Annotated in this window: 43 protein-coding genes, 1 pseudogene and 1 other annotated feature (1 of these 45 only partly in view); of the genes and pseudogenes, 19 read left to right on the top strand and 25 right to left on the bottom strand. The window is 36.7% G+C overall.

Annotation, left to right across the window (positions count from 1 at the left end; genetic code table 11):
- On the top strand, positions 1-66 hold the 3' portion of the coding sequence (locus tag OXPF_RS05875; protein ID WP_054874279.1) for a DedA family protein. It extends 567 nt beyond the left edge of the window; 66 of the gene's 633 nt are visible here — the last part of the coding sequence; the start codon falls outside the window, past its left edge; the stop codon is at positions 64-66.
- Here OXPF_RS05875 and OXPF_RS05880 read toward each other — a convergent pair.
- Both OXPF_RS05880 and OXPF_RS05885 read right to left on the bottom strand, forming a co-directional pair.
- Positions 63-944: a YegS/Rv2252/BmrU family lipid kinase gene (locus OXPF_RS05880; protein ID WP_083479714.1), complete on the bottom strand. Its 882-nt coding sequence runs from the start codon at positions 942-944 to the stop codon at positions 63-65. The genes OXPF_RS05875 and OXPF_RS05880 overlap by 4 nt on opposite strands.
- Positions 945-1,013: 69 nt before the next feature.
- Positions 1,014-1,436: a CBS domain-containing protein gene (locus OXPF_RS05885; protein WP_054874281.1), complete on the bottom strand. Its 423-nt coding sequence runs from the start codon at positions 1,434-1,436 to the stop codon at positions 1,014-1,016.
- 232 nt (positions 1,437-1,668) lie between these two features.
- On the opposite strand from OXPF_RS05885, the gene pssA reads away from it, so the two are divergent.
- On the top strand, positions 1,669-2,178 hold the full coding sequence (gene pssA / locus OXPF_RS05890) for a CDP-diacylglycerol--serine O-phosphatidyltransferase (protein WP_054874282.1): 510 nt from the start codon (positions 1,669-1,671) through the stop codon (positions 2,176-2,178).
- A gap of 15 nt (positions 2,179-2,193) precedes the next feature.
- On the opposite strand, the gene OXPF_RS05895 is transcribed toward pssA, so the two are convergent.
- On the bottom strand, positions 2,194-2,592 hold the full coding sequence (locus OXPF_RS05895) for a hypothetical protein (protein WP_054874283.1): 399 nt from the start codon (positions 2,590-2,592) through the stop codon (positions 2,194-2,196).
- Between the two features lie 257 nt (positions 2,593-2,849).
- Between OXPF_RS05895 and OXPF_RS05900 the strand changes: the two genes are divergently transcribed.
- The gene (locus tag OXPF_RS05900) at positions 2,850-3,623 is read left to right on the top strand and encodes a hypothetical protein (RefSeq protein WP_054874284.1); all 774 of its coding nucleotides are present in this window, start codon (positions 2,850-2,852) and stop codon (positions 3,621-3,623) included.
- Positions 3,624-3,676: 53 nt separating this feature from the next.
- On the opposite strand, the gene OXPF_RS05905 is transcribed toward OXPF_RS05900, so the two are convergent.
- From OXPF_RS05905 to OXPF_RS05930, 5 genes are all read right to left on the bottom strand, one after another.
- Positions 3,677-4,504, bottom strand: coding sequence for a carbon-nitrogen hydrolase family protein (locus tag OXPF_RS05905; protein ID WP_054874285.1), 828 nt, complete (start codon positions 4,502-4,504; stop codon positions 3,677-3,679).
- A 69-nt stretch (positions 4,505-4,573) separates the two neighbouring features.
- Positions 4,574-6,337, bottom strand: coding sequence for a sensor histidine kinase (locus OXPF_RS05910; protein ID WP_054874286.1), 1,764 nt, complete (start codon positions 6,335-6,337; stop codon positions 4,574-4,576).
- Between the two features lie 393 nt (positions 6,338-6,730).
- Positions 6,731-7,075, bottom strand: a complete 345-nt coding sequence (locus OXPF_RS21625; protein ID WP_242854331.1) for a HEAT repeat domain-containing protein — start codon at positions 7,073-7,075, stop codon at positions 6,731-6,733.
- A 253-nt stretch (positions 7,076-7,328) separates the two neighbouring features.
- Positions 7,329-8,780, bottom strand: coding sequence for a glutamate--tRNA ligase (gltX, locus tag OXPF_RS05920; protein WP_054874287.1), 1,452 nt, complete (start codon positions 8,778-8,780; stop codon positions 7,329-7,331).
- Between the two features lie 62 nt (positions 8,781-8,842).
- Positions 8,843-9,042: a binding site (T-box leader), on the bottom strand.
- 478 nt (positions 9,043-9,520) lie between these two features.
- Positions 9,521-10,324: a DUF2935 domain-containing protein gene (locus OXPF_RS05930; RefSeq protein WP_054874289.1), complete on the bottom strand. Its 804-nt coding sequence runs from the start codon at positions 10,322-10,324 to the stop codon at positions 9,521-9,523.
- 195 nt (positions 10,325-10,519) lie between these two features.
- Here OXPF_RS05930 and OXPF_RS05935 point away from each other — a divergent pair, with 195 nt between their 5' ends.
- Positions 10,520-12,295, top strand: a complete 1,776-nt coding sequence (locus tag OXPF_RS05935; protein WP_054874290.1) for a M3 family oligoendopeptidase — start codon at positions 10,520-10,522, stop codon at positions 12,293-12,295.
- Positions 12,296-12,315: 20 nt separating this feature from the next.
- On the opposite strand, the gene OXPF_RS05940 is transcribed toward OXPF_RS05935, so the two are convergent.
- The 4 genes from OXPF_RS05940 to OXPF_RS05955 all read right to left on the bottom strand — a co-directional run bounded on the left by OXPF_RS05940 (position 12,316) and on the right by OXPF_RS05955 (position 14,435).
- Positions 12,316-12,912, bottom strand: coding sequence for a LysE family transporter (locus OXPF_RS05940; RefSeq protein ID WP_054874291.1), 597 nt, complete (start codon positions 12,910-12,912; stop codon positions 12,316-12,318).
- 13 nt (positions 12,913-12,925) lie between these two features.
- The gene (locus tag OXPF_RS05945; protein WP_054874292.1) at positions 12,926-13,360 is read right to left on the bottom strand and encodes an Lrp/AsnC family transcriptional regulator; all 435 of its coding nucleotides are present in this window, start codon (positions 13,358-13,360) and stop codon (positions 12,926-12,928) included.
- 293 nt (positions 13,361-13,653) lie between these two features.
- Positions 13,654-13,995, bottom strand: a complete 342-nt coding sequence (locus OXPF_RS05950) for a hypothetical protein (protein ID WP_054874293.1) — start codon at positions 13,993-13,995, stop codon at positions 13,654-13,656.
- Between the two features lie 26 nt (positions 13,996-14,021).
- The gene (locus OXPF_RS05955) at positions 14,022-14,435 is read right to left on the bottom strand and encodes a putative ABC transporter permease (protein ID WP_054874294.1); all 414 of its coding nucleotides are present in this window, start codon (positions 14,433-14,435) and stop codon (positions 14,022-14,024) included.
- A 179-nt stretch (positions 14,436-14,614) separates the two neighbouring features.
- On the opposite strand from OXPF_RS05955, the gene OXPF_RS21630 reads away from it, so the two are divergent.
- Positions 14,615-14,788: a DUF1540 domain-containing protein gene (locus OXPF_RS21630; protein WP_083479715.1), complete on the top strand. Its 174-nt coding sequence runs from the start codon at positions 14,615-14,617 to the stop codon at positions 14,786-14,788.
- Positions 14,789-14,838: 50 nt separating this feature from the next.
- On the opposite strand, the pseudogene OXPF_RS22985 reads toward OXPF_RS21630, so the two are convergent.
- A pseudogene (locus tag OXPF_RS22985) lies at positions 14,839-16,146 on the bottom strand (YeeE/YedE family protein).
- Positions 16,147-16,371: 225 nt separating this feature from the next.
- Here OXPF_RS22985 and OXPF_RS05970 point away from each other — a divergent pair.
- The gene (locus OXPF_RS05970) at positions 16,372-17,268 is read left to right on the top strand and encodes a LysR family transcriptional regulator (RefSeq protein WP_054874295.1); all 897 of its coding nucleotides are present in this window, start codon (positions 16,372-16,374) and stop codon (positions 17,266-17,268) included.
- On the opposite strand, the gene OXPF_RS05975 is transcribed toward OXPF_RS05970, so the two are convergent.
- Entirely contained in the window at positions 17,265-17,483 is a 219-nt protein-coding gene (locus tag OXPF_RS05975) for a sulfurtransferase TusA family protein (RefSeq protein ID WP_054874296.1), read from the bottom strand. The two genes, OXPF_RS05970 and OXPF_RS05975, sit on opposite strands and share 4 nt — an antisense overlap.
- A 75-nt stretch (positions 17,484-17,558) precedes the next feature.
- Here OXPF_RS05975 and rffA point away from each other — a divergent pair, with 75 nt between their 5' ends.
- From rffA to OXPF_RS06005, 6 genes are read left to right on the top strand one after another with little or no spacing between them, the layout of a single operon-like run.
- The gene (gene rffA / locus OXPF_RS05980; RefSeq protein ID WP_054874297.1) at positions 17,559-18,701 is read left to right on the top strand and encodes a dTDP-4-amino-4,6-dideoxygalactose transaminase; all 1,143 of its coding nucleotides are present in this window, start codon (positions 17,559-17,561) and stop codon (positions 18,699-18,701) included.
- Positions 18,702-19,430, top strand: coding sequence for a glycosyltransferase family 2 protein (locus tag OXPF_RS05985; protein WP_054874298.1), 729 nt, complete (start codon positions 18,702-18,704; stop codon positions 19,428-19,430).
- A 10-nt stretch (positions 19,431-19,440) separates the two neighbouring features.
- The gene (locus OXPF_RS05990; RefSeq protein WP_242854332.1) at positions 19,441-20,670 is read left to right on the top strand and encodes an ATP-grasp domain-containing protein; all 1,230 of its coding nucleotides are present in this window, start codon (positions 19,441-19,443) and stop codon (positions 20,668-20,670) included.
- 16 nt (positions 20,671-20,686) lie between these two features.
- Positions 20,687-21,679 (top strand): ABC transporter substrate-binding protein, encoded by a 993-nt coding sequence (locus OXPF_RS05995; protein ID WP_054874300.1) that lies wholly within the window; start codon positions 20,687-20,689, stop codon positions 21,677-21,679.
- Positions 21,669-22,454, top strand: a complete 786-nt coding sequence (locus OXPF_RS06000) for an ABC transporter permease (RefSeq protein ID WP_054874301.1) — start codon at positions 21,669-21,671, stop codon at positions 22,452-22,454. Before OXPF_RS05995 ends, OXPF_RS06000 begins: the two co-directional genes overlap by 11 nt.
- Positions 22,454-23,218, top strand: coding sequence for an ABC transporter ATP-binding protein (locus OXPF_RS06005; RefSeq protein ID WP_152967707.1), 765 nt, complete (start codon positions 22,454-22,456; stop codon positions 23,216-23,218). The genes OXPF_RS06000 and OXPF_RS06005 overlap by 1 nt, the downstream gene beginning before the upstream one ends.
- Here OXPF_RS06005 and OXPF_RS06010 read toward each other — a convergent pair.
- Positions 23,208-24,785: an ArnT family glycosyltransferase gene (locus OXPF_RS06010; protein ID WP_054874303.1), complete on the bottom strand. Its 1,578-nt coding sequence runs from the start codon at positions 24,783-24,785 to the stop codon at positions 23,208-23,210. The genes OXPF_RS06005 and OXPF_RS06010 overlap by 11 nt on opposite strands.
- 299 nt (positions 24,786-25,084) lie before the next feature.
- Between OXPF_RS06010 and OXPF_RS06015 the strand changes: the two genes are divergently transcribed.
- From OXPF_RS06015 to OXPF_RS06025, 3 genes are all read left to right on the top strand, one after another.
- Positions 25,085-26,101 (top strand): rhodanese-like domain-containing protein, encoded by a 1,017-nt coding sequence (locus OXPF_RS06015; RefSeq protein WP_054874304.1) that lies wholly within the window; start codon positions 25,085-25,087, stop codon positions 26,099-26,101.
- Positions 26,102-26,311: 210 nt separating this feature from the next.
- On the top strand, positions 26,312-27,571 hold the full coding sequence (locus OXPF_RS06020) for a uroporphyrinogen decarboxylase family protein (RefSeq protein WP_054874305.1): 1,260 nt from the start codon (positions 26,312-26,314) through the stop codon (positions 27,569-27,571).
- Between the two features lie 227 nt (positions 27,572-27,798).
- On the top strand, positions 27,799-28,542 hold the full coding sequence (locus tag OXPF_RS06025; RefSeq protein WP_054874306.1) for an MEDS domain-containing protein: 744 nt from the start codon (positions 27,799-27,801) through the stop codon (positions 28,540-28,542).
- A gap of 230 nt (positions 28,543-28,772) precedes the next feature.
- Here OXPF_RS06025 and OXPF_RS06030 read toward each other — a convergent pair whose 3' ends face one another.
- The 4 genes from OXPF_RS06030 to cooS form a co-directional block, all read right to left on the bottom strand.
- Positions 28,773-29,117 (bottom strand): FMN-binding protein, encoded by a 345-nt coding sequence (locus OXPF_RS06030; RefSeq protein WP_054874307.1) that lies wholly within the window; start codon positions 29,115-29,117, stop codon positions 28,773-28,775.
- 42 nt (positions 29,118-29,159) lie between these two features.
- Positions 29,160-29,579, bottom strand: coding sequence for a C-GCAxxG-C-C family protein (locus OXPF_RS22990; RefSeq protein ID WP_278308352.1), 420 nt, complete (start codon positions 29,577-29,579; stop codon positions 29,160-29,162).
- 3 nt (positions 29,580-29,582) lie between these two features.
- On the bottom strand, positions 29,583-29,813 hold the full coding sequence (locus OXPF_RS22995) for a hypothetical protein (protein ID WP_054874309.1): 231 nt from the start codon (positions 29,811-29,813) through the stop codon (positions 29,583-29,585).
- Positions 29,814-29,996: 183 nt separating this feature from the next.
- On the bottom strand, positions 29,997-31,910 hold the full coding sequence (gene cooS / locus OXPF_RS06045) for an anaerobic carbon-monoxide dehydrogenase catalytic subunit (RefSeq protein ID WP_054874310.1): 1,914 nt from the start codon (positions 31,908-31,910) through the stop codon (positions 29,997-29,999).
- Between the two features lie 197 nt (positions 31,911-32,107).
- Between cooS and OXPF_RS06050 the strand changes: the two genes are divergently transcribed.
- Positions 32,108-33,280 (top strand): GGDEF domain-containing protein, encoded by a 1,173-nt coding sequence (locus OXPF_RS06050; protein ID WP_054874311.1) that lies wholly within the window; start codon positions 32,108-32,110, stop codon positions 33,278-33,280.
- Positions 33,281-33,390: 110 nt separating this feature from the next.
- On the opposite strand, the gene OXPF_RS06055 is transcribed toward OXPF_RS06050, so the two are convergent.
- The 3 genes from OXPF_RS06055 to OXPF_RS06065 are packed head-to-tail and all read right to left on the bottom strand — an operon-like array spanning position 33,391 to position 36,591.
- The gene (locus OXPF_RS06055) at positions 33,391-35,052 is read right to left on the bottom strand and encodes a nucleoside kinase (protein ID WP_201779677.1); all 1,662 of its coding nucleotides are present in this window, start codon (positions 35,050-35,052) and stop codon (positions 33,391-33,393) included.
- A 35-nt stretch (positions 35,053-35,087) separates the two neighbouring features.
- Positions 35,088-35,480, bottom strand: coding sequence for a PH domain-containing protein (locus OXPF_RS06060; protein WP_054874312.1), 393 nt, complete (start codon positions 35,478-35,480; stop codon positions 35,088-35,090).
- 22 nt (positions 35,481-35,502) lie between these two features.
- Positions 35,503-36,591, bottom strand: a complete 1,089-nt coding sequence (locus OXPF_RS06065) for an SMI1/KNR4 family protein (protein ID WP_054874313.1) — start codon at positions 36,589-36,591, stop codon at positions 35,503-35,505.
- A gap of 261 nt (positions 36,592-36,852) precedes the next feature.
- On the opposite strand from OXPF_RS06065, the gene OXPF_RS06070 reads away from it, so the two are divergent.
- The 3 genes from OXPF_RS06070 (at position 36,853) to fba (ending at position 38,986) form a co-directional block, all read left to right on the top strand.
- Positions 36,853-37,539, top strand: a complete 687-nt coding sequence (locus OXPF_RS06070) for a YetF domain-containing protein (protein ID WP_054874314.1) — start codon at positions 36,853-36,855, stop codon at positions 37,537-37,539.
- 7 nt (positions 37,540-37,546) lie between these two features.
- Entirely contained in the window at positions 37,547-37,927 is a 381-nt protein-coding gene (locus tag OXPF_RS06075; protein WP_054874315.1) for a DUF4363 family protein, read from the top strand.
- Positions 37,928-38,056: 129 nt separating this feature from the next.
- A complete protein-coding gene (gene fba, locus OXPF_RS06080) occupies positions 38,057-38,986 on the top strand; it encodes a class II fructose-1,6-bisphosphate aldolase (RefSeq protein WP_054874316.1) in 930 nt (309 codons plus the stop codon).
- Here fba and OXPF_RS06085 read toward each other — a convergent pair whose 3' ends face one another.
- The 3 genes from OXPF_RS06085 to OXPF_RS22855 form a co-directional block, all read right to left on the bottom strand.
- Positions 38,987-39,178 (bottom strand): hypothetical protein, encoded by a 192-nt coding sequence (locus tag OXPF_RS06085; RefSeq protein WP_054874317.1) that lies wholly within the window; start codon positions 39,176-39,178, stop codon positions 38,987-38,989. It abuts the gene before it with no gap.
- A gap of 332 nt (positions 39,179-39,510) precedes the next feature.
- Positions 39,511-40,164: a HEAT repeat domain-containing protein gene (locus OXPF_RS06090; protein ID WP_054874318.1), complete on the bottom strand. Its 654-nt coding sequence runs from the start codon at positions 40,162-40,164 to the stop codon at positions 39,511-39,513.
- 51 nt (positions 40,165-40,215) lie between these two features.
- On the bottom strand, positions 40,216-41,239 hold a 1,024-nt coding region (locus OXPF_RS22855), incomplete at its 5' end, for an RHS repeat domain-containing protein (protein ID WP_242854333.1).

Consider the following 41,239-nt stretch of genomic DNA (forward strand, 5'->3'; position numbering starts at 1 on the left):
GCAGCCGGCATTTATATTTATGTAAAATTATCCAAAAAAACAAAGAGGCAGCAGGGTGAATCCTAAGGAGCAAAAACGGCGACTGCCCTTGGGATTACACTTATTTCAACAGGAAATAAAGGCCCTGCCTCCCCGTCTATATCCGTTTCAATATCACATTCGCAGTTAATGGTTATCTTATCTGTTTTAAAATAAATTATATTGCTGTCATTAAGGTGCTCTCCCCTTAATAATTTTATGAAGAGGGTGACCAGTTCAACAATGGGGCAGGCTTTGACGGCTATGATATCCAGCATGCCGTCATCAATTCTTGCATCCTTTGCCAAAAGATGAAACCCTCCTGCCGAACAGCCGTTAAATGCGGTAAAAAGATAAATCTTATCCTTAATTACTCTGTCATAGGAGATGAATTCCGCCGTTATGGGGCTGAAGCTTGGTATCTGCTCCAAACCCTTAAAATAATAGGCAAGCTTGCCCAATGTATTTTTTAAAGTTGCGTCCGTTTTTTGAGAAACATCAGTCAAAAGACCTCCGGCAGCCACATTTATAAAATACCTGTCATTGATTTTGCCTAAGTCTATCATCCTCGTGTTGTTCTCTGCAATTATACTGCAGCATCTTTTATAATCTCTTCCTATGCCGAAATATTCCGCAAGGTCATTGGCTGTGCCCCAGGGAAATATTCCTATGGGCAGATTAACTGCCCATTTTATCATGGCATTGATTACCCGGTTTATTGTCCCGTCACCTCCGGCGATGGCTATACCGTGATAATCATCATTGCTTGTGAATTTTACGGCATTTTCAATATCTTCAATGCTCATGGTTTTATAGGGCACCGTCTGGAATCCCTGGAGCTGGAACTCTTCGATTACTTCATCCAGCTTAGTCTTAAAGCTCTTGTCACCGGATATAGGATTGTAAATCAGACGAATTTTTTTCAAATTTATCCCTCCAAGCTCCATATTCTACCTATATTATAATGCCGTAAATTGTGTTTTTAAACCATAATACTAATGATGGACAGGTTTTGAAATATCATTCAATGCATCACCGGCTTCATTTATGAAATCAGGCTCTACCGCTAGATCCCCCAAAGCTACCATGCCCACAAGCTTCCCATTTTCAACGACTGGGAGCCTTCTCACCTGATTATCCGCCATAATTTTTGCCGCTTCGTGGACATCCATATTTACAGACCCCACAACAAGGTCCTTTGACATAATTTCTTCACAGGTAGTGCCTTTATCATCACTTTTATTGGCAACTCCTCTTATTACAATATCTCTGTCTGTCACCATACCGATAACCTTATCATTCTCACAAACAGGTATACAGCCTATGTCATGCTGCTTCATAAGCTGCGCCGCTTCATCTACACTTGTGTCTTTTGATACCGCAACTACATCTTTGCTCATAATGCTTTTAAGTTCCATAATATTTTCTCCTTCCATGGTTTAATAAAATATTTCTACAATATTTTCTCCAAAAAACAATTTTATATAAAGGCAATAATAGTTATTCATGAAAATATCCATAAATAAGCTTTAAGCTTTGAGGCAACAATAATCCTTGTATGAAAACCAACTTTAATTTATAATTATACTTGTTTGATACCCTGCTTAAAATTCAGTCATAAGGGTTACTACATTCAAGGGAGGTAAATGGATGAATAAATCATCAATCCCAAATATATTTACATTTATCAATTTAAGTCTGGGTATTGTATCTATCATATTGACATTTAAAGGCAACGGCGTTTATGCCGGTTTTTGTATACTAGCGGCAGCCTTCATAGACAGATACGACGGATTAATTGCAAGAAAATTCAATGCCATAAGTTCAATAGGAAAAGAGCTGGATTCTTTGGCTGATCTTGTATCCTTCGGAGTAGCGCCTTCTTTATTATCCTGGCAGCTATCCCTATCAAGCTTGGGAATTATAAGTTATGTTTTGCTTCTTATATTCCCTATATGCGGAGCTTACAGACTGGCCCGGTTTAATATTTCAGAGTTTAAGAATTTTTACTCCGGCATTCCTATAACTGTTGCCGGTTCACTTTTGGCATTTGACTGTGTGGTAACCTCTTACATGGGCGCTCACACTGGATTAAGTGCAATTTTTATATTGCTTCTTTCATATTTAATGGTCAGCTCCATACAAATTAAAAAAATTTAAAACCCCTTGAGGGGTTTATTTTTTTTCGTCATTTCCTTCATGATGCTGTATAATATGGTGCTCCAGTTCATTTTTTATAATATCATTGATTGAAAAATTGACATCTATATATTCATTCTTGGTCTTTAAATAGTCTGCATAAAGAATAACCTGGCGTTCCAAAACGTTTATGACCTTGTCGATGATTTTCCCTAAATCCTCTGCCCGGTCAATGGCATCCTCTATGTCATCCTTCTTTGCAAAGGAATTCCTATTAAAGCCGTCTGCCGAAACAATCAATAAATTATATGTGCCAGAAAGCTTAGCTAAAAGCTCGCAAATGTAAGTCAGATCATGACTGCAGGACTGCATAAGCCTGGTAAAATCAAGGGTTATGAAATTTTCATCTCCAAATCCTCCTCTGTAGTTATCCACCCTATGCATCTCCTTTGAATTATTCTCTATACATTATAATGGCTCTGTCAAGGTAAATATGCTAATTTTTCACATGTCAGGAAGGGTTATATTTTAATTTTGCATATCACAAACCCTAGGACAACTTGTACTAAAATTTGTTGCACAATCATATTATTTTACAGAAGTATTAGATTTTTAATTATCGGTATATAAAGTGAAACAAGGATGAAATACTAAAGCTATAAAAGTATTTTTACCGGATGGAGGTTAAGTATTTGAGGAAAAAATTTTATTTTTTTATGCTTATAGCCTTAATGTCGATTATACTTTCTTCCTGCTCTATTATTTCAAAAAAACCATTGATAAGCGAACCTGTAGTTGCAAAACTTATAGACAGCCAGACATCCAAACCCATTGAGGCATCAAAGGTATTTTTACAGAGCGATGCCGCAGTTTATTTTACGGTAAAGACCACAGATTTACCCAAGGATACAGTCATAAAAGTAACCTGGAAGCATTTGGATGGAGGTACCGAGATACCCTCACAACTGACTGCCAATGGCTCGGGTTATGAGGTCTTTACTCTAAAAAAAAGCGGAGAGCTTTTCCCTTCAGGACAATATGAAGTCACCGCAATAGCTGATATTAACGGAAGCTTAATGGAGTTAAAAGAGCAATTTCAGATTGTAGCTGAAGTTAAAGCTACACACCTTTTAAATCCCGTGACGGCAAAGGCTGTGGACAGCAATGATAAATTAAATCCCCTGGATGTAACATCACGGTTTTCACAATCTGACCCTGTGGTGTATTTTGTAATACAGTCAAAGGATTTGCCGGCAGATACCAAGGTTTCCTGTCAATGGGTTTATACCACGACAGGAGACAGTTTATCCCATGAGCTCATAACCGACGGCAGCAGAAATATCGCTTTTAGCTTAAAACCTGAAAATGCGCAAAAGCTTCCGGCAGGCAAATATATAGTAAAAGCATCCATAATAACGGATGCCGGCACAGAAATGGTGTCAAAAGAATTTGAAATAGTAGAATGATTAATAGGGCTATCACAATAGATGACTTTTAGTCATCTGATGCGACAGTCCCTTTATTTTATGATGATTTCGTATATATCTTTTCGTATGTGCTTTAAAAGAGGCAGCTCGTCTCTTGTCTTTTTTACGAGAGAGCCCTGAAGGTTTGCATATATTATTTCTTCCCCTTCTTTTGCCCTTGACATTATATCACCCCAAGGTGATACTACTAAAGAATTACCATAAGCTACATAGCTTGCACTTACATCCCGGGCAGGAGATGCTCCTACCATGTACACCTGATTATCAAGAGCCCTTGTCCTTAAAAGTATCTCCCAATGAGCAGGTCCTGTAGTCATATTAAAGGCGGCAGGTATAACAATGACCTCTGCTCCCTTCAGGGTTAAAAGCCTGGATAGCTCAGGAAACCGAATATCATAGCAGATTGCCAATCCGATTTTACAGTATTCGGTATCGAAAACCACAATATCATTGCCTTTTCCTAAATAGCTTGATTCTTTGAATGTAAGGCCGCTATTTAATTCCACGTCAAAAAGATGCATTTTCCTGTGCTTTGCAATCAATTTCCCTTCTTTATCGAATACGCAGGAGGTATTGTATATTACTTCTCCATGAAGTTCAGGTATGGATCCGCCGATTATATACACATCAAGCTCTTTTGAGCATGCTTTGAGCATATTATAGGTTTTACCATCAGGCAAGCTTTCAGCAAATTTGGGGAAATAGCTTCCGTCATAGGGGCAGTTGAACATTTCGCCCAATGCAATTAATTTTGCACCATTTTGTGCAGCTTCTTTTATCATGGAATAGGCTTTATTTATATTTTTATCTTTATTATCCGTAACCGTCATCTGGCATATTGCCATTTTAAAATCCTTCATACAGGTTCCGCCTTTCTCAAGTCTTTGTTATATAAATTATAGCACAAAACACCTTCACAATATGTTTGACTAGATTGCGGCTTGTACTGTTTTATATAAAGGTAATTTTATGTAAAAAGTGCTTCCTTTATCCGCATTGTTTTCCGCCCATATATCTCCGCCGTGCCTTACGATGATATCCTTGCATATATAAAGGCCTAATCCCATGCCCCCGGGGTCTTTGGACTCACGGTTTTTAACGCGATAAAAGCTGTCAAATATCTTGTTAAGCTGGTCTTTGGGAATACCGATTCCTTCATCCTTTACCGCAACGATTACATAATCATCCTGTGTATATATTTTTATGTGAATGGTGGTCATTTCCTCGGAATATTTGATGGCATTATCGATAAAATTTCTTATTACATCAGCCAGGCGCTCAAAATCGCCTAAAACCTGTGCAGGGCCATGATTTTCAATGACAATGCTCCTGTTATTGCTTGTATCCAATGCGAAGGGCTTTACTGTTGTTTGAATCACTTCTCTAATATCAATGGGAATCAGATTAGCCTTTATTTCTATATTTTTACTCTGGATTTTAAAAGCTTCAAGTATTTTGTTCAATAAGCCGGAAAGGCGGCTGACTTCATTTTCCAGAGTTTCTATAAGCTCTAATGAATCATTTATTGATTTTCCTTTATTAATTCTCATTCTAATCAGTGAAGCTATTCCTTTTATGCTTGTCATGGGGTTCCTCAATTCGTGGGCTGCCGTCTGCAAAAATAACTGGCGTCCGCTTTCCAACTCCTGTATATGCTGTGCCATCTGGTCAAAAACCATTCCGGTATGGCCTAATTCGTCCTTTCTGTTTAAATTGGTCCTTGCAGTAAAATCTCTGCTTGATATTGCTATTGCTGATTTTTCAAGTATTCTGACAGGTTTTAAAATATTAATAACTATATATAATGCCAGAGAAAATGAAACAAATACGATTATCAACATTATAATAAAGCTTGATATGCTATCATTGATAAGCCTGCTTAAGACTTCATCGGAAGCGACTGATGCAAAGGCTGCCCAGCCTATGCTTTTGACGGGTACGTCCACAATCATATAAGATATGTTTTCACTTGACATATAATTACCAGTTCTTGCAATTTCGCCGTTTAAGGCTGCCCAACCGGGAGAATCTTCTTTTATTTTTCTATCTTCATAGGAAATTTGCGTAGAATTGCTTTTATAAACAATCATACCTTGCCTGTCTATCAATCCAAAGGAGCTTGTCTCTTTTAATCTATTAGTTGGTAATACCATTTCGATTTTATCTACATCTACGGACATGGTAACAACGCCTTTTAAATCCTGGCCCTCTCTTATTGCTCTGGCGACGATCAGCGTGGGACCCTTTGATACTTTTCCGATTAGAAGATCGGATACTACTTTATCCTTTCCTCTCAATATCTCCTTGAAATATTCCCGTTCATATATGTCCAGTCCAGGTGCGCCTCCATTACTTGCAAATAAGACAGTACCCATAGGGCTGCACCAGGTAACTGCCATCACCGTAGGTACGTCATCCACCAAATTTTTAAGATAATCCTGCATCTTTTCAATACTGGCATCAGGATTGTTATAAATCGACAGGCCTATTGCATATTCCGCATGCCATATTTTTTCAAGATAATTCATAAATGCGACATCTACTGCCTGGGCATAATCTTCACTTGATTGCATTTCCGCCTCAATAGCATGCTCATATTGGGTTTTAATGATGACGCAATGCAATACAAGCATTGGAATAATAGCAGTTAAAACCAGTATATACAGCTTGTACTTCAAACTGATATTCTTCAAAAACTTACACCCCCATTTGATAAAAAAGCCTAAAATAATTTTCGCCAAGAATTACCGGAATCCTGTCAAAGGAGACGCTTCACATTTGTTTTTTCATCGCAAAATTCGGGGACACCTCACAATTTTCGTTCCTTTGTTTAGTCCCTCAATATTTCTCGGCAAATTGCAAAAAAACTACTTAATTTTTATAACCTTTTCTATCAAAGCTCTTACTGCAATGGATTTTTCTAATTTTAATCTGCGGCAAAGTGCCAATTTTATTCTTTTATATTTTCTTCCTTTATCAAATCACTTAGCGATTTTACGGCAACGTATCTATTTCTATACAACCTGTTATTCAATTCTTTTATAATTAAGCGTAAATACGATTTATCGCCTAACATAACTAATATCTTATATAAATGAATTTTTACCCATACAATCTTTTCTTTTTAAGGCAAATTGAATAAATTCGGTTAATTTTTCCTTATCATAGCATATATTATTTGCTATATCTGCAGTGGATAAGGCTGCATATCCCCTGACCAGTGCACTTTTATCCTTTTTGAGCTTATTTTTTAAAAGTTCAAAAACTTCCTGTGATTTGCTATTACATAAAGAATCACATGCATCGGTTCTGATCATCTCAGATTTGTCCGATGTCAGAAAGATTAGTATTTTTTCTGCTTCTGGCGAATCATAATGTAAAATTTCGGCTACTCTTGTTCTCATTTCTTCATCTTCATCTATAGATAGCAAATTTAAAGTTTTTAATTCACTTTCTCCTAAAGAATCAGAGTTTTAATTCCCTCGATTAAATCCAATTTATCATTCAATGCTATCACTTTCCTTGATATACTAGAATAAGCATGGTCACTTATTATTTTTTTCAGCTTGAATATTTTCTATGCTTTATGTGAGCTTTGCTTGCCCCAATGACTTTTACTATTGAATAAAAAGTTGTGAACTATCCCCATAAAAAAAACGAAGTGCCATAAGGCACCGCGTTCTTTTATGAAAGTTTTTTAATTCCCATTTGCATTCTTTTTAAGGTTTCTTCTTTGCCTAGTATATCGGCAATTTCGATGGCACCTCCAGGTGTCATCTGTTTTCCGGAAATGGCTGTTCGTACAGGCCATAGCACCTGGCCGTTTTTTACACCTAATTTTTCTATCAAGGCTTTTAATGCGTTGTCTATTCCTTCCTCTGTCCAATCGCTTAAGTCTTTTAAGGCATCATAGGATGCTTTAAGATACTCTAATGAGTTCTCAAGGTCGGTCTTCATTTTTTTATGTACATACATATTTATATCGTAATCCGGCAAACTGTCAAAGAAATCTATGTTTTCAGGTATGTTATTAAAAACATCCGTCCTGGTATGCATAAGAGCGCTTATCTTTAAAAGGTCAATATTTTTATTGGTTATAACCTTTTCATAGTATGGAAGAGCCATTTTATGAAAATCGGCAATATCCATTTTCTTAATATATTCGCTGTTCATCCAGTTTAACTTCTTCACGTCAAACATAGCCGAAGATTTGCTGAGTCCATCTATTCCAAACTGTTCTTCCAATTCCTTAAGGGAGAAAATCTCCTGGTCCGTTCCGGGATTCCAGCCTAATAATGCAATATAATTTATTATAGCCTCTATAAGGTAGCCTTTTTTATAAAAGTCCTCGAAAGACGCATCTCCCTCTCTTTTGCTTAATTTTTTGCCGCCTTCTTTTATAATGTGCGGAAGATGAATGTATGTTGGTATCTCCCACCCAAAGGCATTGTAAAGAAGATTATATTTAGGAGTTGAAGAAAGATATTCAACACCCCTCATTACATGGCTTATGTTCATCAGATGGTCATCAACTACATTTGCAAAATTATAGGTGGGCAAACCGTCGGATTTTAATAAAACATTTTCATCCAGTGTATTATTGTCAACGGTTATTGAACCAAACACTGCATCTTCAAAGGCCGTGGCGCCGGTCTTTGGTATCCTCTGCCTTACAACATAGGCTTCGCCGTTTTCAATCCTTTTTCTTGCCTCGTCTATTGAAACATATCTGCAGGGGTCATCATATTTAAATGCTCCTTCCTTTGTCAGGCCATGCTTTCCCCTTGCTTCAGCTATCTGCTCCTTTGAACAGAAGCAATAATAAGCACCGCCTAAATCAACTAATTTTTCAGCATACTCTTTATAAATGCTTTTTCTTTGGCTTTGAACATAAGGGCCGTAATCTCCGCCTATATCCGGACCTTCATCATGCTTAAGGCCGGTAAGTTTCAATACATTATAAATTACATCAACGGCTCCTTCTACAAGTCTTTCCTGGTCGGTATCTTCAATTCTCAATATGAATTTGCCATTATTTTTTTTGGCAAGCAAATATGCATATAATCCTGTCCTTAAATTTCCTATATGCATATAGCCCGTAGGGCTGGGGGCGAATCTCGTTCTTACATCACTCATTCTTATTTCCTCCATAAATTAATGTTAGTATAATAAACCTAATATAAAAAACCTTTCGTCCTGCATAGGACGAAAGGTTATCTTCCGCGGTACCACCTAAATTGGCCAAACTAGCCCACTTAAAGCTCCTTTTAACGGCAGAGCATCCGCTTTTTAAGTATCCTATGGGAGCTTCCTTCAATATGTATTCTATACCGGTTTGCACCATTTCCGGCTCTCTTAGATGGAATAAATATCTACTCTTTCCCTTAAACGGATAATATTCAATATGTCTTTATAATTTTAATGGTTAACTTATGCTCTGTCAATATTACACATGAAAATTTAAAGCAGCAGTATATATTAGTATTACCATTTTTTTGAACAAATATTGAAAATACTATATTTATGTAATACTATATAATTAATAAAAACTACATTTTCTATTCATTCAACCCAATCTTCATAATGTTTCTGTAATTATCAAATCCTTATACATAAATATGATTTATCTTCTGTGATATCTATATATTATATTGATCCTGAAAATATACGCCAACACTATATTATTCCGACACAGACTAAAATACCAAGAATTTTCTCTATAATTATTAAGAAGGAGGTATTTATATGTCAAAGGAGAAGGCAATAAAGAAAGAGACTAAAAAGCCACCTAAGGAAAATAAACAGAAAAAAGAAAAGAAAAAATATTAATGCTTTAAAGCCCGCTTTAATTATAGCGGGCTTATAATTTTTATCAATTAATCCTCCACACGGGGCTTCCCTGGCTCACATCCGGGAGCATTAATTCCAGCTGCCATAGCAAGCTTGGTTAAATAATAGCACTCTTCCCGCGCCATATGGTCGGGTACCAGAGGTAATATGGTGCTTAATACTTTCTTCTCAAGTATAAGTTTTTCTATTTCGTTTAAGAACACCTTAAAATCCAGCATCTTCATTTCTGCATCTTCATTAAATTTTTCAAGGGAAGGGAACTTGCTTTTCCCCGTCCTTAAATATCCTTTCATTTCAACAGCTTTCAAATATAAGCCTTCAAGGTCCTTCGCATAATTCCGGCTTATTTTTATAAGTTCTCTTTCCGTGTCATCAAGATTGTTGCCTATCCATGATGCATGTCCTGAACCGTCTAAAAGCCATAAAAGATGATGATGTACAGCATGTGCTTTAGGCATCCTGTTATATATAAGTACATATAATATTCCCTGGTATTCCTCCAATTCATTGAGCATGTGATTAAAAAATGTAGGCGGAAGGCTTATTTTTATTTTCCCTGTAATATGACTTTCAAGGATCTGGAGTTTGAATTGTTTAAGTTCCATAGTATACTGACAGGCTTTCCGGGTTAATCTCAAAAGATCCTTTTCTAACAGATTGCCTCTTGCCTCGTCCAGCAGTCCGTCAAAAATTTCTATAAACATACCGGCCTTTTGCATTTCCTTTTTTTCATCTGGATATAATGAATTAAAGATGAACCTGCTGTGGTCGCCCAGTATCTGCAGCCAGAACCGGTGTTCAAATAATGCAGCTTTTTCATAGTCTGTCATATTTATAATATCTCCTTTTATAATAACACTCTATATTATAGATATGTTAATAAGTAAGCTATTAGTGCAAATTTTGACCGAACATGCTTCTTATTCCAGATAATTATTATTATAATGGTTTTAATTTATCATAAATATATGATAAATTAATATTATGTGCCTTGAATTGGAAAAATTTGAAAAGGAGGAATTATTATGGATCTAAGATGGAGTTTGAAGGAGCTATACTCCTCATTTGAAAGCAGGGAATTTAAAGGTGACTTTGAAAAATTAAATCAAGATATTGAAAATATAAAGCATTGGGTAGATAAAAATCTTAAAAATACAAAGCACCTTTCATCGAAAATTGAAGAATATATCCATATGCTCAATAACTTACTCACTTTGTTTTCCAGATTATCAAATTATGCCAGTCTGACCATGAGCGTTGATGCGAAAAACGAAAAGGCTGCTGAAGTCGATGAAAAGCTGGATGAGAAAATTGCAGAGCTTACATCTCCCCAGGTTAAGTTTCAAAAATGGCTTACTACTTTGGATGATCTAAATAAAATAATTAAATCATCACCTATAATAAAGGAGCATGAATTTTTCTTAAAAGAGCTTAAAGAAAAGGGCAAATACCTTTTAAGCGAAAAAGAAGAGGTATTGATATCAAAAATGAAAAACACAGGTTCCAATGCCTGGACAAAGCTGCAGAATCTGCTTGTTTCAACTCTCCTTGTTGATATTGTAATAGATGGGGAAGAAAAACACCTGCCCCTGCCGGTAATAAGAAATATGGCATATGAAAGCAATAAGGATTTAAGAAAAGCAGCATTTGATTCAGAGCTAAAAGCCTATAAGAAGTTGGAGGAATCCTCAGCTGCCTGCTTAAACGGAATCAAAGGTGAAGTACAGACCCTATCAAAATTAAGAGGATTCTCATCTCCCCTTGAAAAAACTCTTATAGATTCCAGAATGGATATGGAAACCCTGGATACCATGCTAAAAGCCATGGTTGAGAGCCTTCCTCATTTTGAAAAGTATTATATCAGAAAGGCTGAAGTTCTAGGTCATAAAAATGGTCTTCCTTTTTACGACATCTTCGCCCCCATGGGCAACGTAAATATGCAGTTTACATATGGTGAAGCAAGAGAATATATAGTCAAAAACTTCAGTACCTTCAGCAGAAAACTTGGAGACTTTGCAAATACCGCCTTTGAAAAAGGGTGGATTGATGCGGAACCAAGAGAAGGTAAAAGAGGCGGAGCCTTTTGTTCAAACCTGCATGTGATAAAGGAAAGCAGGATTTTAACCAATTTTACCGGAAGCTTCAGTAATGTGACCACACTGGCCCACGAGCTCGGCCATGGATACCATGGGGCTTGCCTAACAGAAGTATCTTATTTAAACAGTGATTACCCTATGCCTATTGCGGAAACTGCATCCACATTCTGTGAAACCATAATAATGAATGCAGCAATTAAAACAGCATCTAAAGAAGAAGCATTTACCTTATTAGAAACCAATATCTCTGATGCCGGACAGGTCATTGTGGATATATACAGCCGCTTTCTTTTTGAATCGGAGCTCTTTGAACGCAGAAAGGAAAGCTCTCCTTCTGTAAAGGAGCTTAAGGAAATGATGCTCAACGCTCAGAAAAAAGCATACGGCAGCGGATTGGACCCGGAATTTTTACATCCTTATATGTGGATTAACAAACCTCATTACTATTATGCCGACAGCAACTTTTACAACTTCCCATATGCCTTTGGACTGCTTTTCTCGAAAGGCCTTTATGCGGAATATCTGAAAAGAGGAGCAGCATTTGTTGAGCAATACGATAAACTCTTATCCATCACCGGAAAAAATAATTTGTACGATATAGCAAAATCCGCAGGGGTTGATATCCATTCCATTGATTTCTGGCGGAGTTCCTTAAGCCTTGTAATTGCAGATATATATAAGTTCATCGAAATGAGTAAAAATTAAAGGGGGGTAATCTCCCTTTTTTAATTCTTAAGTTTTGTAAACATACTTAATCCAAAATATACCAAATATAGTCCCACGCCATACCCCATTACTTTTATTATTTTAGGATTTAAAAGCTTTGATGCATATTTGCCCCCGGCAGAAATCAAGCCTAAAAATAAAACTGTGGCCATTACGCAACCTGCCGAATATGCCAGTATGCTTGCCGCCCCTGAAAGCTTATTGGAAGCCATAAGGGAACCGAATACCCCCGACCAGAACAATATAGTTAAAGGATTGGTGAGAGTAAGCTTTATCCCATATAAAAAGCTGTTCCTATCTGCCTGCTTAATAACAGTGTCATTCTTGCCCTGTTTTTTAAAATAGGATAAACCAAAATATATAAGGACGAATCCGCCTACTGACAGAACAACTTTATTTAATATATCGATCTTTAATAAAGCGGCCATACCAAGCAATGAAGCTATAATATATAATCCGTCCACAACAGCTACTCCCAAGGACATTTTCATTCCTTCTCTGAATCCCTTTGATAAGGATAAAAGCAATACCGACAGGCATACAGGCCCTATAGCTATTTGAAGCATCAACCCAAAAAACAATCCCTCAAAGAACATAAATTATTTCCCCCTATACTTCCTCTTTAATGCTGGAAAGAGCTATAATTGTATTTGTCCTTGTAACACCTGCAGTTTTTTTCAATTTATTTGAAATGAATTCTTCCAGATCACTGGTATTTTTAACCACCACCTTTAACAGATAATCGTATTCACCTGCTATATGATGACACTCAAGAACTGCCTCTTCCGACTTTATGGCTTCTCTGAATCCTTTTATATGCTCTGTCTTTTCAATAGTTGCGAATATGAAGGCCATAAGTCCTCTATCCAATTTGTCCCTGTCAATCTTTATAGTATATTGGCTTATAATTCCACCATCCTCAAGCTTGCGCATTCTTTCAGCCACTGCAGGCACTGAAAGGTTTATTCTTTTTCCTATCTCAGATCCCGTCATCCTTGAATTGCTTTTTAATAGCTTGATTATTTTTATATCTAATTCATCCATACCCTATCCTCCAGTTAAACTATTTAATGCATTATACTATTTTATTTAAATTAATCATATACTTTTTTATAATTACAATAAATTTTAAAGTAACTAGTCGTTTATAATTAAAAATTTTATTATATGATTTACAAGAGCACCTTTGATTGATAAGCAAATTTATAAAATATATTCATGGAATAAAACTGAAATACAAAATAAAAAGGCTTATCTAATAATAAAAGCATATTAAATAAACCTATTTATTCTAATTTTTATTAAAATATTTAACCATCATATTTTATCGTAACTTGCTACAATACATACCTTCTTTTAAAAGTAGTTTCTCCGCCTAAAAATTCACCTTTCTGCCCGATTTCTATATTGATCCCCGTGCAATAAAATTCTGAAATATCAAGGCCGCCGGCAGCTCTTGCCGACCAGTCTATTATTTTATCTTTGATGAATTTTATAGATTCTACACTGCCTTCAATTCCGTTTTCTTCTTCAATATTTTCAATATCATCCTTAAAGAATCTGACAATAACCTCAGGCGTACAGTCGAGTGGTTTCTCACCCTCTCTGAAAATTCCTGCATCGCTGACATCGATATTTATGCTCCACCGGCCATTTATATCTATGTTTGCATAATTCAAAAACATACCCCCTGCAGGTCTTTATTTTATACCCTCTTTAACACTTTGTAGCCCATAAGCAAATCATGAAGCTTTTCAAATAAAATTCCTGCTGCAAACCAGGCAGGTGCAAAATCCAGCCTGATTAATCCGTCTATTTCATATGGAGTACCGCTGTAGTTCCATGGACATACTCCCATAACTGTTTTGAGAAGCCAACCGGTAGAATATTCTGCCAGAAAAATCAATAATGTATAGGCACCTCCCCTTAGTATAACCGGCCAGTTTCTTATTCTGTTATGTATAGGTTCTAAAAATATTGCCAACCCATATATAGGGAACATCCATATATACGTCCAACCCTGGAGTTTTGGGTCACCGCTGATCAAGGAACCAAGACCGGTCCAGAAAATTTCTATGCACCATCCTGCTAGTCCGTATATTATAAATCTGCCTCTCATGAATGTATTTTCTGCATTTTTTTAAAAATCTTGCATGAAAAATAAAAATTTTACCTAAAAAAGTACAAAATGTTAATTTGATTGTCTTAAAGAGTAAATAGATTTTTTATTTTATACCGAATAAGTTTTTTTCGAAGGCAAATACTAAAAGCATAATCTTATTAAAGGAGGAAAAATCTATGGAAGGTAAAGTAGAAAAAATGAATCAACCAAATCCAGGAATTAAATGTGTAGTTAATACCTGTCACTATTATTCGTCAGGAGACCACTGCACTGCTTCTAAGATTGAAGTACAGCCAAGAAATGCCAACAGCAATGACGAGACAGACTGTGCTACTTTTACAATGAAATAGTTAAACTGAAGGAGGCAAACTTTTGCCTCCTTATTTATATATTGTTTTAATTATATAAAAAATTTCAATAACAGCTTACCGCCTACCACTGCTCCTATAAAAACAAATATAATATATACCCATCCGGAGACCGAAAGAGAGGAGATACCACTGTAAAGAGCTCCTATATTGCAGCCAAAGGTAATCCTTGCTCCATATCCCATCAACAAGCCTCCTATCATAGCTGCAATTATCTGCTTTTTCGATTTTGCTTTTCTTATTTTAAATTGTGAAGCTAATAATGCGGATAATAAAGAGCCTAAAATAATGCCTAAATTCCTTATGGAACCGGGATCCTTAATAAATCCATTATTAATTATTTCCCGCGCTTCCTGGTTTTCAAAATAATACCATTTATCAAGATTGCCTCCTAAGGCTTCATATATCCAGGCTCCCCAGTTTGCAAAAGTTTTTGATACTCCCCAAGGTTCTTTAGTCACATAGAGAGTTATAATTTGAAGAATAGACAAAAGTACTGCACCCGTCACATATGACCAAGGTTTTTTCAGCCAGTTGATAATCAAATGCTTCTTTTCGATATTCATGTTTTCATCTCTCTTATCCTTTTCCATTCACCCCAGCTCCATTTCCTCAGTTTGTGCCCAAAACTCTTTTGCAATTTATACTTCTGCATTCCTTTTTTCCCATCTATAAGCAATGTAATATAAAATGCCTATAATAAGCAGCTGGATTATCAAAGCATTAAGCCAGCCGAACATTTCAGGCATAAATATGGCAGGCCCCTTTTTTATAAAATTGCTCTCCCACCACTTAAAGTCCTTGGCTCCCCATAAAGATCCAATTATAAAAAATATAAATGTCACCATCTGCATGGTGTGTCCTTCGCCTGTTCTCATAAGAGTTCCCGTAGCACACCCTCCTGCGATTACCATTCCTATTCCAAAAATAACAGCTCCCGCAATTGTTGCAATGCTTATAGGAACGATAGCGCTTTGCCCCGGTAGAGGCATGTCCTTCAGATAAACAATATATTTTATCGCCGTAAAACCTACAGTGGTTATTGCCAGTGCAATAAGCAGGGCTCTGGTCAGCGAAGTGCTTCCTGTAAGATAGGGGTCTCTCATGGATGCTACAAAACAAAATCTGGATTTTTGGAGAACAAATCCAAAACAAATGCCGGTTATCCAGAAGAAAGTCAGTTCAACTGAACTGATTAAAAGATATATTCCAAATATAATCATTGCTATAATCAAAAGTATGCCAAAACCTATCTGGCTCTTTGTTTTTTTTGCGGAGCCTGTTTTTGCATTTCCTTTTAGACTTTGGGATTTCCCGATGCTTATTTCATCTTTTGTCATTATATCACGCTCCTATTAATGATATTATTTTAACAACTACTTAATAATAATTATAACAGAAAAAAAACTTTTATTATCGATTATGATAATACAATATAACAAAAATCAATGGCGCTGAATCTGCTATTAGTTTTTGTTATAGCCGATCATATGATAAAATATTATCAGATTAATCGTCAAAAAAACTACTTTAATTCTATATAAAGGTCATTCAGGAGGTCTTTTATGCAAATTGAATCACTTAAATTCTTCTATGAAGTAGCTTCTGCAAAAAGTATCTCGAAAGCCGCTAAAAGTTCAATGATATCACAATCAGCATTAAGCCAGCAAATTCAAAGGCTGGAAGACAGCCTGGGAATCAAGCTTCTTGAAAGAAGCAACAGGGGTGTAGAATTGACTGAAGCAGGTTTGCTAGTGGAAAAATACGCCAAAAACATACTTCTTACTTATGAAAACATGGTGGAGTCTCTGGCAGATATAAGCAAAAGCAATAACACCATAAAAATTGATTCCGTTTGGACTATAGCCACCTATGCCCTTCCCTGCGCCTTGTATAAGCTTAAGAAGAAATTTCCCGGCTACAGCTATAATTCTATGACAAATTTTTCCGATGACGTTGAACAAAACGTCATAAATGAAATCTGTGACGTAGGATTTATATATGACAAACCCCACGATATCAATCTTACCAGCAGCAGAGTTGCAAGTGACAGATTTGTTGCGGTAGCTGCCGAAAACTTTAGTATCAAACACACGGTATGCCTTAAGGATTTGAAGGATTACGGCCTTATAATGTTGAACAGCAAATCCCGTGAAAGAAAATCCCTGAATCAGCATTTCCTTGAACTTGGCCATGACCTTAACAACTTTAATATTTTATTTGAGCTGGACTCCATAGAATCCATAAAATCTGTTGTTGTAAAAGGTTATGGAATATCATTCCTTCCATATTTATCTATCAAGAAAGAATTGTATACAAAGCAATTAAAGGAGATACAGGTATCTGACTTCAACATGAGCTTTGACATATATATGCTTTATAAAAAGGATAAGTATATGAAGAAAAGCATAAAAGATTTTATTCAATATATCAAGAAGATAGGTGAAGAAAGCTTCTGCTAGCCTTTTATAACTGTTATCTCCCAAACTCCATTAATGACTTCTTCACATTGTACCTTAAATTTTTTATTTTTAAAAAAATCCATAACGGATTGCTGCGTACAGCTATGGTCAGTCACTACTTTTATTGAATCTCCTGATTTCATAGACTTTAAGTTTTCTTTAATGCGTATTATGGGGACAGGACATATTTCCCCAAGGCAATCTACTTCTATCATTATATCACCCTAGCTTTAATCATTATTTATAATATTATAACAGCAATATAATACACTTGCAAAAAGGTGAATGATATGAAAATACCTTTCAATAAAATACATTTAACAAATAAAGAACTTGAATATATAAATGATGCTTTAACCAGAGGACAGATAAGCGGTGACGGACATTATACAAGGCTGGTGGAAAATCATATAAAAGAAAGCTTCAATACAAAGAGAGTTTTCATGACCACCTCTGCAACCCATGCCTTGGAAATGGCTGTAATGATGATTGATATAAAACCCGGCGATGAAATAATAATGCCCTCATATACATTCCCGTCATGCGCCAATGCCGTATTGCTAAGAGGTGCTAAGATAGTGTTTTCCGAGATAAAAGAAGATACCTTAAATATTGACCCTGATGATGTAAAAAGAAAAATAACATTCAAAACACGAGCCATCATGCCTGTTCATTATGCCGGTATATCCTGTGAAATGGATAAGCTCTTGGATATTGCAGCCTATCATAATTTATATGTAATAGAAGATGCTGCCCACGCCGTAAATGCTTTGTATAAGGGAAAATATCTGGGTACTTTAGGTCATATGGGCTGCTACAGCTTTCATGGCACCAAAAATTATATATGCGGCGAAGGCGGGGCTTTGTTACTAAACACTGACGCTTCAGATCTTTATAATCATGCCTCTATTATAAGGCAAAAAGGAACCAACCGGGAGCAGTTTTTAACCGGAAAGATCGATAAATACTCATGGGTAGGTTTAGGCTCAAGCTATACTCCTTCTGATATGCTGATGGCTTTTTTATATGCCCAGCTTATATGTATGAATGATATCAAGAATAAACGGAAAATAATTCATGATTATTATACTGTAAGGCTTTCAAAATACGTTGAGAAGAAAATAATAAGAACAAATACCATACCCCAGGACTGCGAATCAAATTATCATATTTTTTATGTATTATTCAATGATGAAAATATCAGGAGCTTTGCAGAGAAGCAATTAAAAAAGAAAGGTATACAGGCTTCCAATCATTTTGTCCCGCTTCACTCTTCTCCTATGGGGCTGAGTTTAGGTTATAAAACCGGGCAGCTTCCTATTACCGAAATGGCAGGGAAGTGTTTATTAAGGCTCCCCATATATACGGATATGACTTTAAATGAGAGGGAATATGTAATAGATAATCTTGAAGAAATATTGAAGGTGATTTAAATGAAGCCTTTTATCTCTGTGATTATACCGGTTTACAACAGCTGCAATACTCTGGATGAACTTTATTCTCAAATTACAAAGGTCTTCAACGACTCCTTTAAAATTGAAATTATTCTTGTAGATGACGGCAGCAAGGACTTGAGCTTTGAAAGGATGTCACTTTTAAGTAAAACAGACAGGCGGGTAAAAGCAATCCGTCTGGATGGTAATTTTGGACAGCAAAACGCCATAATGTGCGGATTGAATTACTCAAAAGGAGAATATGTTGTCACAATGGACGATGATCTTCAGCACCCGCCTCAGGAAATTCATAAGCTGTATGAAAAAATACTCATGGGCTATGATGCAGTATACGGTATACCCCAGGTAAAAAAGCATTCTCTGATAAAAAATATAGGCTCTATTATGACGGACAGGCTGTTTAATTTAATATGCGGCAAACCAAAAGATATAAGAGTCAGCAGCTTCAGAATAATGACAAGGTCTGCTGTGGATACCATTATCAAAGACAATACCCCCTTTGTGTACATTTCCGCCATAGCCTTGAAAAATAAAATGAAAATAGGAAATGTGACTGTGGTTCACAATGTGAGAAAAGAAGGAACCTCAGGCTACAGCTTATATAAACTGGCAAAATTGTTTTTTAAACTTTATATCTATTATTCACCTATGTCTTCATTAAAAAATAAAAGCTGTTCACCTCAATATATTATAAAAGACATGGATTAAGGAGCATATGATGAAACTTTTGATTTTAGGCGGAGGCAACAGTCAGATTAATGCAATAATAAGGGCCGGGGAAAAAGGTCATACAGTGATTGTATCGGATTATTATGAAGATGCACCTGGAAAATTAATCTGTCATTATAAAGAAACGACCAGCACCTTTGATATTGAGGGCAATATTAAAATTGCAAATAAATATAGCATAGACGGAGTCATGACCATTGGCACCGACCAGCCAGTTTTAACTGCTGCAAAGGTTGCGGAAGCTTTAAGCCTCCCTTCTTTTATAGACAGTTCCACAGCCCTTGCGGTGACAAATAAAAAGGTAATGAAAAAAATCTTTAAGGATAAGGGCATTCCCCAAGCTGAATACAGGATTATCAAAGAGGAATTTCATAACGGTGAGCTTTTTAAAATTAAATTCCCCGTGGTAGTAAAGCCCTTGGACAGCCAGGGACAGCGTGGTGTATACAAGCTTCATTCAGCTGATGATATAAGAAAGAATATAAATGATGTTTTAAGCTATTCCAGAGAAAAGGAAATTTTAGTGGAAGAATACTATAAACATCAAGAAATAACTATAAGCGGATGGGTTTTGAATGATGCGGTTCATGTTCTTACGGTGACAGACAGAATAACATATAATAATTATCCTCACATAGGCATATGTATTGCCCATAATTTCCCTTCAATACAAAATGAATTGCATTATGAAGAGATTCTGAATTTGACTGAAAAAATTGTTAAAAGCTTTAATATTCATAACGGTCCTATTTATTTTCAAATGCTTTGCGGCAATGATGGAATTAAAGTTAATGAAATTGCCTGCAGGATAGGCGGCGCTTATGAGGATGAATTGATCCCTCTCCTTACGGAAGTGGATATTTTAGACATGGTATTGAATTATTCACTGGGCATTCAGGTTGATTATACAAGCCTTGAAAAATATGATGTAAGAAAAAACAATAAATGCGCTTCTGTTCAAATGATTTTCGTAAAACCAGGTACAGTCAAATCCATTACTCCCATTGAATACATAAAGAGCCTTGCCGGAGTTTCTTATGCAAAATATAATGTCCAGGTTGGAAGTACAATAGGTGAAATAATAAACGCAACTCAAAGGGCTGGATATATGATAATCCAAGGGGAAAGTAAGGAAATTTTAAAGATGAATATAGACAACGCCTTCAAGCATCTTAAAATTCTCGATGATTCAGGTAATGATATGGTTATAAAGTTTTAGAAAAGAGGGACAAACTTTGAAAAAAATACTGCTTGATAAAAGAGGTTTTATACTTTTAATTATTGTATTGGTTTTGCCGCCCATATTATTTGGCTGTACAAAAATGCAGGGCCGAAAGGACAACCAGGAAAGAATTCAAATTGCCATACAGTTTGGACTGGCTTATGCCCCCCTAGAAATTATGAAACAGCAAAAAATACTTGAAAAGAATTTGCCCGGCGTAGAAATAGAATGGAAGCAGTTGGGTAATACTGCCGCCATACGTGAAGCCATGCTGTCAGGTGACTTAGATGCGGGTTTTATGGCAATTCCTCCTTTTTTAATAGGCTGGGATAAAGGCATGGAGTGGAAAATATGCTGCGGATTATCCAAAAGTCCTGTCAGCCTTGTGACCTGGAAGGAAAATATAAAATCCATAAGGGATTTTACAAAAGAGGACAGAATTGCAATGCCCCAGCCCGGAAGCGTTCAGGATATATTGCTAGCCATGGCCTGTGGAAAGGGGTTCGATAACCCCCGGAAATTTGAAGGACAAATAATTACTCTTTCCCATCCTGACGGTATGAATGCTCTGTTAACCCGCGGAGATGTGACGGCACATTTTACCGCTCCTCCTTATTTATCCATGGAGCTTGAAGAACCGGGCGTCCATGAAATACTAAAAGGAAACGACGTAATGGAAGGAGACTTTACTTTTATTGTGGGTGTAACCACGGACAAATTTTATGATAACAGCCCAGAGCTTTACGAAGGCTTCATTGCATCAATAAAGGAATCCGCTGATTTTATAAATGATAACCCTGAGGAAGCAGCCCATATCCTCTCCCAAGTCTATGATATGCCAGAAGAGGATATTCTTGAGTATCTCCATATGGAAGGCGTTGAATATGGCCTGAATGTTGAAGGCACAAAAAAGTTTGCGGGCTTTATGAAAAAAAACGGATATATATCAAGGGATATAACCAATGAAAGGGATATTTTCCAGGAAGATGTTGAACATGAAAATTAAATTTGCAGAGAACAAAATCATACCAAGATTAATATGGATAGCAATAATACTTATCATATGGCAGGGTATTTCTTTAACAGGAATTTTCTCTCCGCTTATCTTGCCGTCAGCCTTGCAGGTTCTGAAAGCCTTATATATTTCCTTTATAAATGGAGAAATGGCAGGTCAGACTCTTTTGTCTTTAATATTAATTTTGGAAGGCCTTATATTAGGAATAGTACTGGCATTCGTCTTAGCAACATTATCCATGTTATCGGATACTTTCAGAGGACTCATTGATACTTTTATCTCCATAGCCGACCCCCTCCCCGGTATAGCTTTACTCCCTATAATAATTCTTTGGGCGGGTACAGGTACCGCTTCTATTTTAGTTATAATAGTTCATTCGGTTATTTGGCCTATGATTTTAAACATTTTAGCCGGATTTAAATCTATCCCAAAAATATATAAGGAAATTGGCGAAAGCTACGGTCTAAAGCCGATGGGTATAATAAGCTCCATAATGATACCTGCATCGTTGCCCTATTTAATTACCGGTACAAAGATAGGCTGGTCCAGGGCCTGGAGGGCACTTTTGAGCGCAGAGATGGTTTTCGGAGCAGCACAAGGTATGGGCGGCTTGGGATGGTATATTTTTAAAAACCGTGTATTTATGAACACACCGGGTATGTATGCAGGTTTGATTGTAATCATTGCAATTGGTATTGTGGTTGAAGACCTTATATTTGACAGGATAGAAAATATAACGGTGAAAAGGTGGGGAATGACGCTTTGATGAATATAATTGTAGAAAAAACGCCTGCCAAGCTCAAGATAGAGAATTTGACAAAGTCTTATGAAACCGTAAATATATTAAATAATATATCCTTGAATGTCAATGAAGGGGAATTTGTATGCATATTAGGCCCTTCCGGCTGCGGAAAATCGACATTCTTAAGGCTAATTGCCGGCTTTGAAAAGCCTGATAGCGGGCATATATATTTTGATGGTGAGAAAATCAGGGGCCCAGGCCGCGAGAGAATTATGGTTTTTCAGGATTTCGACCAGCTATTTCCCTGGAAAACGGTGCTTCAGAATATTATATTCCCTATGAAAATAAATGCCAAGAACAAAAAAGATGATGCCTTAAGGGAAACCGCTATGAAATTGATAAACAGCGTTAACCTCAACGGATATGAAGACTACTTTCCCCACCAATTATCAGGCGGAATGAAGCAGCGGGCGGCTCTGGCAAGAGCTCTGGCGTCTGATTCAAAAATGCTGCTTTTGGATGAACCCTTCGGAAGCCTGGATGCCCAAACAAAGGAGATACTTCAGCAAACGATTTACAAAATTTGGCAGGAGACTAAAATTACCATGCTCTTTGTCACCCATGACATTCAGGAAGCAATTATACTTTCCAGCCGTATTATAATCATGGATGGAAATAGGAGGTGCATAAAAAAGATACTGACTAATAGCCTTGATTGGCCAAGAACTCCCTCCTGTGCCGGATTCGGTTCTTTGTGGCAGGATGTATACAGTTTAATCAAAGCTTAGACAGGGGTGGATGATCCACCCTGTATATTTTTATGCTCCAATCCCTTGTATTTATATACCTTGCAATCCTCATGCCATATACCCTGTCTGAAAACTCATAAACAAGGGTACAGCTATTCTTTATAAATTCCTGCATATCCTCATAATAGTAAAGCTCCCCGTATAAACCGTCCCATTTAGGCCTTTGATTATATATAAAGTCCATCTCTTCGGGATATACAATGTATTTGATTTCGCGGCTATATATGTAATCTTCAAAATTCATATTGTTTTCTTTAAGAAAAGCCAGGTTGCGGTAATCAAATATTTTTCCGTTTTCAAAATAATATTCCGCATTCAGATTTGCCAGAACCTTATCATCTTTTTTCACTGCTTTAGAAATTTCCTTAAGGTAGTTATCATAGCTGCTGTTTATATAAGGCAGAGCGTTATATATCGTAAACCCACACAATACTGTCGCCAGAATTGATGCTGCAGCCCTTTTATAATAATATCTCCTCAACGACCATAAAGCATTAACGGCAAGTATATAAAATAATGGGAAAATTAGTACTATGCTTGTTTGATTATACCGGCCTATAAGAATTATACCTGCATTAACAGCAATTATAGACAGTATTATTGCAGCTATCTTTTGATTATCATGGCTTTTTTTATTTCTCCATATTTTATAAAGGGAAGCAACCAAAGCCACGGGAAAGATAAAAAACTGAATTCTGATATTGGGAGTATAATAGGTACCGCTTATGCCGTAAAAAAGCTTAAGGTAGAACTCCTTGACTTCCATAAATTTTGAGGTTACCGGAGCTAAAATATCAAACTGTTCACCATACGCGGCATAATTTGAAAAGAAGCCAGTATCAAAGCTCAGGCTAAGTAAAATAAAAAGAGCTGCAAAAACAGATACGATCACAACATAAATTAGAAAATTTTTTATCTTAAGCCTTTTACAAACAAAAATATCATAAAGATAAATAATCCCAAAGGGAAGAGATATAACAAAGCTGTTAGGATGAAGACCAATACTCAATCCTATGATTGTCCCAATTAAGACATCATGCTTTGATTTATGATTTTCAATATTTTTTATGTAGTAATAAAGGCCGTAAATCAGTACAAACAATACTATAATTTCCTGCCTTGCAAAATGAGAGGCGTATATAAACTGCACATCCAGAGCTAAAAACAATACTGCTAAGTATGCTTTTTTTTGGCACCGGAATATAAACTCGGCCAATTTGTACTGGTAATATAGCACCAGCAATCCAAAAAGGAAAGACAATAATCTGAAACTCTGTATGCCATAGCCGAATATTTTCATAAATAAAATCTGCATGCTATGAAAGAAAATTTTTATTGCATGAGGGTTTCTTATATACAAATCAAAGAAGGCTTCGGTTACCGAAAAAGAAGTACTTTCCGACATATTTCTGGCCAGACCGCTGAGCCACGGTTCATCCGAATGGACAAAAGGAAACCTTTTAAGATACATAAGATTTATCGATATATATATGACAATAAAAAAATACAGTGTGTATTTCTTATCTTTATCTATATAATTAATCATGGAACACCTCGTTGCTAATATGAACCTGAGTAATTACATCATGAATTTTATTGTGCATTCATGTCAAATGATTTCAAATGATTTCAAATGGCTTCGCCATTAGAAATAATTATATCATACAAATCTCTTGGTGTTTTATGAGTAAGTTAAATTTGCTGCATATTTGCCATAGTATTTTTGATAAATATATTAAATATTCTTATACAGCATAATCAAATCATTTTACGCCGATACCGCCATAACTGTTATAATTAATTTGTGTGAAAATTATAACACAACATTTAAAAGGAGGAATATAAATGAGTTCAAAGCGCCACTGCAAACTATTGTCAGTTGTACTTACACTTACGGTTTTTTTAGGGATCTTAGCCGGTTGTACTTCCAATAATCAGCCGTCAAATTCACAGCCGACAAAAGCCACGGAACCGACAAAAGCCGCCGAACCCACAAAAACCGATGTCGTAGCCGATGCCGCAAATGCATATTTTGCAAACATGGGGTCGGATACATATAAAATACCCGAAAAGGACTTTGTGGCAAAGGTAAAAGCAAATGAGCCTATGTTTATATTAGATATCAGACAAGCTGATGTTTATGAAAAAGGGCATATCAAAGGGGCTGTAAACCTGCCATGGGGAACTGCCATAAGCGATAACCTGACCAAGCTTCCCAAGGATAAGCCTATAATGGTCTATTGCTATACCGGACAAACTGCTGGTCAGACAGTAGCTTTGCTTAATGTTGCAGGCTTTGATGCAAAATCCGTCAACCTTGGCTGGGATCTTGGAATATCGAAGGTTGAAGGCGTGGCTGACGTGACTGAAACAACCGCAAATCCATTGACTGATATAACTACTGAGGTTAATCCCGAGATAAAGGCAGCCATTGATAAATACTATAAAGGGCTGACTGAAATCACAGATGCAAGGTATAAAAATTATAAAATCAGCGAAGATGATGCTAAAAAATTAGTAGATGATAAAGATACCAGCGTGATTTTCCTCTCTGTAAGAAAAGCAGAGGATTATGCCAACGGACATATTGAAGGCGCAGTAAATATTCCTTTTGCAAAGGGCATGCAGCAAAAATTCAATACTCTTCCAAAGGATAAAAAGATAATCGTTTACTGCTACACAGGCCAAACAGCCGGACAAACAGTTGCAATACTAAGATTATTAGGGTATGACGCAGTTTCCTTGAATGCCGGAATGGGAATGCCCAGCAATGCTCCGGCAGGATGGCTCAACAAAGGTTATCCTGTTGTAAAAAGCGAAGAACAAAAGCCGGTTGAATCCAACGATAAAGACAATTCTTAAAACATAGCTCTCCTTCTATAAAACTGACTTCGATTAAACATCGAAGTCAGTTTTTTTTACATAAATAGTATTTGATACGCTGGTATAAAATTGATAAAAAAAAATTTGTATTGAATTGTATTATACATTATAATACAATTATAAATATAATAGTACAATACCAGTGCGCACTGTATGTTATTGTATAATAAATTATGAAGGAGTTTCAATATGACAAATCAGCTATTGGATAGTTATAATGATAAACTCAAAAGACTGGACAAATGTGTAAAATTTGAAAAAGTCGACCGCGTGCCTATTGCAGTAGCCACATTGTATTTTTCTGCCAAATATTCAAATTTATCCTACGATACCATGTTTTATGATACTGAAAAATATAAGGAAGCTGCCGCAAAGTTTGCATTGGACTTTAACTGGGATGCAGCTTGTTTTCTCAGATCCTTTGAAACAGTGACCCTGGGCTTATCTTTGGCAGCATCTGATCCAAAACTAGCAATCAATGTGGCCATAGCTTCCGTAATGGGCGGCGGTTTTGCCCATGACATACTAAAAGATATATATGCTTCCCATCCGGGCCGAGAACTTCCTAAAGACGGCGAATCCCATTTTTTGATTAAAGATACTGTCATCAGTCCGGAAGAATATGATGAATTTATAGTCAACCCTCTCCAATTCCTTTCTGACATAGTCGTACCCAGAGTTTACAGAAGCCTTAATAAGCCCGGAAGCAGTGAGTCAAACGCTGCACTTATCAATTTAGGTTTGCAGCTTGGCCCCTCATTAAACAATGTAGTTGAATTTACAAAAAGAATGAAAGAGGTTAACTGTCCTCCCTGGTATATGGCTCTTGCGCCAAATCCCCTTGATTTCATTGGCTCGTTTGTAAGAAATTTTGATAAAGTCCTTTTCGATATCCGGCGTTACCCAACTAAAATTAAAAAACTTTGTGAAGAACTTGCACCTGTTTTTGCAGCTGTTGGAAAAGCTACAGGACAATTGTCATATGATCTGACCGGGTCCAAAAGAGTTTTTTTGCCTGTCTGGTACAATAGCTTCTTATCTAATAAGCAATTCAAGGAATTTCACTGGCCTTACATTAAATATATAGCAGAAGAGCTTATCAAGGAGGGCTTTACCCCTTTGTTATCCTTTCAAGGTGAACACGATCATCTTCTGGATACAATTTTAGAGTTGCCAGAAGGTAAGGCAATTGCATGGTTTGACAGGACAGATGTAATAAAAGCAAAGAAAGTAATAGGGGAACATACATGTGTTGCAGGAGGAATTTCACCATCACTTCTTATTGGCGGAACTCCTGAAGAAGTAGACTCCCGCATAAAACTGATTTTAGATGAAATAAAGCCAGCCAAAGGCTTTATATTCACACTGCCCTTCAATGCCATAGGTCCTGCAAAAATTGAAAATGTAAAAGCCATGACAGAAGCGGTATTTAAATACGGAGAATATTAAAGGCATAGAAAATATTTGTCAACCATGGATTAAATAAAGTAAGGTTCATAGGCTCCATTGTGTGTAAACGGATAATATTGTATTATATTTTGCTATATTCTATTATAATATAAGGTATTAGTTGAAAGGTTATTACAAATTAGAATAGAATAGTTATATAATTGCAAAGTATTATAAAGTATGATATTGTCATTAACTTGTTTAAATACAATCAAAGGAGCTATAGAATGGATAAGGAACTGTTAACCGTAGATGAGGTTGCCGATATACTGCGCACCACACCAAATACCATATACAGATGGTTAAGAGCCGGAAAGTTTCCCGGTGTTAAAATAGGTAAGGAATGGCGGATTAAACGGGAAGCGCTGGAGGAAAGATTAAATGACAGCATACATCATCCGGAACAATCCTATATTGAAAAATTAAATATACAAGGAGACCATGTTATGGTTTTAACATCCAGCCAGTCTGAAGTTTTGGATATTGAGGTGGAATTCTTTAAAAAAGGCTTAAATAAAGGCCAAAGGCTTTTTAAAGGCTGCTGGTGGCAAAATCAGGATGAAGTGAGAAAAGAGCTTACCTTAAGAGGGATTCACGTGGAGGATTTGGAGAGGCAGGATAAGCTTGTAATTGCCGACTTGGCTGATGCATTCAGGAAAAAAGGTATACAAGGACCGGTAGAAATCTGGCAGAGTGAAGCTTATAAGTCTTTGTCCATGGGCTATAAGGTCACATGGGGCTCAGGCTCACCCGATTTACTTTGCTGCGGAGATTTTAATAAATTACAGGAGTTTGAAAATTCACTTGCCAAATCCATTGAAAAAATTCCTATAGTAGGTATATGTCCCTATGTATTAAATCTTGATGCACAAGATAGTTTTAATTCCCTTGTACATTTAATGAATCAACATAAGGGTGTACTGTTCTACGGTTCCAAAATCTCTGCTTTTCTTCGTAAAGACATGGTTTGATAGCTGCATTTTCTCATACAAATAAGTCTATATTAAAAACCCGGGATTCCATTAATCCCGGGTTTTTAATATAACAATGTCTTATACAGTATTACCAAATCATTTTATGATAAAACTTAGATTATTGATATAATAGACACAAATGATATCCTCTATCTTCTAAATTTAAAATAAAGTAATAAGTCCCGGGATTTTACTCCCGGGACTTATTACTTTTATAGATAGAAGAATTATTTTGCATTCTCCAATGCCTTATTCACGGCTTCTATGATACCGTTACTGGTCATGGTAGCACCTGAAACTGTCTCTACTTCTGTTGAATTCTTTTCAACTATAGCTGCAGGAATTTGTTCCAATGCAGCATCTGCAATTCCTTCGGTCTCTTCATGTTCTGTAACATCTATCTTTGCTATTTTGCCGCCAGAAACTTCTACAGATACCTTTATGGTTTCTTTTCCGTCGCCTTCCCCTTCATAAGTACCGTCCTTATAAGCTGGGCTTTTGCTCCCGCCGCATCCTGCCAAAAGAGCAGTTACCAGAAGCATTGCCATTGTTAAAGAAAAAGTTCTTTTCATTTCTTGACTCCTCTCATCATGCTATCTTTAAATAAATATACACTATCCCATTTGTTCATTGAGCATTTCAAAAATCTTTTTTGTTACTTCTGCGGCAACGCCTGCACAGCGGCTTTTTCTTTCAGGATCATTATAGGCATATCCGCTGGCTGCCATGAAATTGCCCACAGAATCTTCACATAGATAAGAATCTGCCACAGTCTTAGGGAGGTTGAGATTTTCAGGCTGATAACTTGGGAATTCTTCTTTTTTATACCATTTCAATAATTCCGACAGCAGTTTGTTGGATGTTTCTTTATCGCATACCGTACCGATACAGGCTGCACCTACTCCTAAAGTACCGCAAAGAGTACCTGCCCCATAGCCGCCTGCTGCACTTATAAAGGCTTCGGTTGGAATCTGATTAAAAGGATATCCAACTTCTTCTGCCAACGTTCCGAAGAACCCTTCGGATACTCCGATACCTCACCCGCCCTTTTCTTTATAAGCATGAAACGCTCTTTCAGCCGCCTTGTCCACATCTACTTTTTTATATGGGAACGGCCACTGTGGCTTTTCTGTTGTATCAGCTGCCGTTGAAGTTGGAGCACATCCTGCCAGTAAAGGTCCTAATGTACCTGCAACTGCTGCACCTGCTAATGTTTTACCTACTCCTTTAACAAAATCTTTTCTGGAAATCTGCTTTTCCATCTGCATTCTCGTACCCCCTTGTAATTTAATTAATAAGTTGTAATATATTTAACAATATAATAATATCAATTATTACATTAATATAGTGATACAATTTATTTATGCAGCATAAGAGTTTGTTATATAAAAAACAAAGAGCATTGACAAAATCATATTTTGACGATGCTCTTAAATCCTATAATCCCTTAATTATGTTAATCCCAAAGCTTTCCGTTTTGATAAGATATGCTCTTCAATATCCTTAGCTGCCTGAACCGGCTCATCTCCTAAGGCTACCTTTCCTCCCGTAAGCTCTTCTACATCCTGTGTCAGCAATTTCACAAGATTTGGAGCGCCTGTAATGAATGGTGTTGGTGACAGATGGGTATATGCCCCGTATGCTACTGCGAATACACCGTCAATGGTTGCTTTTTGTTCCATCCACTCCGGCGCGGTGACAGCTATGGGCAAATCCGGTACATCCACATCCAGGTGGTCTGCCAGGGCAGTTACCAGCATTGAGATCCTGCCCGTATCGGTACAAGTCCCAAAACTTAAGACAGGCGGTATTTTTAATGCACTGCATATTTCCTGCAGCCCTTTCCCCGCCATATCTGCCGCTTCCAGATTGCAAAGTCCTGCAACCTCCAAAGCATGGTTTCCACAGCCTCCCGCGACTACCAATATATCTCTTTTTATTAACTCTTTGGTGAGGTTCACCGTATTCCAGTCCTGGGGACCATTTCTTAAGGATGAACAATTGGCCAGCGCCACAACGCCTTTTATTTTTCCTGCTGCTATTACGTCAACAAGAGGGTCCAGTTTATTCCCCAGAGCCTCCAGTACTGCCTCGGTAGAAAATCCTGCTACAGCCTTTTGAGTAATCTTTGGCACCATCGGCTTGATGTTTCCCGTCCGTTTTTTGAAATTCTCTATTGCCAGGTCAATCAATTTGTCGGCCATTTCATCTGCTTCTTCAGGATTGTAGGGGATTTTATGCTGCAGCCCGGGTATTCCGATTATGGTGCTTACACTGACTAGAGTTATCTGATATTTTTCCGCATACATATCTATAGCCGGAGGTGAACAATTTTCCTCCATTGCCATTACATCCACCGTACCTGTAGCTAAAAATGGTTCTATAGCCAACCAGTTCCCCATCAGACCCACAAATACATCGTCTACTTCAAACCTCTGAAGAAGTTCCTGTCCTGTCTCTATTGAACCAACTATTCTTAAACCTTTAGCTCCGGCTGCCTTTGCCTTATCCTGCACCTGCTTAGATTTAGCTTTTTGTATTGTTGCCACTCCTGCCCAGGGCTGGTGGCCGTTAAAGGCAATATTAACATAACCCGGATCCATGATACCTAAGTCTACATTTACCTCATGAGGTTTTGGCGTGCCGAATAATATATCCTGAACCATTTCAAGGCCTATTTGGGCATTATATATTGTTGCGATTCCCAGCCTGAGAGCTTTTAAGGCCAATGATGCATAGTCCCCATCCACGTTTGTAAGACAGCTTGCAACGGAATTTTGTTCTTCATGGTTAACACCGGCAGGGTAAATATTTATATCCCTCCATACCTTTTTTCTTTTCCTGGGAGCAAATGTTTCCACCATTATATTAGGTTTATCTGTTCCCACATGCAGTTGTTCTTCCAGAAGGTTTGCCAGGTCAACAGCCATCTTATTTATATCCTGGTTTGTATTTATTTTTAGCTGTTCACACATCCATTTAAGCTTGTTTGCATCCTTAATTGTAAAGGGAGTTTTTCCTTCACCTGTAGCCCGCAAAGTCCTGTATGCTTCATAAGCATGATGACTGTATGTACCCGCTCCCATAATATTATGAAGAAGCAATGTCCTCATTGCCATCGCATCTGGCCCTATTCCACACACACCCTTTTCCGGCTGTCCTTTATCATTGATCCTGCAAGGTCCATGGGAACATAGCTGACAGCTTAGGCCCTGAAGACAGAATTTGCAGCGTATTTTTTCCTGATGCATCCACCTGTCAAATACATTGGACATACCATCTTCTCTTATTCTTTTTAGCATTTCTTCCACTGAATCATGATAGCTTACGCGTCCTTCGGTTTTTTCCAATATGGTTTCACTCATTTAAAATCATACTCCTTTCATAAACTTCACTAGTAGTTTCCCTCACATCCATGATGAAATATGCAAAGTTTTATATTATCAAATCATTTTATTCTATGCATTGTTGATTTTTCAGCGGCATCGTACTAAAATTAAAACAATGTGGTGATGGGAAAACTATAAAATACTACGAACAGCTACTTGAAAGAGGAATGCAGATGAATGTTTTTAATATAGATATGGGAACTCTCTTAATTGTTCTTGTTTTAGGGCATATTTTAACAGGCATACTTATAATCTCATATACAGTCCGGCATAACAAAGAGAAATCAGTTAATATATTTTTATTGTCTAAATTATTTCAATCGGTTGCATGGATTATGCTTGGTTTTAAAGATGCTATCCCTTATATTATTTGGATATCTATATCGAATTCTATATTATTTATCGGTGCAGCATTGGAACTAATTGCTTTTTTAACTTTGGTAAACAGTTATAATAAAGCTATAAAAAGAAATTATAATATCCTGATTTTAATTTGTATTGCTACTTTTAATGCTATAACAATATACAGTACTCCAGAAAATATCAGGATCGTATTTGCCTCCACAATTACAGTTATATTAATTTCATTTCCAGCATATAAGCTTTTTAGGCATAAAAATCCATCAGTATTGCAAAAAGTAATAGCTTCTTTTTACAGTATTACAATGGTTTCCTTCCTTTTCAGGGCCTATATGGCATTAACCTCGGCGCATGATATGACACTATGGTCAACAAATATTTTCAATACCGGCTCCTTTCTTCTGCTGTATCTTGTAATGCTCGTGGGAAGTATAGGATTCATTCTTTTAGCAAAAGAAAAGCTGGATGTTGAACTGGTTAAAGCTGCGTCACTTGATGAATTAACTGATATATTTAATCGAAGGACATTTATATTGCGCGCAAAAGAATTTATTTCGCTGTTTGCAAGAAAAAAAGAACAAATCTCATATTTGCTTATAGATATTGATAATTTCAAAAGGATTAATGACGTATATGGGCATTATATAGGAGATATTGTCTTAAAGGAGTTTGCTGGTGCCATCAAGGCACAATTAAGAGTTTATGATTTATTCGGAAGGTACGGTGGTGAAGAATTCGCCATATTACTCCCAGGTACAAATGAAAAAGATTCTATTGAAGTCGCAGAAAGATTAAGAAAAACAATCGAAAATACACCAGTCAGCATCAATCCTGAAATAAAATATACCATAAGTATAGGAGCAGTCACTCTTACTCCGGATTCGAAAACAAATGTTGATATGCTCTATAAAATAAGTGATAACGCTCTTTATATGGCGAAAATGCAGGGAAGGAATCGTGTTGTTCGGTTTCAAAATGCAGTATAAATAGCGGATAAGCACACAATCAGAAAACTTACAAATTATTAAATTAAAAAGAGGGCGTCGAAACTATAATATTTCTTTACGCCCTTCTTATTATTAAACTTATAAATTGTTTATTCGTTATAAAAACTGCTTTTACCGGTGAATTCCCTTATTATCGAATTGTTTGGCACGTTTGTATCGTCTACAGGAAGGAAGTATTCCAAAAACTTCAACAGCCTTCTTGCTTCCGAATAGGCTCTGCTTTCTTTGCCTATCTTTTTTAACAGGGGCTCTGCATAATTTTTAAGCACGCCCATCTCATATAAAAGGGTAGAGTTAAACATGATATCTGCTTCCTCCTGGAAGGGGAATATATTAATATCTTCCCCCTTTCTTACAGAAGGCCATCCTAAAATGGTGCTTTCCGCATCCCTGCCTCTGGTTCTGTTATCCCTTATTATTCTTCTTAAAATTCTGACATCCGTTGTGGGAATCCTGTTGTGATTGTCGATATTAAGCTGGGTTAACGCACTTATATATATCTTGAATTTATTTTCGGGATTGATTTTGCTGGTCAGCATTTCATTTAAGCCGTGAATTCCCTCGGCTAAAAGTATCATCCCGTCAGTAAGCTTTAATGTGTTGCCTTTGTATTCCCTTTGCCCGGTTATAAAATTAAAGGTGGGAATCATGATTTCTTCGCCGTTAAGAAGTCTTTGTAGGTGGTCATTTAAAAGATTCAAATCTAGAGCGTAAATGGTCTCAAAATCATAATCACCGTTTTCATCCTTAGGTGTATCTTCCCTGTTTAAGAAGTAATCATCTAAGGATATTGCATATGGTTTTAATCCATTTACCCTGAGCTGAATGCTCAATCTTTTGGTAAATGTAGTTTTACCTGACGAGGAGGGCCCGGCTATCAAAACTATTTTAATCTTATCCTTAAAGTCGGCAATCATGTCGGCTATATTTGCTATTTTCTTTTCATGAAGAGCTTCAGCAATTCTTATTATATCCTCAATATCGCCTGACTCTTCCTTTTCATTTAATTCTCCGACATCTGACACACCTATTATCTTTGCCCATTCTTCAGTTTCACGAAAAACGTTGAAGAGCTTTTTTTGCTCAATATATACAGGCAATTCATCGGGAGAATAGGTCTCGGGATAGCTTAATACAAACCCCGGCTTATAAAATTTAAGCTCAAATTTTTTAAGATATCCGGCAGAGGGCACCATTCTTCCATAAAAATAATCATACAGCCATCCGCATTTGTACAGATTGATATGGTCCTGCTTCCAGTATTTAAAAAGCCTTACTTTATCATCCTGACCGGATTTTTTAAACAAATTTATGGCTTCACCCATTGAAATCCGGCTTTTCTCAAAGGGTTCATCACTTTCAACTATCTCCTGCATCCTGCGTTCTATTGCCAATACATCTTCTAGGCTTAGTTCTTTGTCCTTGTGAATTTCTCCGTACAGCCCCTTGTTTATAGAATGCTCAATGGATACCTTGCAGTCGGGAAATATCTCCTGTGCAGCCCTTATAAGAACAAAGGTCAATCCCCGGGCATATATCCTCCTGGCTTCATAGGAGGCAAGAGTTAAAAACTCCACCTTGCAGTCCTCGTTAAGTTCATCATTCAATTCCAATATCTCGTTATTTACCTTTGCTGCGATAATTCCCGTCTCATATTGCACCTTGTAGTTTTTAGCTATGTCTTTTAGCCTTGTTCCCTTTGCATATTCCCCAGATAATCCGCTGTTAAATTCCACTTTGACTTTATCCACGCAAATCAATCCTTTACTGCAAGATTTTTTATTCTTTAGTTCATATCTATATAGCTTATAAATTCTTTAGCATTCTCCGGAGTCACACCATAGGTCATAACAGGAGTCTTTATAAGCACCATCTTTTTTCTGATATCCGGTGAATACACTTTGACCTTTCCTATTCCTTCAATAAAAAAAGTGCCCTGCCTTAAATTAAAAAACTCCACACCCTTAACCTTCTCCATTTGAGGCAGTTCATCTAAAAGCCTTATTTCTACTATATCCTTAATAGGAATTTTAGTTTCGCCAAACCAGCTTATATTTATGCTTCCGTTACTTACGACATATTTAATGTCAATGCCTTTGTTTGCTAAAACCAAAAATATTACAGTTACAATGCCAAGGATAACCAAGCTAAGCTTACCGGTTCTATTTTTCTTCTTCATGTTATCCTCCCGAAAATAAAAATCATTTCAAGCCTTTTAAATATTTTATATCCCGCCTGCATATTCCCGATGCCCATACCAACCCGGCTTTTTCATACAATGGTATAAGCATTTCAAGAATTTTTATCTTCAGTTTATAATCTCCTGTCAAAACCAGTACGTTGTTTAATTCCTTTATGGAATCCATATAGTTTCCGTCCCTTATATATTTTTCAACCAGTACAAATCTGAAGGAAGAATCATAAGGCCTTTGCTGCCTTATGAAATCCATAAAAGGTGATTTTTTTTGTTCTTCCGATAGCAAAGACTCATTTTCAAGAATGATATTGAATATCTCTTCTAAAACGCTCTTTGGTATACCGGCATCATCTTCGTCCCAGTAGCTGTAGCCCGAAGCCGCAACGGGGGTTTGTGCCGCCTTGAACAATAGATTTATCCCTTCTTTTTTATCTTTATTTAAAAGATATTTTCCCATTATATAGTAGGGAGCTGTATAGTTAGGAGAAAAATACATAGCTCTGTTTAGATATTTTTCACCTGCAATATTGCCCACCTCTAAAATTTTACGGGCTCTCATGCACAAAAGCTGCACAGCATAAGGATCCCTTTTTATTATAAGCTCGTTTAAATCTTCTTCGTTTTTTGCCTTTTCTATTGCCGATATATCAAAATCCATAAGAGATGATACGCTGTTTATCTTTTCTATACACTCCTCGTATTCTTCTCTGGTGCCTTCGGCCATATATTCTTGGGGATACAGCAATGCCTTGTATTCCTGTATAACGCAATTATATATAAAATTATCAAAAGTCGAGTTAAGAATTACATAATTATAGGTCTCGTGAAGCCACAGCGCTATATAGTATTCATCGGGGTTTTCGCCGTATTTCAAAAAGCAAAAGCAGTCCCCGTTGCCAAGACCTCCGAAGGGAAACAAGCCTACTTCCATCGCCCCTCCCAATCTGAGATTATTATCTATAAAATCCGACGTGGGAAAGAATTCGCAGTTTCCTACGGCATATCCATCGCCCAGTTCAGTAACAAGCAGCCTGTATGAATCAGGAAGTTGAAAATTATATTTGCGTTCAAACTTTTCAAATCTGTATCTCATGGCGTCATATCTCCTTTATACAAGCAAGGACGGTGTAATAAAAGTCATAATAACATTTTAACATATATATGGCCCTCATAAAAGAAATTACAAATAATTTACACTTATCATGCATGAAATCAATTAAGAAGCTCTGACTTTACATCTATTATACTCATTCTATCCAATACATGGAGTTTTAAAAGCTTATATCATCTATTTTCCGCATATTATTGATGCTGTATGGATAAATTAAAAGTGCAAATGAGGGAAGGTGATAAAATGATAATCGTGATTGTAAGGACAATAATACTGTATGCAATAATACTTATTGTCATGAGAATCATGGGAAAAAGACAACTTGGGCAGCTCCAGCCCTTCGAACTGGTAATTACCATTCTAATTTCCGAGCTGGCGGCAGTCCCTATGCAAGATACGGGAATACCTTTGATTAACGGTATTATCCCAATATTCATTCTCATGACGGCCCAGATTTTGCTATCTTTTATCACACTTAAAAGTGAAAAAGCCAGAGGCATAATATGCGGTAAACCCAGCATACTTATTGAAGACGGCAATATAATGGAAAAAGAGCTTTCCAAGCTTTATTTCAATATAAACGACCTTTTGGAGCAGCTGAGAGTAAAAGGGTATCCCGATATAAAGGATGTGGAATTTGCAATACTTGAAACCGAAGGCCAGTTAAGCGTTATCCCAAAGTCTTCCAAGCGTCCTGCCACCCCAAAAGATCTAAAGCTTAATGTCACGCAGGAAAAAATACCCATAACCATAATAATTGATGGAGTACTTATAAAAGAGAACCTTAAAATTGCCAGGCTCAGTGAAAAGGATATCTCAAAAATTCTAAGCCAAAAGGGAGTAAACAGTTTCAAGGAAGTTTTCTTTGCAGGGCTGGATTCCTCGGGGCAATTCTTCTTCCAGATTAAAGATTTCGTGAGAAACAGGTGAAATACATATGAAAAAAATCTTGCTTGCTGTTGCTATAATCATTGCCATTTCATGCACCGCTATATACTCCCTGCATTTATATAAAACCACATCAGAAACCTTGTCCAAAAGAGTAGATAATATAATTGAGCTTGTAACTTTAGATAAATGGGAGGAAGCTTCTGAAAAAATCAAGGATTTCGAAGAGGCTTGGGAGGATATTGAAAATGTTTGGACCTTATTGATTGACCACTTTGAAATTGACAACATCGAAATGTCTCTTAAAAAGGCAGGAAAATATATAGAAACAAAGAACAAGCCATTATCTTTGGCCGAACTTGAAACTCTTGATTTTATGGTAGAGCACATACTTGAAAAAGAAGTATTCAATCTTAAAAATGTGTTTTAAAAAAATTATATGGCACTTTTTATTGATAATATAAATAACCCAATCTATAATTAAAATTAGCTGAGGTTTTAATTGGATGCTTTGTCAAATATAAATCATAATGCCTAAATTTATTAAAGGAGTGATATAATGGCTCTTGTTACTTCAACAGATATGTTAAAAAAGGCCTATGAAGGCGGATATGCCATAGGTGCTTTCAATGTCAATAATATGGAAATCGTCCAGGGAATTATAAATGCGGCAAAAGAGGAGCAGGCACCTGTAATCCTTCAGGTTTCAGCCGGAGCAAGGAAATATGCAAGCCCAATATATTTGAGAAAGCTTGTCGAGGCTGCAATAGAGGATTCAAACCTTCCCATAGTTCTTCACCTTGATCACGGTGATGATTTTGAAATATGCAAGGCTTGTGTTGACAGCGGGTTTACTTCTGTCATGATAGACGGTTCCAAGCATCCCTTTGAAGAAAACATAAGACTTACAAAAGAAGTGGTGGATTACGCCCACGAAAGAGGAGTAGTAGTTGAAGGAGAATTGGGTAAACTGGCCGGCGTTGAGGATGCAGTAAATGTTTCGGCAAAGGATGCAACCTATACTGACCCGGATCAGGTTGCGGAATTCGTTGCCAAAACCGGCGTTGATTCTTTGGCCATTGCCATAGGCACAAGCCACGGAGCATACAAATTCAAAGGCGAAGCCAAGCTTGATTTTGAAAGGCTTGAGAAAATATCAAAGCTGGTTCCCGGATTTCCCATAGTACTTCACGGAGCATCATCGGTTCCGCAGGAATTCGTTACAAAATGCAATGAATTCGGCGGAAATATAGCAGGGGCCATGGGAGTTCCGGAAGAGATGCTGAGAAAAGCCGCATCTATGGCCGTTTGCAAAATAAACATAGACACGGATTTAAGACTGGCAATGACAGCTTCCATCAGGGAACATTTTATAAATCACCCTGAAGAATTCGATCCCAGAAAATATTTAGGACCGGCAAGGGATGCCATAAAAAGAATAGTACAGCACAAAATCAAAAACGTATTAGGCTGCAGCAACAAAGCATAATCAATAGTCTATAATGCCATACTCTTCCCAGGGCAGCTGCACCGTATTTATTTTATTGCAGCCGGGGCAGCGGGGAAAAAAAATAATCTTTGCTATTTTCCCCTCATCCTTTAAAATAGCCTGACTGCATTCACTCGAATCAAACGCAAAACTTAAACCGCAGCCTTTGCAATTATCAACTTTCAAAAGCATTGAATGCCTCCAAAATAAAAATCTACTAAATATATATTAGATTTAAATATAAAAAAGGCTTTCAATAGATTGCATTAAGCAGTTTTTTTAGAAGCTCAAATTCAATTTTGCTCTTTCAGCACATAAATATCTCCTATTACAGTAACAACTGCAATAGGAGATATTTATGTTTTATCCTAATTATTAATGTATTATTACTATTGTAAGAGCTCTTGTCTCTCTTTTTGTTAATTTTGCAAGGTTAAGCTCCAACATCTTTTAAATGGCTCAGACCAATAATTTCTTAAGTTTTGCTAAGTCGGGGGAGTAGCACGCTCTTCGATAGTAATCCTTCATATGTTTAACGTCCTATCAATTAAATCTCTTACTGCAACAGATTTTTCAAGCTTTCGCCTTCTTATAAGGGCTGATTTTATCTCGTCTATATTTTCATCCGTTACTAACTCATTTAACCGTTTTACAGCCACATATCTATTCCTATACAGCCTATTATTTAATTCATCTATAAGTAATTTTAAGTATGATTTATCACCTAACATAATTAGGATTTTGTATAAATTAATTTTTACCCACGTTACTTTTTCCTTCTTTAAAATATATTCCATAAATTCACTTAATTTCTGTTTATCATAATTTATATTATTTGCTATATTGACTATTGATAAAGCAGAATATCCCCTTACCAGACTGCTTTTATCATATAAGAGCCTTTTGTTCAATAGTTCAAGAACTTCTGGTGATGTACTGTTACACAAAGAATCACATGCACTAGCCCTAACTATTCCCGATTTATCATCCAGCATATCAATAAGTATCTTTTCTGCTTCTAGCGAATCGAAAAATGCCAAGGTATCTGCTGCCCTCACCCTTACTTCTTCGTCCTTATCCTGAGAAAGTAAATGTAAAGCTCTCAATTCATTCTCCCCAAATTGATCAGAATTTTCAATTTCTTCTATTAAATCTAATTTTTCATTCGAATTTTTCATATTTTCACCTGTTCCTAAAAAGATATTAATATATTTGATATATCTTAAATATTAGATAATTGGGATTAAATTTCTGGCTGGTATAATTCTTGAACCTTCTGATATTATTATATAAATCACCAATGCTGTACCAGTTAAGCCTGTGGCTATTCCAATTTTCTCCACCAAAGAGCCTACATCAGGCAGAAATTCTATTTTGCTTTTATACTTATTTTTTCGTTTACCTTTATTTCGTAAATCTCTATATTTTTCTTCAGTAACATATCTTTTTCGCTCTTGAGGTGACAATGACTTATCTCTTGCTCGTTGTGAGATTACATCATCAGGCAAATTGCTTAATCCTGAATCTCTTTGACTGTGTTGAGTTTTAGAATAAACTATATTATTCTGAGATTTAGGCCAGTTTTCCTTCATATATTTTAATGATGTTGTCCTCACCTCTGCAGTTTCTATAAGGTCTCCAGTAATTATTGGTCTAAGCCCATCTATATCTTCCATATTAACAAAGTTATTTTTGACATATACAAACAAATTATGTCCAAGTAGTTCACCAATGCTACCTGCTATTGCATCTATGCTAATAAACCTTCCCCACTCCGGGTTGTAGTACCTGCTATTCAAATAATACAATGCAGTCTCATTGTCATACCTGTATCCGCGATACCTATAGGGATTCTTTACGCCAACAGTTCCTGCAAGGGAGCCGGTTGGTTCTGATGCTTTTCCCCAGCTGTCGTAACTATAAAATACTACCTGAGTCCCTGTACTGTCTAACAGCCCCGTAATATTTCCAACAGCATTCCTTATATAGAAATATTCTACACCATTTAAGTTCATAGATACAAGTTTACCGGCCCCATCGTAAGTAAAGTAAATTTTGTCACTGCCGGTTTCCTCAAAGGTTACCTTGTCGCCGACCAAATGATACTTTGTGATTACTCCGTTAATTGTTTTCTCTGTCCTTATGCCCCTGTCGTTGTATTTAAAGGATATATTGGTTCCGGATTTTACCATTGACTTAAGCTGTCTTCCTTCTTCCCAGGTGAAGTTCCATCCATCATATATCAAAGGATTT

It is taken from the genome of Oxobacter pfennigii (assembly GCF_001317355.1).
Lineage (GTDB): Bacteria > Bacillota > Clostridia > Clostridiales > Oxobacteraceae > Oxobacter > Oxobacter pfennigii.

Excerpts from the sequence above, each read along its gene's own strand:
- OXPF_RS05885 (WP_054874281.1), bottom strand. The coding sequence starts at position 1,436 with ATGGAACTTAAAAGCATTATGAGCAAAGATGTAGTTGCGGTATCAAAA.
- pssA (WP_054874282.1), top strand. The coding sequence starts at position 1,669 with ATGAATAAATCATCAATCCCAAATATATTTACATTTATCAATTTAAGT.
- OXPF_RS05905 (WP_054874285.1), bottom strand. The coding sequence starts at position 4,504 with ATGAAGGATTTTAAAATGGCAATATGCCAGATGACGGTTACGGATAAT.
- gltX (WP_054874287.1), bottom strand. The coding sequence starts at position 8,780 with ATGAGTGATGTAAGAACGAGATTCGCCCCCAGCCCTACGGGCTATATG.
- OXPF_RS05930 (WP_054874289.1), bottom strand. The coding sequence starts at position 10,324 with ATGACAGACTATGAAAAAGCTGCATTATTTGAACACCGGTTCTGGCTG.
- OXPF_RS05935 (WP_054874290.1), top strand. The coding sequence starts at position 10,520 with ATGGATCTAAGATGGAGTTTGAAGGAGCTATACTCCTCATTTGAAAGC.
- OXPF_RS05940 (WP_054874291.1), bottom strand. The coding sequence starts at position 12,912 with ATGTTCTTTGAGGGATTGTTTTTTGGGTTGATGCTTCAAATAGCTATA.
- OXPF_RS05945 (WP_054874292.1), bottom strand. The coding sequence starts at position 13,360 with ATGGATGAATTAGATATAAAAATAATCAAGCTATTAAAAAGCAATTCA.
- OXPF_RS05955 (WP_054874294.1), bottom strand. The coding sequence starts at position 14,435 with ATGAGAGGCAGATTTATAATATACGGACTAGCAGGATGGTGCATAGAA.
- OXPF_RS21630 (WP_083479715.1), top strand. The coding sequence starts at position 14,615 with ATGGAAGGTAAAGTAGAAAAAATGAATCAACCAAATCCAGGAATTAAA.
- OXPF_RS05970 (WP_054874295.1), top strand. The coding sequence starts at position 16,372 with ATGCAAATTGAATCACTTAAATTCTTCTATGAAGTAGCTTCTGCAAAA.
- OXPF_RS05975 (WP_054874296.1), bottom strand. The coding sequence starts at position 17,483 with ATGATAGAAGTAGATTGCCTTGGGGAAATATGTCCTGTCCCCATAATA.
- rffA (WP_054874297.1), top strand. The coding sequence starts at position 17,559 with ATGAAAATACCTTTCAATAAAATACATTTAACAAATAAAGAACTTGAA.
- OXPF_RS05985 (WP_054874298.1), top strand. The coding sequence starts at position 18,702 with ATGAAGCCTTTTATCTCTGTGATTATACCGGTTTACAACAGCTGCAAT.
- OXPF_RS05990 (WP_242854332.1), top strand. The coding sequence starts at position 19,441 with ATGAAACTTTTGATTTTAGGCGGAGGCAACAGTCAGATTAATGCAATA.
- OXPF_RS06000 (WP_054874301.1), top strand. The coding sequence starts at position 21,669 with ATGAAAATTAAATTTGCAGAGAACAAAATCATACCAAGATTAATATGG.
- OXPF_RS06005 (WP_152967707.1), top strand. The coding sequence starts at position 22,454 with ATGAATATAATTGTAGAAAAAACGCCTGCCAAGCTCAAGATAGAGAAT.
- OXPF_RS06010 (WP_054874303.1), bottom strand. The coding sequence starts at position 24,785 with ATGATTAATTATATAGATAAAGATAAGAAATACACACTGTATTTTTTT.
- OXPF_RS06015 (WP_054874304.1), top strand. The coding sequence starts at position 25,085 with ATGAGTTCAAAGCGCCACTGCAAACTATTGTCAGTTGTACTTACACTT.
- OXPF_RS06020 (WP_054874305.1), top strand. The coding sequence starts at position 26,312 with ATGACAAATCAGCTATTGGATAGTTATAATGATAAACTCAAAAGACTG.
- OXPF_RS06025 (WP_054874306.1), top strand. The coding sequence starts at position 27,799 with ATGGATAAGGAACTGTTAACCGTAGATGAGGTTGCCGATATACTGCGC.
- OXPF_RS06030 (WP_054874307.1), bottom strand. The coding sequence starts at position 29,117 with ATGAAAAGAACTTTTTCTTTAACAATGGCAATGCTTCTGGTAACTGCT.
- OXPF_RS22995 (WP_054874309.1), bottom strand. The coding sequence starts at position 29,813 with ATGCAGATGGAAAAGCAGATTTCCAGAAAAGATTTTGTTAAAGGAGTA.
- cooS (WP_054874310.1), bottom strand. The coding sequence starts at position 31,910 with ATGAGTGAAACCATATTGGAAAAAACCGAAGGACGCGTAAGCTATCAT.
- OXPF_RS06050 (WP_054874311.1), top strand. The coding sequence starts at position 32,108 with ATGAATGTTTTTAATATAGATATGGGAACTCTCTTAATTGTTCTTGTT.
- OXPF_RS06060 (WP_054874312.1), bottom strand. The coding sequence starts at position 35,480 with ATGAAGAAGAAAAATAGAACCGGTAAGCTTAGCTTGGTTATCCTTGGC.
- OXPF_RS06065 (WP_054874313.1), bottom strand. The coding sequence starts at position 36,591 with ATGAGATACAGATTTGAAAAGTTTGAACGCAAATATAATTTTCAACTT.
- OXPF_RS06070 (WP_054874314.1), top strand. The coding sequence starts at position 36,853 with ATGATAATCGTGATTGTAAGGACAATAATACTGTATGCAATAATACTT.
- OXPF_RS06075 (WP_054874315.1), top strand. The coding sequence starts at position 37,547 with ATGAAAAAAATCTTGCTTGCTGTTGCTATAATCATTGCCATTTCATGC.
- fba (WP_054874316.1), top strand. The coding sequence starts at position 38,057 with ATGGCTCTTGTTACTTCAACAGATATGTTAAAAAAGGCCTATGAAGGC.
- OXPF_RS06085 (WP_054874317.1), bottom strand. The coding sequence starts at position 39,178 with ATGCTTTTGAAAGTTGATAATTGCAAAGGCTGCGGTTTAAGTTTTGCG.
- OXPF_RS06090 (WP_054874318.1), bottom strand. The coding sequence starts at position 40,164 with ATGAAAAATTCGAATGAAAAATTAGATTTAATAGAAGAAATTGAAAAT.